Origin of the sequence: Sinorhizobium sp. 22678 (assembly GCF_052044265.1) — a bacterium.
Taxonomy (GTDB): domain Bacteria; phylum Pseudomonadota; class Alphaproteobacteria; order Rhizobiales; family Rhizobiaceae; genus Sinorhizobium; species Sinorhizobium meliloti_A.
The window spans coordinates 305,575-354,461 of record NZ_JBQEMS010000004.1; the positions used below are offsets into that span (position 1 = coordinate 305,575).

The 48,887-nt window shown below is 64.0% G+C and carries 42 protein-coding genes (1 of these 42 running past the window's edge); 30 read left to right on the forward strand and 12 right to left on the reverse strand.

The window, feature by feature from the left end; genetic code table 11:
- The 3 genes from sppA to ACTJKL_RS09100 form a co-directional block, all read left to right on the forward strand.
- Nucleotides 1-83, forward strand: the end of a protein-coding gene (gene sppA, locus ACTJKL_RS09090; protein WP_275596899.1) for a signal peptide peptidase SppA. The gene continues 877 nt to the left of window position 1, outside the view; the window shows 83 of its 960 coding nt (coding positions 878-960); its start codon lies off the left edge, out of view; the stop codon is at nucleotides 81-83.
- 105 nt (nucleotides 84-188) lie between these two features.
- On the forward strand, nucleotides 189-500 hold the full coding sequence (locus ACTJKL_RS09095; protein ID WP_003527713.1) for an integration host factor subunit beta: 312 nt from the start codon (nucleotides 189-191) through the stop codon (nucleotides 498-500).
- A 191-nt stretch (nucleotides 501-691) separates the two neighbouring features.
- Entirely contained in the window at nucleotides 692-1,036 is a 345-nt protein-coding gene (locus ACTJKL_RS09100; protein WP_018093992.1) for a hypothetical protein, read from the forward strand.
- 28 nt (nucleotides 1,037-1,064) lie between these two features.
- Here ACTJKL_RS09100 and ACTJKL_RS09105 read toward each other — a convergent pair whose 3' ends face one another.
- On the reverse strand, nucleotides 1,065-1,523 hold the full coding sequence (locus tag ACTJKL_RS09105) for an SRPBCC family protein (protein WP_018093993.1): 459 nt from the start codon (nucleotides 1,521-1,523) through the stop codon (nucleotides 1,065-1,067).
- A 172-nt stretch (nucleotides 1,524-1,695) separates the two neighbouring features.
- Here ACTJKL_RS09105 and ACTJKL_RS09110 point away from each other — a divergent pair, with 172 nt between their 5' ends.
- The 5 genes from ACTJKL_RS09110 (at nucleotide 1,696) to olsB (ending at nucleotide 7,563) form a co-directional block, all read left to right on the forward strand.
- The gene (locus ACTJKL_RS09110; protein ID WP_440852724.1) at nucleotides 1,696-2,871 is read left to right on the forward strand and encodes a class I SAM-dependent methyltransferase; all 1,176 of its coding nucleotides are present in this window, start codon (nucleotides 1,696-1,698) and stop codon (nucleotides 2,869-2,871) included.
- Complete coding sequence (locus tag ACTJKL_RS09115) at nucleotides 2,868-3,728, forward strand: TrmH family RNA methyltransferase (RefSeq protein WP_440852725.1); 861 nt, start codon at nucleotides 2,868-2,870, stop codon at nucleotides 3,726-3,728. Before ACTJKL_RS09110 ends, ACTJKL_RS09115 begins: the two co-directional genes overlap by 4 nt.
- Nucleotides 3,725-4,225 carry a signal peptidase II gene (gene lspA, locus ACTJKL_RS09120; protein WP_440852726.1) on the forward strand — a complete coding sequence of 167 codons (501 nt, stop codon included), beginning with the start codon at nucleotides 3,725-3,727 and terminating at the stop codon, nucleotides 4,223-4,225. The genes ACTJKL_RS09115 and lspA overlap by 4 nt, the downstream gene beginning before the upstream one ends.
- 47 nt (nucleotides 4,226-4,272) lie before the next feature.
- Complete coding sequence (locus ACTJKL_RS09125; RefSeq protein WP_440852727.1) at nucleotides 4,273-6,555, forward strand: hybrid sensor histidine kinase/response regulator; 2,283 nt, start codon at nucleotides 4,273-4,275, stop codon at nucleotides 6,553-6,555.
- A 117-nt stretch (nucleotides 6,556-6,672) separates the two neighbouring features.
- On the forward strand, nucleotides 6,673-7,563 hold the full coding sequence (gene olsB / locus ACTJKL_RS09130) for a l-ornithine N(alpha)-acyltransferase (protein ID WP_018093998.1): 891 nt from the start codon (nucleotides 6,673-6,675) through the stop codon (nucleotides 7,561-7,563).
- A 278-nt stretch (nucleotides 7,564-7,841) separates the two neighbouring features.
- Here the strand turns inward: olsB and ACTJKL_RS09135 are convergent, their stop codons facing one another.
- A complete protein-coding gene (locus ACTJKL_RS09135) occupies nucleotides 7,842-10,127 on the reverse strand; it encodes an NADP-dependent malic enzyme (RefSeq protein WP_018093999.1) in 2,286 nt (761 codons plus the stop codon).
- A 102-nt stretch (nucleotides 10,128-10,229) separates the two neighbouring features.
- Between ACTJKL_RS09135 and mutS the strand changes: the two genes are divergently transcribed.
- From mutS to trmB, 18 genes are all read left to right on the forward strand, one after another.
- Nucleotides 10,230-12,980, forward strand: a complete 2,751-nt coding sequence (gene mutS, locus ACTJKL_RS09140) for a DNA mismatch repair protein MutS (RefSeq protein WP_440852728.1) — start codon at nucleotides 10,230-10,232, stop codon at nucleotides 12,978-12,980.
- Nucleotides 12,981-13,081: 101 nt separating this feature from the next.
- A complete protein-coding gene (locus ACTJKL_RS09145) occupies nucleotides 13,082-15,931 on the forward strand; it encodes a [protein-PII] uridylyltransferase (RefSeq protein ID WP_379937064.1) in 2,850 nt (949 codons plus the stop codon).
- A complete protein-coding gene (murJ, locus tag ACTJKL_RS09150) occupies nucleotides 15,928-17,535 on the forward strand; it encodes a murein biosynthesis integral membrane protein MurJ (protein ID WP_440852729.1) in 1,608 nt (535 codons plus the stop codon). Before ACTJKL_RS09145 ends, murJ begins: the two co-directional genes overlap by 4 nt.
- Nucleotides 17,532-17,921 (forward strand): VOC family protein, encoded by a 390-nt coding sequence (locus ACTJKL_RS09155; RefSeq protein ID WP_018094003.1) that lies wholly within the window; start codon nucleotides 17,532-17,534, stop codon nucleotides 17,919-17,921. The genes murJ and ACTJKL_RS09155 overlap by 4 nt, the downstream gene beginning before the upstream one ends.
- Before the next feature lie 91 nt (nucleotides 17,922-18,012).
- Nucleotides 18,013-19,077 carry a tryptophan--tRNA ligase gene (trpS, locus tag ACTJKL_RS09160; protein WP_440852730.1) on the forward strand — a complete coding sequence of 355 codons (1,065 nt, stop codon included), beginning with the start codon at nucleotides 18,013-18,015 and terminating at the stop codon, nucleotides 19,075-19,077.
- A 52-nt stretch (nucleotides 19,078-19,129) separates the two neighbouring features.
- Nucleotides 19,130-19,621, forward strand: coding sequence for a universal stress protein (locus tag ACTJKL_RS09165; protein WP_003527692.1), 492 nt, complete (start codon nucleotides 19,130-19,132; stop codon nucleotides 19,619-19,621).
- Nucleotides 19,622-19,777: 156 nt separating this feature from the next.
- Nucleotides 19,778-20,344, forward strand: a complete 567-nt coding sequence (locus tag ACTJKL_RS09170; RefSeq protein ID WP_018094005.1) for a NifU family protein — start codon at nucleotides 19,778-19,780, stop codon at nucleotides 20,342-20,344.
- A 235-nt stretch (nucleotides 20,345-20,579) separates the two neighbouring features.
- Nucleotides 20,580-21,236: a tRNA (adenosine(37)-N6)-threonylcarbamoyltransferase complex dimerization subunit type 1 TsaB gene (gene tsaB, locus ACTJKL_RS09175; RefSeq protein WP_440852731.1), complete on the forward strand. Its 657-nt coding sequence runs from the start codon at nucleotides 20,580-20,582 to the stop codon at nucleotides 21,234-21,236.
- A gap of 60 nt (nucleotides 21,237-21,296) precedes the next feature.
- The gene (locus ACTJKL_RS09180; protein ID WP_440852732.1) at nucleotides 21,297-21,800 is read left to right on the forward strand and encodes a GNAT family N-acetyltransferase; all 504 of its coding nucleotides are present in this window, start codon (nucleotides 21,297-21,299) and stop codon (nucleotides 21,798-21,800) included.
- A 220-nt stretch (nucleotides 21,801-22,020) separates the two neighbouring features.
- The gene (gene olsA, locus ACTJKL_RS09185) at nucleotides 22,021-22,890 is read left to right on the forward strand and encodes a lyso-ornithine lipid O-acyltransferase (protein WP_437407941.1); all 870 of its coding nucleotides are present in this window, start codon (nucleotides 22,021-22,023) and stop codon (nucleotides 22,888-22,890) included.
- A gap of 113 nt (nucleotides 22,891-23,003) precedes the next feature.
- Nucleotides 23,004-24,422, forward strand: a complete 1,419-nt coding sequence (miaB, locus tag ACTJKL_RS09190; RefSeq protein WP_440852733.1) for a tRNA (N6-isopentenyl adenosine(37)-C2)-methylthiotransferase MiaB — start codon at nucleotides 23,004-23,006, stop codon at nucleotides 24,420-24,422.
- 4 nt (nucleotides 24,423-24,426) lie between these two features.
- On the forward strand, nucleotides 24,427-25,482 hold the full coding sequence (locus ACTJKL_RS09195) for a PhoH family protein (RefSeq protein ID WP_100669754.1): 1,056 nt from the start codon (nucleotides 24,427-24,429) through the stop codon (nucleotides 25,480-25,482).
- Nucleotides 25,483-25,498: 16 nt separating this feature from the next.
- Nucleotides 25,499-26,005, forward strand: coding sequence for an rRNA maturation RNase YbeY (gene ybeY / locus ACTJKL_RS09200; protein WP_440852734.1), 507 nt, complete (start codon nucleotides 25,499-25,501; stop codon nucleotides 26,003-26,005).
- 12 nt (nucleotides 26,006-26,017) lie between these two features.
- Nucleotides 26,018-27,181, forward strand: a complete 1,164-nt coding sequence (locus ACTJKL_RS09205) for a hemolysin family protein (RefSeq protein WP_100669752.1) — start codon at nucleotides 26,018-26,020, stop codon at nucleotides 27,179-27,181.
- Between the two features lie 153 nt (nucleotides 27,182-27,334).
- Nucleotides 27,335-28,930 (forward strand): apolipoprotein N-acyltransferase, encoded by a 1,596-nt coding sequence (gene lnt, locus ACTJKL_RS09210; protein ID WP_440852735.1) that lies wholly within the window; start codon nucleotides 27,335-27,337, stop codon nucleotides 28,928-28,930.
- 136 nt (nucleotides 28,931-29,066) lie between these two features.
- Nucleotides 29,067-29,486 carry a helix-turn-helix domain-containing protein gene (locus ACTJKL_RS09215; protein ID WP_003527670.1) on the forward strand — a complete coding sequence of 140 codons (420 nt, stop codon included), beginning with the start codon at nucleotides 29,067-29,069 and terminating at the stop codon, nucleotides 29,484-29,486.
- 302 nt (nucleotides 29,487-29,788) lie between these two features.
- Nucleotides 29,789-31,069 (forward strand): methionine adenosyltransferase, encoded by a 1,281-nt coding sequence (metK, locus tag ACTJKL_RS09220; RefSeq protein ID WP_440852736.1) that lies wholly within the window; start codon nucleotides 29,789-29,791, stop codon nucleotides 31,067-31,069.
- A gap of 224 nt (nucleotides 31,070-31,293) precedes the next feature.
- Nucleotides 31,294-31,992, forward strand: coding sequence for a tRNA (guanine(46)-N(7))-methyltransferase TrmB (trmB, locus tag ACTJKL_RS09225; RefSeq protein ID WP_440852737.1), 699 nt, complete (start codon nucleotides 31,294-31,296; stop codon nucleotides 31,990-31,992).
- A gap of 131 nt (nucleotides 31,993-32,123) precedes the next feature.
- Here the strand turns inward: trmB and ACTJKL_RS09230 are convergent, their stop codons facing one another.
- A complete protein-coding gene (locus ACTJKL_RS09230) occupies nucleotides 32,124-32,381 on the reverse strand; it encodes a BQ00720 family protein (RefSeq protein WP_018094016.1) in 258 nt (85 codons plus the stop codon).
- 48 nt (nucleotides 32,382-32,429) lie between these two features.
- Nucleotides 32,430-32,861, reverse strand: coding sequence for an Hsp20 family protein (locus ACTJKL_RS09235; protein ID WP_018094017.1), 432 nt, complete (start codon nucleotides 32,859-32,861; stop codon nucleotides 32,430-32,432).
- A gap of 164 nt (nucleotides 32,862-33,025) precedes the next feature.
- Here ACTJKL_RS09235 and ACTJKL_RS09240 point away from each other — a divergent pair, with 164 nt between their 5' ends.
- On the forward strand, nucleotides 33,026-33,970 hold the full coding sequence (locus ACTJKL_RS09240; RefSeq protein WP_018094018.1) for a nucleoside hydrolase: 945 nt from the start codon (nucleotides 33,026-33,028) through the stop codon (nucleotides 33,968-33,970).
- Between the two features lie 81 nt (nucleotides 33,971-34,051).
- Here the strand turns inward: ACTJKL_RS09240 and ACTJKL_RS09245 are convergent, their stop codons facing one another.
- The 3 genes from ACTJKL_RS09245 to ACTJKL_RS09255 all read right to left on the reverse strand — a co-directional run bounded on the left by ACTJKL_RS09245 (nucleotide 34,052) and on the right by ACTJKL_RS09255 (nucleotide 38,977).
- On the reverse strand, nucleotides 34,052-36,418 hold the full coding sequence (locus ACTJKL_RS09245) for a methyl-accepting chemotaxis protein (protein ID WP_338277811.1): 2,367 nt from the start codon (nucleotides 36,416-36,418) through the stop codon (nucleotides 34,052-34,054).
- A gap of 347 nt (nucleotides 36,419-36,765) precedes the next feature.
- Nucleotides 36,766-37,665, reverse strand: coding sequence for a ribokinase (locus ACTJKL_RS09250; protein WP_440852738.1), 900 nt, complete (start codon nucleotides 37,663-37,665; stop codon nucleotides 36,766-36,768).
- 106 nt (nucleotides 37,666-37,771) lie between these two features.
- Nucleotides 37,772-38,977 carry a DNA recombination protein RmuC gene (locus ACTJKL_RS09255; RefSeq protein WP_440852739.1) on the reverse strand — a complete coding sequence of 402 codons (1,206 nt, stop codon included), beginning with the start codon at nucleotides 38,975-38,977 and terminating at the stop codon, nucleotides 37,772-37,774.
- A gap of 149 nt (nucleotides 38,978-39,126) precedes the next feature.
- Here ACTJKL_RS09255 and def point away from each other — a divergent pair, with 149 nt between their 5' ends.
- The 3 genes from def to truA all read left to right on the forward strand — a co-directional run bounded on the left by def (nucleotide 39,127) and on the right by truA (nucleotide 41,443).
- The gene (def, locus tag ACTJKL_RS09260) at nucleotides 39,127-39,651 is read left to right on the forward strand and encodes a peptide deformylase (protein ID WP_003527648.1); all 525 of its coding nucleotides are present in this window, start codon (nucleotides 39,127-39,129) and stop codon (nucleotides 39,649-39,651) included.
- A 113-nt stretch (nucleotides 39,652-39,764) separates the two neighbouring features.
- Nucleotides 39,765-40,700 carry a methionyl-tRNA formyltransferase gene (gene fmt / locus ACTJKL_RS09265; RefSeq protein WP_440852740.1) on the forward strand — a complete coding sequence of 312 codons (936 nt, stop codon included), beginning with the start codon at nucleotides 39,765-39,767 and terminating at the stop codon, nucleotides 40,698-40,700.
- Nucleotides 40,700-41,443: a tRNA pseudouridine(38-40) synthase TruA gene (truA, locus tag ACTJKL_RS09270; RefSeq protein ID WP_324762797.1), complete on the forward strand. Its 744-nt coding sequence runs from the start codon at nucleotides 40,700-40,702 to the stop codon at nucleotides 41,441-41,443. Before fmt ends, truA begins: the two co-directional genes overlap by 1 nt.
- An 86-nt stretch (nucleotides 41,444-41,529) precedes the next feature.
- Here truA and ACTJKL_RS09275 read toward each other — a convergent pair whose 3' ends face one another.
- The 5 genes from ACTJKL_RS09275 to ACTJKL_RS09295 form a co-directional block, all read right to left on the reverse strand.
- Nucleotides 41,530-42,126 carry a hypothetical protein gene (locus ACTJKL_RS09275; protein ID WP_440852741.1) on the reverse strand — a complete coding sequence of 199 codons (597 nt, stop codon included), beginning with the start codon at nucleotides 42,124-42,126 and terminating at the stop codon, nucleotides 41,530-41,532.
- Nucleotides 42,113-43,306 carry a succinyl-diaminopimelate desuccinylase gene (gene dapE / locus ACTJKL_RS09280; protein WP_440852745.1) on the reverse strand — a complete coding sequence of 398 codons (1,194 nt, stop codon included), beginning with the start codon at nucleotides 43,304-43,306 and terminating at the stop codon, nucleotides 42,113-42,115. The genes ACTJKL_RS09275 and dapE overlap by 14 nt, the downstream gene beginning before the upstream one ends.
- 186 nt (nucleotides 43,307-43,492) lie before the next feature.
- Complete coding sequence (locus ACTJKL_RS09285; protein WP_100669743.1) at nucleotides 43,493-46,678, reverse strand: efflux RND transporter permease subunit; 3,186 nt, start codon at nucleotides 46,676-46,678, stop codon at nucleotides 43,493-43,495.
- A gap of 131 nt (nucleotides 46,679-46,809) precedes the next feature.
- A complete protein-coding gene (locus ACTJKL_RS09290) occupies nucleotides 46,810-48,024 on the reverse strand; it encodes an efflux RND transporter periplasmic adaptor subunit (RefSeq protein ID WP_018094027.1) in 1,215 nt (404 codons plus the stop codon).
- Between the two features lie 272 nt (nucleotides 48,025-48,296).
- Nucleotides 48,297-48,887, reverse strand: a 591-nt coding sequence (locus ACTJKL_RS09295) for a transposase (protein ID WP_440852392.1), incomplete at its 5' end; no start/stop codon positions are given.

Here is a 48,887-nt window from a genome sequence, read left to right on the forward strand (position 1 = left end):
CGATGAAGAGCCTCGAAAAGACCGGCCTGGACAAGTTGTTTCTTGACGGTCTTGTTTCGGTTTGGCAGGTTGAAGGGCATTGAGGAAGGCACGTGTGCTAGCCGCGTCACGAGGCCGTAGCTCCAGGCGAGCCTTCCCGAATGCGCAAACGCAGACAAAACAAGCCAAAAAAACCAAGGGGGGCGAACGTGATCAAGTCAGAGCTGGTGCAGATTGTGGCGGCGCGCAATCCGCATCTCTACCACCGCGATGTCGAAAATATCGTCAATGCGGTACTCGATGAGATCACGGACGCGCTTGCTGCCGGCAACCGGGTGGAGCTGCGCGGTTTCGGCGCATTCTCGGTCAAGAACCGGCCATCGCGGTCCGGCCGCAACCCACGCACCGGGGATTCCGTCTTCGTCGAAGAAAAGTGGGTGCCCTTCTTCAAGACCGGCAAGGAACTGCGTGAGCGGCTCAATCCGGGGATGAACGACAACAATAACGGTGAAGACGACTGACGAACGAGGCGCACAGGGATAGGCGCCTCTCGCGCGGGCGCCGAGTTCCGCACATCGTGCGGCTCTCCGCCTCATAAGCGTGTCGAAACAAGGCGGCCCGCTTTATGTCACTATTCGTATGCATGTCGTTGTCGCGAAGCCGCCCCACAATTCCGGGCGACATGCATTAACATTCTGGTCGGAGCGGGTGCATGCTCAAGAAACTCATCAATATCGTCGTCTTCGTGCCGCTCGGAGTGCTGCTGATCGTCCTGAGCGTGGCCAACCGCCAGACGGCAACGCTTGCGCTGAATCCGTTCAATCCCGCCGACAGCGTGCTTTCGATCTCGGCTCCGTTTTTCGTATTTCTCTTTCTCGCCGTCATTGTCGGTCTCGTGCTCGGCGCTGCCGTGACCTGGTTCACCCAGGGAAAATATCGGCGTCGCGCGCGCAGCGAGGCGCACGAGGCGCTGAAATGGCATCGCGAGGCCGAAAAGCAGCGCGGCCAGGCGGAGAAGCTGGCGACGCAAGCGAGCCTGCCCGCGCCGCAAGGCTGAGGATCGGTGCTGAGCGCGTTCCGAGCCCTCAGCTCGCCGCCTCGGCCTTGCCGCTGACGGCCAGGTTGAAATCCGCGAAGAATTGCTGGGCGAGCTTGCGCGCCGTCGAATCGACGAGGCGCGAGCCAAGCTGGGCAAGCTTGCCGCCGATCTCCGCCGTGACGTCGTAGCGCAGCACGGTTTCCGCGCCCTCGTCGAGTAGCGTGACGTCGGCGCCGCCCTTGGCGAAGCCTGCTATTCCGCCCTTGCCCTCGCCGGATATGGTGTAGCTCGCGGGGGGATTGAGGTTCGACAGAACGACCGTGCCGTTGAAGGATGCGGAAACGGGGCCGATCTTGATCTTGACCACGGCCGCAAGCTCGGTTGGCGATTTCAATTCAAGAGACTGGCAGCCGGGAATGCATCGCTTCAGAATGTCCGCATCGTTCAGGCCACGCCAAACCGCGTCTCGGTCAGCCGCGATACGTTCCTCTCCGCTCATATTCATGCCGGTCCTCCCGTCCACTCTTGTTGGCGATCTTCGCAATCGGAAACGGCTTTGCCAAGAGCACCGGCGATGCTATTTGCAGGCTGAACATGCTACGGACGTGGCGAAGGCGCGTAAAACCCGGTCGAGAGTGGCTGCGCCGAATGGTTGAACGAAGTCCAAGGATCAGCGCGTGAAGGAAAAAGACCGGCGATCGAAGAACGCATCGGTGACGGCGGCAAAAAGCCGGGGCGCCGAGGCGCGCGGCGGCCGCCACGAGCAAAGGCTGCCGCCCGCAAAAGGCGCCGGGCCCAGGACGAAGGGCGGGTCCAGGACGAAGATCGGGCCCAAGACAGCGGCAGGAGGGCCGCCGCCGGAAGCGGCGCCGCGCAAGAGCGAGCGGCCGTCCGTCCAGGAGAGTGCTCCGACGCGGCGCATCGAGCCGAGAAGCGGCGAGAAGCCGGCCGAGAGGGTGCCGCTTATCCTCGAGACCGCCGCTGCTGCGGGCTATCATCTGGTCGACAGCGGTGATGGGGAGAAGCTCGAACAATACGGTCCCTATCGTATCGTCCGCCCCGAGGCACAGGCGCTTTGGCCGAAGGCCCTGCCGGCATCGATATGGGAGCGGGCCGATGCCGTCTTCACCGGCGATACCGAAGAGGACGGCATGGGGCGTTGGCGTTTTCCGGGCGAGGTGCTCGGCGAGACCTGGCCGATGCAGCTCCTCGATACGGATTTCCTTGGCCGGTTCACCTCCTTCCGCCATGTCGGCGTCTTTCCGGAACAGCTCGCCCATTGGTCGTGGATGCGCGACCAGGTAGCCGCAGCCGGCCGGCCTCTGAAGGTTCTCAATCTTTTCGGCTATACCGGCGTCGCCTCGCTGATCGCCGCCAAGGCGGGCGCGGAGGTCACGCATGTCGATGCCTCCAAAAAGGCGATCGGCTGGGCGCGCGAGAACCAGGTCCTGGCGCGCGCCGAGACATTGCCGATCCGCTGGATCTGCGACGACGCCATGAAGTTCATCCAACGCGAGGAGCGGCGCGGCAGCCGTTACGATATCATCCTCACCGACCCGCCGAAGTTCGGCCGCGGTCCGAACGGCGAAGTATGGCAATTGTTCGATCACCTGGCCGCGATGCTGGACATCTGCCGCGAGATCCTGTCGCCGGACGCCCGGGGCCTCGTGCTCACCGCCTATTCGATCCGGGCGAGCTTCTATTCGATCCACGAGCTCATGCGCGAGACCATGCGCGGGCGTGGCGGCCGGGTGGAATCGGGCGAACTCATCATCCGCGAGGGCGGCCTCGACGGCACTGCACCGGGCCGCGCACTCTCCACCTCTCTCTTCAGCCGCTGGGTGCCGAAATGATCAACGACAGAAGCGACCACGGCACGGCACGCGTCGGGCAGGTGAAGGAGGTCACCAGCCTCACCAATCCGATCGTCAAGGATATCCGGGCCCTGACGCAGAAGAAGCATCGCGACGAGACGCGCTCCTTCATGGCCGAGGGGCTGAAGCTCGTCATCGACGCGCTCGACCTCGGCTGGAAGATCAAGACGCTCGTCTATGCCAAGGCGGCGAAGGGCAAGCCTCAGGTCGAGCAGGTGGCCGCGAAAACGGTCGCCAGAGGCGGGCTCGTCCTCGAAGTCAACGAGAAGGTGATCTCCACCATCACACGACGCGACAATCCGCAAATGGTCGTCGGCATCTTCGAGCAGCGCTACTCTCCGCTCAAGGATATTCGTCCGCAGGAGAGGGAGACCTATGTGGCGCTCGACCGCGTGCGCGACCCGGGCAATCTCGGCACCATCATCCGCACCGCCGACGCGGCCGGGGCTTCCGGGATAATCCTGGTCGGCGAAACCACGGATCCCTTTTCGCTCGAGACCGTGCGGGCAACAATGGGTTCGGTTTTCGCCATGCCGATCGCGCGGGCGAATACGGATGATTTCATACGCTGGCAGAGAGCGGCCGGCGTTCAGGTGGTCGCGACCCATCTGGCGGGTTCCGTCGACTATCGCACGATCGACTACAAATCGAAGCCGATCGTGCTTCTGATGGGCAATGAACAGGCGGGCCTGCCGGTGGAACTCGCGCGCGAGGCTGGCGCACTCGCCCGCATTCCGCAGGCGGGGCGTGCCGATTCGCTCAATCTCGCCATCGCGACCGGCATCATGCTGTTCGAGGCTCGGCGCCACCTCCTGTCTCTGGATGGCGGCCGATGAAGGAGGAGCAGACACTTTTCTCGCGGCCGCTCCCGATCGCGCTCTTCATTCTGGTCGCGCTCGCCGCCGACCAGTTCATCAAATATCTGGTGGAGGCGTATCTGCCGTTCCAACAGGGCGTGCCGGTCGTGCCGATGCTCGCCCTCTACCGAACCTACAATTACGGCGTCGCCTTCTCGATGCTCTCCGGCATGGAGGGGTGGTTCATCGTCGGCATCCGGCTGGCGGTCGTCACCTTCGTGCTCTGGCTGTGGCGCCGCACGCCGAAGGACCGGTTCTTCGCCCATCTGGGCTACGCGATGATCATTGCCGGGGCGCTCGGCAATCTCGTCGACCGGCTGCTCTTCGGCTATGTCATCGACTATATCCTGTTCTACACGGCCACCTGGTCCTTTGCCGTCTTCAACCTTGCGGACAGTTTCATCACCGTCGGCGCCGGCGCGATCATTCTCGATGAACTGCTGCAGGCGAAAAAGGAGCGTTCTCTAAAACTTTAGGCACCGGCTGAAGGCATTCGGAAGGCTTGCCGTGCTAGTCCGCGGGCATGAGCGAGCGGATGTTTCGAGAGCGGATAAGGGCTGGCGCGGACACGGGGCCGGGAGCCGGCAGGACGGCATCAGCGGGACCCACGGTGAAGCTCGGCGCCGCCGTCATCTGGCAGCGCCGGTCGTTGGGCGACCCTTCGGTAGGGCTGCCGGTCGCGCGCATCGCCTATGCTCTCGCCGGCATCGTTGCGGCAATGCTGCTCCTCGCCGTCGGTGCGAGCGCGGGTCTGCACCTGCTGCCGGCGATCATCGCGGCTGGCGGCATGGCCGGCGCCTTCCTGCTCTTGTCCGGCCGCGACGAGGCGTCCGGGAAATGGGTCGTCGGTGCCGGCGAGACTGCGCAGGACCCCGCACGGCATGGCATTGAACCCACGGCGCTTGCGACGATCCATGACGCCATGGGCGATCTCGCCATCGTCCGCGACCCTGATGGCAGGATCATGCAGGCCAATGGCGCCTTCCATGAGCTTTGCGGATGCGCGGACGCGCGAGGGCTGACCTGCGCGGAGCTGGGATTGCGCTTTGAGCCGAAGCCGGGCCCAGACCGCTACTTTGTGCATATCTATACGCCCGCGGGCACGCGGCTCTACGACTGGCACGACGTGCATGTCCGCGACCCGGCGCGCGGCCGGTTGATGCGCCACAGCATCGCTCGCGATGTTACCGAGGAAATGCTGGCGGCAAGCCGGAGGGAGGAGGCGCGGCGGCGCGCCGAGGAGGCGAGCCGGGCGAAGTCCCGTCTGCTCGCCACCGTCAGTCACGAAATCCGTACCCCGCTCTCCGGCATCCTCGGCATGAGCCGGCTGCTTGCCGAGACGCGGTTGTCGGAAGAGCAGAAGAACTATCTCGCCGGCATGCAGCAGTCCGGCCACACCCTGGTTCAATTGGTCGAGGACCTGATCGATTTTTCGTCGCTTGCCGCCGGACGGTTCCAGCTGCGCCCGTCGCAGGAGGATCTGCGCCAGATAGTCGAGAACGTGGTCGAGATGCTTTCGCCCCGCGCGCACGAGAAGAACATCGAGATCGGCGCAACGGTCGCCATCGAGGTACCCGAGCGGATGCTCTTCGATGCGGCGCGCCTGCGCCAGGTGCTGTTCAACGTGGTCGGCAACGCGGTGAAATTCACCGAGAAGGGCGGCGTCTTCGTCTCCGTCGATATCGAGAACGGCTCCGTGCGCATCCGGATCGACGATAGCGGCCCCGGCATGTCCGCCGACGAGCTCGCGCGCGTTTTCGAAGAATTCGAGCAGGCAGGCGATGACGCCCAGCGTGCCAAAGGCACCGGGCTCGGCCTTGCGATATCCCGGCGGATCATGGAGGCCTTCGGCGGCAGCCTCACTGCCACGAGCATGTCCGGCAAGGGAAGCCGGTTCGAGATCCGCTTCCCGTTGGCTGGCGCCGGTCTCTCGACCGATCCCGTTCGGCGCGGCATTCTGGCGGGTGCTCAGGTGCTTGTCATGGCGCCCGAGGGGCCCTCCTCGGCCGCGCTTGCCGCCACGATCCAGACGCTGGGCGGTACGTGCAATCGGGCTTCGACACTTGCAATCGCAGAACGGGTCGTGGCCGGCGCGCTCGGCAATCGGCTGCCGCTGACGGATGTCATCGTCGATCACCGTCATGCGGCGCAGTTTCGCGAGCTTCTTGCTCGCGAGCCGGCGATCGCCGGCCTGCGTTTGCGCAGAACCTATCTCATCAGCCCCGAGGAGCGCGCAAGCCATCCGGTGAGCCGGCTCGGCGGATATGAGGCCTGGCTGATCCGCCCGCTTCGAGAGAGATCGCTGGTCGAGGTGCTGCTCGGGCGGCTCAGAGGAATGGAGAAACGCGACGCGATCAACGACAACAGACCGGTGCTGCGGGAGGAGCCGGCGTCGACGGTCGCGACGGCGGACATTCGCGCTATCCTGCTTGCCGAGGACGACCCTGTGAATGCACTCGTCCTGCGGTCGGTTCTCAGCCGTACAGGGCGTGCCGTCGATCATGTCGGTGACTTCAAGACGCTCGAAGCCGCACTCCGCTCGGCCGGTTCCGCCCCGCCGCCGCTGATCGTCACCGACCTCAACATGCCGGGCGGAGATGGTCTCGACGTGCTCCGGCGTCTTCGTGAAGCGGAGGCCGCGGGAGGCAGGCGGCGGGTGCCGGTCCTCGTCCTGACCGCGGACGCGCGCGGCGATCTCGATGAGCGCCTTCGAGCCGCGGGAGCGGACGCCGTGCTGGCGAAACCCGCCGACCCGCAGCGGCTCCTTGCCGAAGTCACCCGCCTCATGGATCCCGTTACGAATTAGAATCCCTCCCTTCGCGGCACCGGGCCGGGTCGGGGTTGTATACGGCCCTGGTGTCACTATGTTGTTGCAGAAACGTGGTCTAAGCCCGGCAGCAATGACGGTTCGGGATGACACGATATGACGATCGAACTTCTGGATTCGATGGGCGTGGTTGACACCTCCAATGCTTACATCCGCAAGGCAGTTGCGGCTCCGGCTGGCGATGTTTTAGGACGGATCGCCAATCTCGAGACCCGCCTTGCCCGTTCGGCAGCCGAGGTCGATGCGGCGCAGGCAGTACGCTACAGGGTGTTCGTCGAGGAGATGAAGGCGCAGGTGGCGCCCGAGGCCGGCCGACGCAAGCGCGACATCGACAGCTGGGATGCGATCTGCGACCACCTGCTGGTCCTCGATACATCCATCGAGGGCGATGCGGAGGAGCAGATCGTCGGAACCTACCGCCTGCTGCGCCAGGACGTTGCCGAGCGGACCGGCGGCTTCTACTCGGCCTCGGAGTTTGCGATAGGCGAACTTCTCTCGCGTCATCCCGACAAGCGCTTCATGGAACTCGGACGTTCCTGCGTGCTGCCGGAATATCGCACCAGGCGCACGGTCGAACTGCTGTGGCAGGGCAATTGGGCCTATGCGCTGAAGCACGGGATCGATGCGATGTTCGGCTGCGGTTCGTTTCCGGGCGTGGTTCCCGAAGAGCACGCGCTCGCGCTCTCCTTTCTGCATCATAACGTCCGGGTCCGGGACGAGTGGGCGGTTTCCGCCCGGCCGGAGCTTTACCGGACGATGGATCTGATGCCTCCGGAGGCGATTAACCCGAAGAAGGCGCTCGCGGCGCTTCCGCCGCTGATCAAGGGCTATATGCGGCTCGGTGCGATGGTCGGCGAGGGGGCGGTGGTCGATCAAGCGTTCCGCACCACCGACGTTCTGATCGTCCTGCCGATCAGCAATATTTCCGGCCGTTATCTGAACTATTACGGCGCCGATGCGGGGCGTTTCTCCTCGTCGGTGTCCTGATCGTCTATCGCCGCACCTCGAATTTTCATGACGGAAGCATATTGAACCATAAAGGAGAACATTCGCCGCTCTGCCTGCGAGGGTAGCTCCGCGAGCAAATCTCGACTTTTCATCATGAACGAAATTGGTCAGCCATGATACATTGAGCCCGCCTCCGTTCCCGGGAAGCGGGCTCTTGTTTTGAGCGCTCGCGCGATCTTGAGGCTTGCTCCAACCATAGCCTGGCGACGCGCAACAGCCGAAGTGTCAGCAGCTTTCCGACTTTCCGCCGACCCGCGTCACGTCCCGGCGTTATAGGCAGCGATCGCGGCCAGGTTGACGAGGTCGGAGTCCTTTGCCGACATGGAGGCGATCTGGACCGACTTGTCGAGGCCGACCAGCAGCGGGCCGATCACGGTCGAGCCGCCCAGCTCCTGGAGCATCTTCGTCGAGATCGAGGCCGAGTGGAAAGCCGGCATGACGAGCACGTTCGCGGTGCCGGAAAGCCTGCAGAACGGATACTGCTCCATCACCCGCGCATTGAGTGCCACGTCGGCGGCCATTTCGCCGTCATATTCGAAATCCACACGGCGCCGGTCGAGGATTTTTACCGCCTCGCGTACCCGCTCCGAGCGTTCGCCGGAAGGGTGGCCGAAGGTCGAATAGGCGAGCATCGCCACCCGCGGGACATAGCCCAGCCGCTTGGCGAGGCCGGCCGCTTCCTCGGCAATATCCGCCAGCTCCTCGGACGTCGGCATGTCGTGCACCGCGGTATCGGCGACGAGCACCGTACGGCCGCGGCACAGCGCAATGGACACGCCGATCACCCGGTGGCCGGGCTTTGGATCGATGCAGCGGCGCACGTCTTCGAGCGCGGTCGAATAGTTGCGCGTAAGGCCCGTCACCATGCCGTCCGCATCGCCGAGCGCCACCATCGAGGCGGCGAAATGGTTGCGGTCGGTATTGATCAGACGCTGCACGTCTCGGAACAGATAGCCCTTCCGCTGCAGGCGCGAATAGAGGAAATCGGTATAGGCGCCGACGCGCTTCGACAGGCGCGCATTGACGATCTGAATGCCGGCGCGGTCGAGGTCGATGCCTTCGCGCTCGGCGGTTTCGCGCATCACTTCCTCGCGCCCGAGCAGGAGCGCCGTGCCGAGCTGCTGGTTGGCATAGGCGATCGCCGAGCGCATCATCTGCACTTCCTCGCCTTCGGCAAAGACGATCCGCTTCGGCTGGCGGCGAACGCGCTCGACGATGCGCTGCAGCGTCGAGGCGATCGGGTCGCGCCGCGCCGAAAGCTGCTGTCCATAGGCCTTGAGGTCCTCGATCGGCTTGCGGGCGACGCCCGTCTCCATGGCCGCCTTTGCAACAGCCATCGGGATCGCCGAAATGAGGCGCGGATCGAAGGGGACGGGAATGATATATTGCGGCCCGAAGCGCGGGCGGTTGCCCTGATAGGCAGCGGCGACGTCGTCCGGAACGTCTTCCTTGGCGAGATTGGCGAGCGCTTCCGCCGCGGCGATCTTCATCGCATCGTTGATCGTCGAGGCACGCACGTCGAGCGCGCCGCGGAAGATATAGGGGAAGCCGAGAACGTTGTTGACCTGGTTGGGATAATCCGAGCGGCCGGTCGCGACGATCGCGTCGTCGCGGATCAGGGCCACTTCTTCAGGCGTGATTTCCGGATCGGGATTGGCCATGGCGAAGATGATCGGCCGTGGGCCCATGGAGCGGACCATGTCCGCGGAAAGCGCGCCCTTGGCCGAAAGGCCGAAAAATACGTCGGCGCCGTCAAGTGCCTCGGCAAGCGTCCTGCGGTCGGTCTCGACCGCATGGGCGGACTTCCACTGGTTCATGCCGTCGGTACGGCCCTTGTAGATGACCCCCTTGGTATCGCAGAGGATGATGTTCGACGGGTTGAAGCCCATCGCCTTGATGAGCTCGATGCAGGCGATCGCCGCCGCGCCTGCGCCGTTGCAGACGAGCTTGGCCGTCTTGAAGTCGCGGCCGGTCAGGGTCAGCGCGTTGACGAGGCCTGCCGCGGCGATGATCGCGGTGCCGTGCTGGTCGTCATGGAAGACGGGAATGTCCATGACTTCGCGCAGCCGCTGTTCGATGATGAAACAGTCCGGCGCTCTGATGTCCTCGAGATTGATTCCGCCGAAGGAGGGACCGAGAAAGCGGACGCAGTTGATGAATTCGTCGACGTTTTCGGTGTCCACCTCGAGGTCGATCGAATCGACGTCGGCGAAGCGCTTGAAGAGGACGGACTTGCCCTCCATGACGGGCTTCGAGGCGAGTGCGCCGAGATTGCCGAGGCCGAGGATCGCCGTGCCGTTGGAAATCACCGCAACCATGTTGCCGCGAGCCGTGTAGTCGTATGCCGTCGCCGGATCGTCGGCGATCGCCTTGACCGGAACGGCGACACCGGGCGAATAGGCAAGCGAAAGGTCGCGCTGCGTCGCCATCGGCTTGGTCGGCGAGATTTCCAGTTTTCCGGGACGACCTTGAGAGTGAAAATCGAGCGCTTCCTGCGCCGTGACGCTGGTCATTGCGCGGTCGGTCTTGTCGATACCCGGCATGTTTCCTCAACCTCCTGTGGGCGACCCTCCTGGTCAGCCTCTTTGTTGTTGTCGTCTATAAATGCTTGCGGATAGTGTGACATCTCTTTTTTTGGAACAATCATGAATTTCCTGATGGATGCATCGAACCGTTCGGGCGACGTCCTTTCCGTGTCCGATCTCGCAAGCGAGGAGAGCCGCTCCACTGCCACGCCGATGATGGAGCAGTTCATCGAGATCAAGGCGAACAATCCGGATTCGCTCCTGTTCTATCGCATGGGCGATTTCTACGAGCTGTTCTTCCAGGATGCGGTCGAGGCCTCGCGCGCGCTCGGTATCACGCTGACGAAACGCGGCCAGCACATGGGGCAGGAAATTCCGATGTGCGGCGTGCCGGTGCATGCGGCCGACGATTACCTGCAGAAGCTGATCGCATCCGGCTACCGTGTCGCCGTCTGCGAACAGGTGGAGGACCCGGCCGAAGCGAAGAAGCGCGGCAGCAAATCGGTCGTGCGCCGCGATGTCGTGCGCCTGGTGACGCCGGGAACGATCACCGAGGAGAAGCTGCTCTCGCCTTCGGAATCGAACTATCTGATGGCGCTGGCGCGCATCAGGAGCGGCTCGGAGCCGGCCTACGCCCTTGCCTGGATCGACATTTCGACGGGCATCTTCCGCCTCGCCGAGACGGCGGAAAGCCGCCTGCTTGCCGACATATTGCGCATCGAACCGCGCGAGCTGATCGTGCCCGACACCGTGTTTCACGATCCCGATCTCAGGGCCGTCTTCGACGTGCTCGGGCGCGTCGCGGTGCCACAGCCGGCCGTCCTCTTCGACAGCGCGACGGCGGAGGGGCGCATTTCGCGCTACTACGGCGTCGGGACGCTCGACGGTTTCGGCAGCTTCTCGCGCGCCGAGCTCGCGGCCGCTTCGGCGGCGGTCTCCTATGTCGAGAAAACCCAGCTCCAGGAGCGCCCGGCGCTCGGCATTCCGGAAAGGGAAAGCGCCGCCTCGACACTCTTCATCGATCCGGCGACCCGCGCCAATCTGGAACTCGCCAAGACGCTTTCCGGCTCCCGGGACGGCAGCCTGCTCAAGTCGCTCGACCGTACGATGACGAGCGGAGGCGCCAGGCTGCTCGCCGAAAGGCTGATGTCGCCGCTGACCGACCCGGAGCGAATCAACCAGCGGCTGGATTCGATCGAGGTGCTGGCCGATCAGCCGCGGTTTACGACGGATGTTCGCGACGCTCTTCGCAGGGCGCCGGACATGCCGCGGGCCCTGTCGCGGCTCGCGCTCGGCCGCGGCGGCCCTCGCGATCTCGGTGCCATCCAGGCGGGCATGCGGGCCGCGGCGGCGATATCGGCGCTCCTTACGGGCGCCGAGCTCTCGGCGGAATTGACCGAAGCGCGCAACACGATCGCGGCCTTGCCGGGGGAGTTGCTCGCGCGCCTCGACGCAGCCCTTGCCGAGGAACTGCCGCTTCTGAAACGCGACGGCGGCTTCGTCCGCGAGGGCGCGAGCGCCGAACTCGACGAGATGCGGGCGCTGCGCGATCAGTCGCGCCGCGTGGTCGCAGGGCTGCAGCTGCAATATTGCGAAGAAACCGGCATCAAGTCGCTGAAGATTAAGCACAACAACGTGCTGGGGTACTTCATCGAGGTGACCGCCGGCAATGCCGGATCGATGACCGACAGCGATGCCGGCCGCGCCCGCTTCATTCATCGCCAGACCATGGCGAATGCGATGCGCTTCACAACGACCGAGCTTGCCGAGCTCGAAACGAAGATCGCCAATGCCGCGGACCGGGCGCTGGCGATCGAGGTCGAGACCTTCGAGGCCATGACGCGCGAGGTGGTCGCCGAGGCCGAGGCGATCAAGGCGGCAGCGCTGGCGCTCGCGACGATCGACGTCTCGGCCGGGCTCGCGGTGCTTGCGGAGGAGCAGAATTATACGCGCCCTACGGTCGACCGCTCGCGAATGTTCGCGATCGAGGGAGGACGCCACCCCGTCGTGGAGCAGGCCTTGCGGCGCCAGGCTGCCAATCCTTTCGTCGCCAATGGCTGCGATCTTTCTCCGCCGAACGGCGAGCAGGGCGGCGCGCTCTGGCTCCTCACCGGTCCCAATATGGGCGGCAAGTCGACTTTCCTGCGCCAGAACGCGCTGATCGCGATCATGGCCCAGACGGGATCCTTCGTGCCCGCGGCCGCCGCGCATATCGGCGTGGTCGACCGGCTCTTCTCGCGCGTCGGCGCTTCGGACGATCTCGCCCGCGGGCGCTCGACCTTCATGGTCGAGATGGTCGAAACGGCGGCGATCCTCAACCAGGCGACGGACCGCTCGCTGGTGATCCTCGACGAGATCGGGCGCGGCACCGCGACCTTCGACGGCCTGTCGATCGCCTGGGCGGCGGTCGAGCATCTGCACGAGGTCAATCGCTGCCGCGGGCTCTTCGCGACCCATTTCCACGAGTTGACCGTGCTCTCCGAAAAGCTCGTGCGGCTGTCGAACGCGACCATGCGCGTCAAGGAGTGGGACGGCGACGTCATATTCCTGCACGAAGTGGGCCCGGGCGCAGTCGACCGCTCCTACGGCATCCAGGTCGCCCGCCTTGCAGGCTTGCCGCCGTCGGTCGTCGCCCGCGCGAAGGATGTGCTCGCCAAGCTCGAGGATGCCGACCGCAAGAATCCGGCGAGCCAGCTGATCGACGACCTGCCGCTGTTCCAGGTCGCCGTCCGGCGGGAGGAGGCGGCGAGGGCATCGTCGGGTCCTTCGAAGGTCGAGGAATCCCTGAAGGCGCTCAACCCGGACGACATGACGCCGCGCGAGGCGCTCGACGCGCTTTACGCGCTCAAGAAGGAGCTTTCCAACCGCTGATTTCGCCGGGCTATTTCCCCTGTCATTCGGCCGGCAAAAGGGCTATACAGCGGCGCTTGCAACGAATGATCTAAGTCGGACAGGACGCTCCTCGGCACTTCATGGCCAGACACCAAACCTCCTTTCCCGAAATCCTGGACGTGTCGGCGCTTCGGGCCAGGTGCGACTTCATCGCCTCCGCGCATGCCGAACAGCGCGAACCGATGCGCCGGGCCTTGCTTGCGGCCTTCAAGGAGGCAAATGTCGCGGGCCGCGCCAAGGCGCGCGAACTGCTCGCCGCAGACGGCGCAGGAATAAAATGCGCCGAGCGCATCTCCTGGCTTCAGGACCAACTGATTACCCTTTTGCACGACTTCGTGCTGAACCAGATTTTCGACGCCGCGAAGGCTCCCGAAGCTTCGCGCATCGCGGTTACCGCCGTCGGCGGCTACGGCCGCGGAACGCTGGCGCCAGGCTCTGATATTGACCTGCTCTTCCTCCTGCCCGCCAAGAAGGCGGTCTGGGCGGAGCCGGCGATCGAATTCATGCTCTATATCCTGTGGGACCTCGGCTTCAAGGTCGGCCACGCAACGCGAACGATCGAGGAATGCATCCGCCTGTCGCGTGCAGACATGACCATCCGCACCGCAATCCTCGAATGCCGCTATGTCTGCGGGTCCGCGGCCCTGGCGAACGAACTCGAAACGCGCTTCGATCACGAGATCGTCCGCAATACCGGCCCGGAATTCATTGCCGCCAAGCTCGCCGAGCGGGACGAGCGCCATCGCAAGGCGGGCGACACGCGCTACCTCGTCGAGCCGAATGTCAAGGAAAGCAAGGGCGGCTTGCGCGACCTGCACACGCTCTTCTGGATTTCGAAATATTTCTATCGGGTCAAGGACTCCGCCGATCTCGTCAAGCTCGGCGTCCTTTCGAAGCAGGAGTACAAGCTCTTCCAGAAGGCCGAGGATTTTCTCTGGGCGGTGCGCTGCCACATGCATTTCCTGACCGGCAAGGCGGAGGAGCGCCTCTCATTCGACATCCAGCGCGAGATCGCCGAGGCGCTCGGCTATCACGACCACCCCGGGCTCTCGGCGGTGGAACGCTTCATGAAGCACTACTTCCTGGTGGCCAAGGACGTCGGCGACCTGACCCGCATCTTCTGCTCGGCGCTAGAGGACCAGCAGGCCAAGGACACGCCCGGGATCACGGGCGTCATAAGCCGCTTCCGCAATCGCGTCCGCAAGATCGCGGGCACGCTCGATTTCGTCGATGACGGCGGGCGCATCGCGCTTGCGAGCACCGACGTGTTCAAGCGCGACCCGGTAAACCTCATGCGCCTGTTCCACATCGCCGACATCAACGGGCTCGAATTTCATCCGGCGGCGCTGAAGCAGGTGACCCGGTCTTTGAGCCTGATCACGCCGCACTTGCGTGAAAACGAAGAGGCCAACCGGCTCTTCCTGTCGATACTTACCTCGCGGCGCAATCCGGAACTGATCCTTCGCCGGATGAATGAAGCGGGGGTGCTCGGCCGTTTCATTCCCGAATTCGGCAAGATCGTCTCGATGATGCAGTTCAACATGTATCACCACTACACGGTGGACGAGCATCTCCTGCGCTCGGTCGACGTCCTCTCCCGCATCGAGCGGGGCCTGGAGGAGGAGGCGCATCCCCTGACGGCGATGCTGATGCCTGGCATCGAGGACCGCGAGGCGCTCTACGTCGCCGTTCTGCTGCACGACATCGCCAAGGGCCGCCCGGAGGATCATTCGGTGGCCGGCGCCAAGGTCGCGCGAAAGCTTTGCCCGCGCTTCGGGCTGACCCCGAAACAGACCGAAATGGTGGTCTGGCTGGTCGAGGAACATCTGACCATGTCGATGGTCGCGCAGACCCGCGACCTTAACGACCGCAAGACTATCGTCGATTTCGCCGAACGGGTCCAATCCCTCGAACGGCTGAAGATGCTGCTCATCCTCACCGTCTGCGACATCCGCGCTGTCGGGCCCGGCGTCTGGAACGGCTGGAAGGGCCAGCTCCTGCGCACGCTCTACTACGAGACCGAGCTTCTGCTCTCGGGCGGCTTTTCGGAACTGTCGCGCAAGGAGCGGGCGAAGCACGCCGCCCATATGCTGGAGGAGGCGCTCGCCGACTGGCCGAAGAAGGAGCGCCAGGCTTATGTGCGGCTGCATTACCAGCCCTATCTTCTGACCGTGGCGCTCGAGGAGCAGGTGCGTCATGCGGGCTTCATCCGTGAGGCGGACAATGCGGGCCGGACGCTCGCGACCATGGTGCGGACCCATGACTTCCACGCCATCACCGAAATCACGGTGCTGTCGCCCGACCATCCGCGCCTGCTGACCGTCATCGCCGGCGCTTGCGCCGCGGCTGGCGCCAACATCGTCGGCGCGCAGATCCACACGACATCGGACGGCCGGGCGCTCGATACCATTCTCGTCAACCGCGAGTTCTCGGTCGCCGAGGACGAGACGCGCCGGGCGGCAAGCATCGGCAAGCTGATCGAGGACGTGCTCTCCGGCCGCAAGAGGCTGCCCGAGGTGATCGCCAGCCGGACGCGTGTGAAGAAGCGCAGCAGGGCCTTCACCGTGACGCCGGAGGTAACCATCAGCAATACGCTGTCGAACAAGTTCACCGTCATCGAGGTCGAAGGCCTCGACCGGACCGGTCTGCTTTCCGAAGTGACCGCGGTGCTGTCAGACCTGTCGCTCGACATCGCCTCGGCCCATATCACCACCTTCGGCGAAAAGGTGATCGACACCTTCTACGTCACCGATCTGGTCGGCTCGAAGATCACCAGCGAGAACCGGCAGATGAACATTGCGGCGCGCCTCAAGGCGGTGCTGGCGGGCGAGGTGGACGAAGCGCGCGAGCGCATGCCCTCCGGCATCATTGCGCCGACCCCTGTGTCCCGCGTACCCCACGGTTCCAAAACGACAAAAGCCGAAACATGAGTCTGGTCAAGAAATTCGCCACCGTCGGCGGCGCAACGCTCGGAAGCCGGCTCTTCGGCTTTATCCGGGAAACCTTCATGGCGGCCGCGCTCGGCACCGGCCCGGTCGCCGACGCCTTCAACACCGCCTTCCGGCTGCCGAACACCTTTCGCAGGCTTTTTGCCGAAGGGGCGTTCAATTCGGCCTTCGTGCCGCTTTTCGCCAGGGAGATCGAGGCGCACGGCATGGAAGGCGCACGGCGCTTTTCCGAGGAGGTCTTCGGCGTCCTCTTCACCGTTCTTCTTCTGCTGACGATCGCCATGGAACTGGCGATGCCGTTTATCGTCGGCCAGTTGATCGCTCCCGGATTTGCCGACGACCCCGCGAAATTCACAAGCACCGTCACCTTCGCGACGATCATGTTTCCCTATCTCGCCTGCATGTCGCTGGCGGCAATGATGGCGGGCATGCTCAATTCGCTGCACCGCTATTTCGCGGCAGCCATCGCGCCGGTCTTCCTGAACTTCATCCTGATCGGCGTGCTGGCCTATGCCTGGTACAGCGGCCAGGATGCGGTCGCGGTCGGCTATGATCTCTCCTGGGGGGTGCTAGCCGCGGGCCTCGTGCAACTGGCGATCGTCTGGGTCGCGGTGCGCAATGCCGGAATCCGGATCGGCTTTCGCCGACCCCGGCTGACGGCGAACGTCAAACGCCTGCTGGTGCTGGCGCTTCCCGCGGCGATCACCGGCGGCATCACGCAGATCAACCTCCTGATCAACACCAATATCGCTTCTGCAAAGGAAGGCGCCGTCTCGTCGCTCGTCTATGCCGACCGCATCTATCAGCTGCCGCTCGGCGTCGTCGGCATTGCCGTTGCGACCGTGCTTCTGCCCGAGCTTGCGCGGGCTCTGCGCGGCGGCAATCTCAACGAGGCGGCAAACCTGCAGAACCGTTCCGTCGAATTCACACTGTTCCTGACACTTCCCGCCGCCGCGGCACTGCTCGTCATGTCGGAGCCGATCGTCCGGCTCCTCTTCGAGCGCGGCCAGTTCTCGCCGGAATCCACCGTCGTCGTTGGTCATATTCTGGCGATCTACGGCCTCGGCCTGCCGGCCTTCGTGCTGATCAAGGCCTTCATTCCCGGCTTCTTCGCCCGCGAGGATACCCGCACGCCGATGATCTTCGCCGGAATTTCCGTGGCAGTGAACGTCTCCCTGGCGCTGACGCTCTTTCCGTCGCTTGCCGCCAGCGGCATCGCGACGGCCGAAATCGTCGCCGGCTGGGTGAACGCCCTGCTTCTTTTCGCGACGCTCGTCTGGCGTGGGCACTGGGGGCGCGATACTCCCTTGCTGACGAGGATTCCCCGGCTGGTGATCGCCGCTGCCGTCATGGCGGCCGCGTTGTACTTTGCCGTGGATTGGCTCGCCTTGCCCCTTTCTTCCACCGCACCGCTTGCGACCCGCGCCCTTACCCTCTGCGGCCTGATCGCCGCCGCGATGGTGATCTATTTCGCGGTCGCGTTCGGGACCGGCGGCGCAAGCCTCTCGATGATCCGCCGCAGCGTCAAACGGGGGGCACCGGCCTCGTCCGCCGAGCGGGCGAGCGAAGGGGCGGATCGGCAATGAGACAGTCGATTGCCCGCGTCGCCATCGTCGTGCCCGATTACGACGAGGGCATCGCCTTTTACTGCGGCAAGCTCGGCTTCGACCTCCTCGATGACAGCGACCTCGGCGGCGGCAAGCGCTGGGTCGTCGTGCGGCCGAAAGGTGCGGCGGAGACCGCGCTCCTGCTCGCCAGGGCCGAGGGCGAAAGGCAGCGCGCCGCGATCGGCAATCAGACCGGCGGGCGGGTCGGCTTCTTTCTCTTCACCGACGACTTCGGCCGCGATCACGCCGCCATGCTTTCGGCAGGCGTGACGTTCCTCGAGGCGCCCCGCCATGAGGTCTACGGAACCGTTGCCGTCTTCGTCGATCCCTTCGGCAATAGGTGGGATCTCCTTCAGCCCGCGTGACCATGCCTCTTGATTGCGCCCGGCCCGCCGTGCATAAGCGCGGCGGATATCAACTGGAGCCGGGCCCTCCACAAGCCCGATTGGGGACGACATGAACGAATTCAAGCCGCTCGTATTTTCCGGTGTTCAGCCGACCGGCAACCTGCATCTCGGCAATTATCTCGGCGCGATCCGCAAATTCGTCGCCCTTCAGGAAAACAACGATTGCATCTATTGCGTCGTCGACCTGCACTCGATCACCGCGCAGCTCGTGCATGAGGACCTGCCGGGCCAGATCCGGTCGATCGCGGCGGCTTTCATCGCCTCGGGCATCGACCCCGAAAAGCACATCGTCTTCAACCAGTCGGCCGTGCCGCAACATGCCGAACTCGCCTGGATCTTCAACTGCGTCGCCCGCATCGGCTGGATGAACCGGATGACCCAGTTCAAGGACAAGGCCGGCAAGGACCGTGAAAACGCTTCGCTCGGCCTGCTCGCCTATCCGAGCCTGATGGCGGCCGACATCCTCGTTTATCGCGCCACCCACGTGCCCGTCGGCGACGACCAGAAGCAGCACCTGGAACTCACCCGCGACATCGCCCAGAAGTTCAACATCGACTTCATGGAGCATATCCGGACGCGGGGCTACGGCGTCGACATCGTCGTCGGAGAAGAGCCGATCCATGCCTATTTCCCCCCGGTCGAACCGCTGATCGGCGGCCCGGCACCGCGCGTCATGTCGCTGCGCGACGGCACCAAGAAGATGTCGAAATCGGATCCATCCGACCTGTCGCGCATCAATCTGATGGACGATGCCGATACGATCCTGAAGAAGATCCGCAAGGCCAAAACCGATCCGGACGCGCTTCCGAGCGAAGTGGACGGTCTTAAGGATCGACCGGAGGCCGAAAATCTCGTCGGGATTTACGCCGCGCTCGCCGACAGGTCGAAAGAAGAGGTGCTTGCCGAATTCGGCGGCCAGCAATTCTCGACCTTCAAGCCGGCTCTGGCCGACCTCGCCGTCAGCGTGCTTTCGCCGATCACGGGCGAGATGCGCCGGTTGATGGGCGATACCGCGCATATCGACGCTATCCTGCGCAAGGGCGGGGAGCGCGCCCGGGAACGCGCCGAGAAGACCATGCGCGAGGTCCGCGAAATCATCGGCTTTTTGCAGTAGTTCACGAAAATGAGACCTTGCGGGCGCCGCGCGGCGTTGTAATGTTCACCGCATGGTTTCAACCCGACTCTCACGAATGGAAGGCCATCGCCGCAAGTTCATGGCGGTGATCGACGACACGCCCGAATGCGGCCGCGCCGTGCATTATGCCGGTATGCGCGCGAAGAATTCCAATGGCGGCCTCGTGCTGCTCTACGTGATCGCCGACGGCGACTTCCAGCAATGGCTGGGCGTCGAGGAGATCATGCGCGCCGAAGCGCGGGACGAGGCCGAGGCGACGCTGGCCAAGATCGCGCAGACGGTGCGCGAACGGATCGGCATCGAGCCGGAAATCGTCATCCGCGAGGGCATCGCCACGGAACAGATTCACGCCGCCATCGAAGAGGACCGCGACATCGCGATCCTGGTGCTGGCGGCCGGATCGGCGAAGGAAGGCCCGGGGCCGCTCGTTTCGTCCATTGCCGGGAAGGCCGCGGCCTTCCCGATTCCGGTCACGGTCATTCCCGACCTTCTGACGGATGAGGAAATCGACGCGTTGACCTGATCTCCACAGCGCTGCGCGTCCCATCACATGAGCAAAGGTCGCTGTAGCACTCTGAATCACGCTATTACGCCTTGCGGGCTCCACCCGAGGCTCCTATATTTTGGAACAATTCTAAAAAGCCGGTCGAGGAGCGCTCCCGGCAGAACGGAGTGAGACATGTTCATCCAGACCGAAGCCACGCCGAATCCCGCCACTTTGAAATTCCTGCCGGGCAAGGTGGTGATGGAGAACGGCACCGCCGAATTCCGGAGCGAAGAAGAGGCCCTTGCAGGATCGCCCCTAGCGGCTCGGCTCTTCTCGATCCCCGGCGTCACCGGCGTATATTTCGGCTATGACTTCATAACCGTGAGCAAGGAAGCGCAGGAGTGGCAGCACCTGAAGCCCGCGATTCTCGGCTCGATCATGGAGCATTTCATGTCGGGGCAGCCGATCATGTCGGGCGCCGGCCGTGCCGAGCAGACGGATGCGGAGGACGAGTTCTTCGACGAGGGCGACGAGGCGATCGTCGCCACGATCAAGGAACTGCTCGAGACGCGGGTTCGGCCCGCCGTCGCCCAGGACGGCGGCGACATCACCTTCCGCGGCTTCAAGGACGGAACGGTGTTCCTGAACATGAAAGGCGCATGCGCCGGCTGCCCCTCTTCGACCGCGACCTTGAGGCACGGCGTGCAGAACCTGTTGCGCCACTTCGTTCCTGAAGTCGAAGCGGTCGAATCCGTCTGATCCGAAGCGGGCCGAGGCGCGGAAGCCTGCATGGCGGGCCCGCGCATCCTTCGCTTCCAGTTCGGTGTCATTTTCCTTATATCGTTTTCCATATTCCTTATGCCGGTGTGGTTTTTGGGATAGAATCACAGGTGTGATTCCGACGTGCCGCAGCGACTTGTAGATGCGGTAACTGCGGTTGCGCACCCTCGCAGCCGCACCGATCGCAGGACGCAGGGAGGAGACCGCGGCTGAAATGCTAGTTCTTGCCATTGATACATCCGGGTCCGGTTGTTTCGCTGCCGTCTGCGACGGCGGCTCCGGAGAGCTTCTGGCATGCGCGGGCGCGGAAATCGGACGTGGCCATGCGGAGCGCCTCATGGAATTCGTGGATGAGGCCTTGAGCGTCTCGGGCCGGGAACTGGGCGAGATCGATCGGATTGCCGTGACGATAGGTCCAGGATCGTTCACCGGGATCCGTGTCGGCGTTGCCGCTGCGCGCGGCCTTGCCCTGGCGCTCGGAAAGCCGGCAGTCGGGGTCACGACGCTTCAGGTCGTCGCCGAAAGCGCGCGGCTGAAACAGGCAGGCCAGCCGGTGCTCGTCGTCCTCGACGCCAAACGGGGCGAGCTTTACCTCCAGGCCTTCGATGCCTCGGGACGGCCGCAAGGGGAGGCGGAAATCCTGGCCGCCGAGGAAGCGCTCCGGCGCTTTTCCGGGTTCGCCGGCATCGTCTGCGGCTCCGGTGCCCTTGCCGTCACCGGCGCGGCGGGCGGCAAGCCGGACGAGATCGATATGGCGACCCTCGCCCGGCTGGGCGCGGCGGCCGATCCTGCTTCTGCGCGTCCTAAGCCGCTTTATCTGCGCGGACCGGACGCCAAGCCCCAGGCCGGATTCGCCGTGACCCGCGCCTGACCGGAAGACGCCAAACGCCATTCGCCCGTATACTCTCCAGAACGTCCAAGAAACGCCCCGATGAGCCTTACCGACTATTTCACCCGCCGCGCCGAGTTCGAGATTTTCGCGCTTGAAGAGGCCGATCTCGGCGCCGCGGCCGCGCTGCATCGCCAGCGCTTTGCCGCCGCCTGGAGCGACGGCGAAATCCATGGGCTCCTGAGTCAGGAGACAGTGTTCGGATTCGTCGCGCGCCAGACCAATGCCAACGGCATGTTCCGGCCGGCCTTCGGCGGCTTCGTCCTGTCGCGGGCGGTCGCCGGCGAGGCCGAGATACTGACGATTGGGGTCGACCCCCGCTACGCGCGCTCCGGTCTCGGCTGGCGCCTCATGCAGGCGGCGATGCGGGAGGCCGCGGTCAAGGGAGCAGAGGCACTGTTCCTGGAAGTCGACGAGACGAACCAGGCCGCGATCGGTCTCTACGGAAAGCTCGGCTTCCGCAAGGTCGGGGAGCGGAAGGCCTATTACCAGGCGCGGCCCGGCGAGCGCAGCGCGGCGCTTGTCATGCGGCTCGATCTTCGTTAGAGCATCTCGCTGTTTCATGGAAACACTGAAATGCTCTAACCCTTTGGGCCAACGCACTTCCGGACGGAAAACCGTTACACACTTTTCCTGGAAACGCTCTGGAGCGAGATGAGGAAGGCGTGTGCGGTTTTCGCCCGTATCCCGCGTCTCAACCCACTGGAACAGATCACGTTCATGATTTCACGCAAACGGTGAAGCGCAGTTTGGAAGGTGCCTGCGGATGATCAATTGGGTGCGGGTCGCTCTTTGCGGCATGCTGCTCGTCATGGTCTCGCTGGTGCTGATGCCGGTCCAGATCCTTTGTCTCTGGCTCGATCTGAAACCGCGGCGCTGGCTGCCGCGTCACTGGCATCGCGTCGCCTGCCTGCTGCTCGGCCTGCGCGTCCGCGTTCATGGCGAGCTCGACCGCCGGCGTCCCTTGCTCCTCAGCGCCAATCACGTCTCCTGGAAGGATATCCTGGTGCTTTCCTCGGTGGCGGACGTCGTTTTCGTTGCAAAGTCGGACGTCAAGAGCTGGCCGGTATTCGGGCTTCTCGCCCGCCTTCAGGCATCGGTTTTCGTGGAACGCGAGCAGAAGCGCACCACCGGTCACCAGGTCAATGACATCGGGCGGCGGCTCGCCGATGGGGAAATCGTCGTGCTCTTCCCGGAAGGAACGACCTCCGACGGCAACCGGCTGCTCGACATCAAGACCTCGCTGTTCGGCGCGGCCGCTTCGGCGGTTCCGCAGTCGCCGACCGGCGTGGTTCATGTCCAGCCGCTGGCGATTTCCTACACCGGCATCCACGGCATGCCGATGGGTCGCTATCATCGGCCGATCGCCGCATGGCCGGGCGACATCGGTCTGGTGCCGCACCTTCTCGGAGTGCTCAGAGAGGGAGCCCTGGAGGTCGATGTCGATTTTGGCGAGGCGGTGGATTATGACCGGCACGCGAACCGCAAGGAAGTGAGCCGCCTCATCGAGCAGCGGATCCGCAAAATGCTGTCGGATCGGCTGCGAGGGCGTTCCCGATCCGCCGCGAAGGTCGAGCCGGCTGCCGCGCTCTCTGTGGCGCCGGACGTTCCGTCGGACGCGCGAAGGTCGCGGTAGCACTCTCAAATGCCTCAATCCGGGATCACCCTGAAGGGGTGACCGGTCGCGGCTCGCGCCGTGCCGGCCCGAAAATGCTTCAACTTTGGGGCGCTATGCACTAAAGAACCCGCATGACCCAGGAAACCGCTCTTCTGTCGACGTCGCCCGAGGCGGGCGACCTGAACGTTCCGGCGCGCAAGGTCTTCGTCAAGACCTATGGCTGTCAGATGAACGTCTATGACTCCGACCGCATGTCGGATGCGCTCTCGCGCGACGGCTATGTTGCGACCGATGTCCTGGAAGACGCCGATTTCGTGCTGCTCAACACCTGTCATATCCGCGAAAAGGCTGCCGAGAAGGTCTATTCCGAGCTCGGTCGCCTGCGCGAACTGAAGAAGGCCAAGGCGCGCGAGGGCCGCGAGATGCTGATCGGCGTGGCCGGCTGCGTGGCCCAGGCAGAGGGCGACGAGATTCTCCGCCGCGTCCCGGCGGTCGATCTCGTCATAGGCCCTCAGACCTATCATCGCCTTCCCGAGGCGCTGAAGCGGGCTCGCGCCGGCCAGCGTATCGTGGAAACGGACTATGCCATCGAGGACAAGTTCGTCCATCTGCCGGCGCCCGATAAGGCCAAGACCCGTGCGCGGGGCGTCACGGCTTTCCTGACCGTCCAGGAAGGCTGCGACAAGTTCTGCACGTTCTGCGTGGTACCCTACACGCGCGGCTCGGAAGTCTCGCGCCCGGTGTCACAGATCGTGGCGGAGGCGGAGAAGCTCGTTGAGGGCGGCGTGCGCGAAATCACCCTGCTCGGACAGAATGTCAACGCCTGGCGCGGCGAGGGTCCACATGGGCGCGAATGGAGCCTTGGCGACCTCTTGCGGCGCCTCGGCGAAATCGATGGCCTTGCACGCCTGCGCTATACCACCAGCCATCCGCGCGACATGGACGACAGCCTCATAGAGGCGCACCGGTCGATGGCGAAGCTGATGCCCTATCTGCACCTGCCGGTCCAGTCGGGCTCCGACCGTATCCTGAAGGCGATGAACCGGCGCCACACGGCTGCCGAATACCTGGCGCTCGTCGAGCGCATTCGTGCGGCGCAGCCCGACCTGGCGCTTTCGGGCGATTTCATCGTCGGCTTTCCCGGCGAGACCGATCAGGACTTCGAGGATACCCTTCGGCTTGTCGAGGGAGTGAACTATGCACAGGCTTTCTCGTTTAAGTATTCGACGCGTCCCGGAACGCCGGGCGCCGAGCTCAAGGAACAGGTTCCCGAGGACGTGAAGGCCAAGCGTTTGGAAATATTGCAGGCTTTGCTCGTAAAGCAGCAGCGCGGTTTCGCCGAGGCCTGTGTGGGTCGGGAGATCGACCTGCTCCTGGAGAAGCCGGGCCGCATGCCGGGGCAGCTCGTCGGTCGGTCGCCGTGGCTGCAGCCCGTGAATGTTGATGCAAAAGCATCGCAAATAGGTGACATTATCAGAGTGCGAATCACCAAGGCCGGGCCGAACAGCCTGTTTGCCGAGATGATCGGGGAATCGGACGCGAGGAGCTGACCGCTTGAACGGACACGAACTGATTTCTTCCTCATCTCGCCAGTCGAAGACATCCGCGACGGACGCCAATCACTTCGTGCTCACCTTCGAGAACAACCGCTTTGCGAGCGAGCTCTTCGGTCAGTTCGACCAGAATCTGAAATTGCTGGAAGAGCGATTGCGCATCGACGCCCGGCCGCGGGGAAACTCCGTCGCCATCTCCGGTGACGTCGTCGCAACCAATCAGGCGCGCCGTGCCCTCGACTATCTCTACGGAAGGCTGCAGAGTGGCGCTTCGATCGATACATCCGATGTCGAAGGTGCGATCCGCATGGCGGTCGCCGCCGACGATCAGCTACAGTTGCCGACGATGGAGCGCAAAGCCAAATTGACAATGGCGCAGATTTCGACGCGCAAGAAGACAATCGCTGCGCGCACGCCGATGCAGGATTCCTATATCCGCGCCATGGAGCGGGCCGAGCTCGTCTTCGGCGTCGGTCCTGCGGGCACGGGCAAGACCTATCTCGCCGTCGCCCATGCCGCCCAGCTCCTGGAGCGTGGCGCGGTCGACCGGATCATCCTCTCGCGTCCGGCTGTCGAGGCGGGCGAGCGGCTCGGCTTCCTGCCCGGCGACATGAAGGAGAAGGTCGATCCCTATCTGCGTCCGCTCTATGACGCGCTGTACGACATGATGCCGGGCGACAAGGTCGAGCGGGCGATCACCGCGGGGGTCATCGAGATCGCGCCGCTCGCCTTCATGCGCGGGCGCACGCTTGCCAATGCCGCCGTGATCCTCGACGAGGCGCAGAACACGACGTCGATGCAGATGAAGATGTTCCTGACCCGTCTCGGCGAGAACGGCCGGATGATCGTCACCGGCGATCCGAGTCAGGTAGACCTGCCGCGCGGCGTAAAGTCAGGGCTCGTGGAGGCGCTGCAGATACTCAAGGGCGTGGAGGGCGTCTCGGTGATCCGCTTCAAGGATGCCGACGTCGTCCGTCATCCTCTGGTGGCGCGGATCGTCAGGGCCTATGACAGCCAGACGGCGGTTCACGACGAGAGCGAGCAGAGCGATCGCTGAGGCGGCCGCGTTTATCATGACGGCATTGGACATTCAGATCAGCGTCGAGGCAGGAGACTGGCCGCCCGAAGAGGAGCTTCGGTCTTTTTGCGAGCGTGTTCTCGAGGCAGCGGCGGATTTTCTCGCGCGTGAGGAGAAGCAGCCGCTGCCGGCACAGGTGGCGGAACTGTCGCTGGTCTTCACCGACGATCAGTCGATCAGGGCGATCAACGCGGAGTGGCGAGACCAGGACAAGGCGACGAATGTTTTGTCCTTTCCCGCCTTTCCGGTGACGCCGGGCAGGATGCCGGGGCCGATGCTCGGCGACATCGTGGTCGCCCATGAGACGCTCAGGCGGGAGGCGGTGGAGCTCGAAAAGCCCTTCGACGCCCATTTGACGCATCTTCTCGTTCATGGATTCCTGCATCTTTTCGGGTATGATCATATCGAAGACGACGAAGCGGAGAGAATGGAGGGGTTGGAGACTCGCATTTTGGCGCGTCTTGGCCTATCTGATCCCTACGGGGACCAACCCCCGCATTGACAGTTTGGAACGATGAGCGACTTCAAGACACAGCCGGCCGCTGTCGCGACCGAGGAGGCGGAAGCCTCCGGCGACACCGAGGCCGGTAGTAGTACCGCCGCCCGATTCGAGGGCAGCAAATCCACATCATCATTTTGGAGCCGTGCCGCGCGTCTGTTGCGCGGTGTGAGCCCGTCGAGCCTGCGCGAGGATCTCGCCGATGCGCTCATGACGGACGCCGAAGGCAATGCGGCTTTCTCGCCCGAAGAGCGGGCTATGCTCAACAACATCCTCCGCTTCCGCGAGGTTCGGGTCGAGGACGTGATGGTTCCGCGAGCCGACATCGAAGCGGTGGACCAGAATATCACCATAGGCGAGCTCATGGTGCTCTTCGAGGAGTCGGGACGCTCGCGCATGCCGGTTTACAGCGAGGGGCTCGACGACCCTCGCGGCATGGTGCACATCCGTGACCTTCTTGCCTATGTGACCAAGCAGGCGCGCAACCGCCGCCGCAACGGCAAAGCCCATGCGGCGGCGACGGCGAACGGCGACAAGCCCGAAAGGGCGCCCCGGCAGATGAAGGCAGGCTTCGATCTTTCTCGCGTCGATCTCGACAAGACGGTGGAGGAGGCGGGGATCGTCCGGCAGCTCCTGTTCGTGCCGCCGTCGATGCTCGCCTCGGATCTCATGCAGCGCATGCAGGCCGCGCGCATCCAGATGGCACTCGTCATCGATGAATACGGCGGGACGGACGGTCTCGTATCACTCGAGGACATCGTCGAAATGGTGGTCGGCGACATCGAGGACGAGCATGACGACGAGGAAGTGATGTTCGCGCGCAGCTCGGACGACGTCTTCGTCGCCGACGCCCGGGTGGAGCTCGAGGAGATCGCCGAGGCCGTCGGACCGGACTTCGACGTGCGCGAGCAACTCGAGGATGTCGATACGCTGGGCGGACTGGTCTTCGCATCGCTCGGCCGGATTCCTGTCCGCGGCGAGGTGGTCCAGGCGATTCCCGGCTTCGAATTCCAGATTCTCGATGCCGATCCGCGTCGCGTCAAACGCGTCAGGATCATGCGCAAGCGTCCGCCGTCACGCCGCCGCCTGCCGAAGGTCGAGAAGGAGCCGTTGCCCGATGCGTTCACCACGGCCGGCCCCACTGGGGCGGGTGCCCAGCCCCCGTCCTCGTTCGAATAGGGCCGGCTCGCCGTCGCCTTGAGAGGGGACAAGCAGCCACTTTTTTGGAAGACTGCCGCCGATTGATTCGGTCGTGCTGCGTGTGTCCTTGAATCCTCGAGGACAGGGTCCCGCGCAAGGTCTCCCCCACGTCCGGCGCCGACGGGAGGTTCAATGGAAAGACTGGCAGGCAGAATCATACTTCTCTCGGGCGTGTCCCGAACATTCGTCGGCTTTCTCGCCGGCCTTCTGGCGGTGCTTGCCCAGCCGCCCTTCGGCATTTTCGCGGCGGCTTTCGTCTCCTTTCCCGTCCTTGTCTGGCTGATCGACGGGGTGGCGCCCGACCCCGGCGACGGCGTGCTGCGGCGGCTGATGCCGCCCGCGGCGATCGGCTGGTCCTTCGGTTTCGGTTATTTCCTGGGTGGTCTCTGGTGGCTGGGCAATGCGCTTCTGGTCGAGGCGGACGCGTTCGCCTGGGCGCTGCCGCTCACCGTCGTCGGCCTCCCGGCCGTTCTGGGGCTCTTTTACGCGCTGGCTGTCGTCATTGCCCGCAGCCTCTGGTCGGACGGCTGGGGCCGGATCGCCGCCCTCGCGCTCGGCTTCGGCATCGCCGAATGGCTGCGCGGCTTTCTCTTTACCGGCTTCCCCTGGAATGCCATCGGCTATGCGGCCATGCCGATGCCCTTGATGATGCAGTCGGCCAGCGTCGTCAATCTTTCGACGATCAACATGCTGGCCGTTTTCGTCTTCGCCGCGCCGGCTCTGATCTGGACGGGCAAGGGCGCGCGCGCCGGTCTCGCCATCGCCGCAGCGCTCTTTGCGGCGCATGTCGCTTTCGGCTTTTACCGGCTCGCCCAGCCGGCACCGGTGCCGCTCCAGCCGGAGATGAGCGTCCGCGTCGTCCAGCCGGTGATCGACCAGGCCAAGAAGCTCGACGACCGCGAGCGTGCGTCGATTTTCGAGGACCATCTCTCGCTGACGGCCGCCCCGGTCCAGGATGGCGCCAAACGGCCGGACATCGTCGTCTGGCCGGAAACGTCGATCCCTTTCATCCTCACCGACAATCCCGACGCCCTGGCGCGGATCGCCGACGTTCTCCAGGACGGGCAAGTTCTCGTCGCCGGCGCCGTCAGGGTCGAGGATGCCGGTGCCGGACTGCCGCCGCGCTATTACAATTCGGTCTATGTGATCGACGATCGAGGGCAGATCGTCGGTGCGGCGGACAAGGTGCATCTGGTGCCTTTCGGTGAATACCTCCCGTTCGAGGATCTGCTGACCTCCTGGGGCCTGAGCTCCGTCGCGGCCTCGATGCCGGGCGGTTTCTCGGCCGCCAGCACCCGCCCGATGCTGACCTTGCCGGGCGGCCGGCGGATCTATCCGATGATCTGCTACGAGGCGATCTTCGCCGACGAGGTGGACGGCAATGCCCGGCTCGCAGACGCGCTCCTCAATATCACCAACGACGCCTGGTTCGGCGATACCCCCGGCCCGCGCCAGCATTTCCATCAGGCGCAGCTCCGCGCGGTCGAAACCGGAACTCCGATGATTCGTGCCGCGAATACTGGTATTTCAGCAGTTGTTGATGCACGTGGTGTTTTAGTGCTAGTATTGGGCTACAATTACAAGGGGGTTCTAGACACAATTCTGCCGGGAAAACTGCCTACGCTCACAAATATCGCAACGCGCAGCCAAATTTTTTGGCTGACGATGGGAATTCTATTTGTGGTTGCAGTGATATCGCGCTCAGGTTTTAATATTAGGAAGAATTGACGTAAAACCCCTAAAATTGCATAGTGCATTTCGCCATCAACCTTCGCCTGCCGTCGAGCATGACAGGGTTGCCGCAACGCATATTTTGCAATGCGGGGTTGCTGGTAACGTAAACAGCGTGTTTAGGAAGGCGAATATGATCGAGAATAAGAAGAAACCGAACCCGATCGACATTCATGTCGGTAGCAGGATTCGCCTTCGTCGGACGATGCTTGGCATGAGCCAGGAGAAGCTCGGCGAGAGTCTGGGGATTACCTTCCAGCAGATCCAGAAGTACGAAAAAGGCACGAACCGCGTCGGTGCGAGCCGGCTGCAGAACATTTCGCAGATACTCAACGTGCCGGTGTCGTTCTTCTTCGAGGATGCTCCGGGCGATGGCGGCGGCACCGGGCCGGGGATGGCCGAGGCGTCGAGCTCCAACTACGTCGTCGATTTCCTGTCCTCCTCGGAAGGGCTGCAGCTCAACCGCGCCTTCGTGAAAATTTCCGACCCGAAGGTCCGGCGCAAGCTGGTAGACCTCGTTAAAGCACTGGCCGCCGAGGCGGAGAGCGAATAGGCGGCAAGTCGCCCGGCACGAAAGAAGCGGCATCAAGCCGCTTTTTTCGTATGGAGACTGCTGTCCGAGCTCCAACCCTGCCGATAAGGACGGCAGCGCTTCGAGGCTGCGCATCCGACAAGGCGCGCTGGCGGCGGCTCACTCCCGCGAGCGAAAATTTTCCCTCAAGTCCGCATTTTCGGGAAAGCGGAACGTCGCAGCGATGCCGATATAAAGATATATTTATGTCGTTGTGTGCTTGTTTTTCACCGGCAAAACCACTAAACGTTTGGACCGCTTCTTTCATTGAGGGGACTTCCCGCATGCGCGCAAACTACCTGTTCACAAGTGAATCCGTAGCCGAAGGTCATCCGGACAAAGTGTGTGACCGTATCTCCGACGAAATCGTGGATCTGGTCTACCGCGAAGCCGCAAAGACCGGCGTCGATCCGTGGACTGTGCGCATCGCCTGTGAGACGCTGGCGACGACCAATCGTGTGGTCATCGCCGGAGAGGTCAGGCTGCCGCCGAGCCTTCTCAAGAAAGACAAGAACGGCGTCGACGTCATCAACCCCTCGAAGTTCAAGTCGGCGGCCCGCAAGGCGATCCGCGACATCGGCTATGAGCAGGACGGCTTCCATTGGAAGACTGCGAAAATCGACGTTCTTCTGCACTTCCAGTCCGCACACATCGCGCAGGGCGTGGACAACGCCGCCGACAAGCAGGGCGAAGAAGGCGCGGGCGATCAGGGCATCATGTTCGGCTATGCCTGCCGCGAGACCGCCGAGCTCATGCCGGCGCCGATCTACTATTCGCACCGCATCCTCAATCTGCTCGCCGCGGCCCGCAAGAAGGGCGAAGGCGAAGTCGCCAAGCTTGGTCCGGACGCCAAGAGCCAGGTGACGGTGCGGTACGTCGACGGCAAGCCGGCCGAGGCCACCTCGATCGTTCTTTCCACCCAGCATCTCGACGAGAGCTGGGATTCCACCAAGGTCCGCTCCGTGGTCGAACCCTATATCCGTGAGGCGCTCGGGGACCTGAAGATCGCCGACGACTGCACCTGGTACATCAATCCTACCGGCAAGTTCGTCATCGGTGGACCGGACGGCGACGCGGGCCTTACCGGCCGCAAGATCATCGTCGACACCTATGGCGGCGCGGCTCCGCATGGCGGCGGTGCCTTCTCCGGCAAGGACACGACCAAGGTCGACCGCTCGGCCGCCTATGCGGCCCGCTACCTTGCCAAGAATGTCGTAGCGGCGGACCTCGCCGAGCGCTGCACCATCCAGCTTTCCTACGCGATCGGCGTAGCCCAGCCGCTGTCGATCTATGTCGACCTGCACGGCACCGGAAAGGTCTCGGAAGATCAGGTGGAGAGCGCCATCCGCAAGACGATGGACCTGTCGCCGACGGGCATCCGCCGCCATCTCGACCTCAACCGGCCGATCTATGCCAAGACCTCCGCCTACGGCCATTTCGGCCGCAAGGCCGGCCGCGACGGTTCCTTCTCCTGGGAGAAGCTCGACCTGGTCAAGCCGCTGAAAGAGGCGATCGAGAGCGACTCCTCGTCCGTCAACGGAAGAGCGGCGAGCCGCGCGGCGTAAGCCCTGCCGGCGAGGCAGCTTCGGAAGAAGCCGCGTATTGAAGATATCGCAGCCGCCTGTTATCAGCCGTGGCAACAGTCAGGCGGGCGCTCCGGAGAGGAGCGTCCGCCTCCTTCATTGTGATTTCGGGCTTGGCTCGATCGGAAATCATGGATGCGGAGCTGGATGAGGAAAACGATGTGCGTCCTCTACCCGCAGCCTGCTTCATCTATGGGAAGAACGACATGACCGAAACGCGCGGTGCCAGAGCAACGGAGGCTTTCTTCGGCCGCCGCAAGGGCAAGCCCTTGCGGGAGCGCCAGGCGGCCCATCTCGAACACCTGCTGCCCCTTTTGAAGCTCGATCTCGAGAAGCCGGCTCCGGCCGATCTGACGGCCCTTTTTTCCGAGCCCGTCGAAAGAATCCGCCTGGAGATCGGCTTCGGCGGCGGAGAGCACCTGATCCACCGTGCTGCGGAAGACCCAGCGACCGGCTTCATCGGGGTGGAGCCCTTCGTCAATTCGATGGCGAAGCTGCTCGGGCAGATCGAGGCGAAGGCGATCAGGAACGTCCGCCTCTACGATGACGACGCGACGCAGGTGCTGGATTGGCTGCCGGCGGCATCCGTCGACCAGATCGACCTGCTTTATCCCGATCCATGGCCGAAGCGGAAGCACTGGAAGCGGCGTTTCGTCTCCGCGGTCAATCTCGACCGCTTCGCACGCATCCTGAAGCCGGGCGGCGTCTTCTGCTTTGCTTCGGACATCGATAGCTACATCAACTGGACGCTCATCCATTGCCGCGACCACGCGGCTTTCGAATGGACGGCGGAGACAGCGGCCGACTGGCTGACGCCTTTTGCCGGATGGCCGAGCACGCGCTACGAAGCCAAGGCCCGCCGGGAAGGGCGCAGTTCGGCCTATCTGACCTTTCGGCGTAGGTGAACCGGGCGTCTGGAGTTTGGCCCCTCAGCCGGCCTGCCGACCACCTTTTCCCGCGCGCGGGGCGAAGGGGATTCGCGGCCGCTGCTTAAGTCCCCTCTCCGTCTGCGAGGAGAGGGGCAATTCTTACCCGCTCAATGCAAAGTGACGGTGCGAAGGTCGTCTTCCGCCGCCTTGAAGAAGGTGCTGGAGCGGTTGTCCGTCAGCAGGATAGGCGTTCCATCGGCGCCGAACAGGGCCCACAGATCGATTCCAGGCCCCATCTCGGGCGCTTCCGGAAAGCAACGGGAGACCTCCTCAGAACGCATCTTGCGGATATAGCCGACCTCGCCTGCGCCAAGATGCGCAAGGTCGTTCTTCGACAGCGATGTGTTGATGGCTTTCAGTCCCATGGTCATGCTCCGTGGTCGCCGGCGCAGGAAAAAATCTCGCCGGTTATCCTATTCTGGGACCGAAATATTAATTTTCTTTACCATACGGGCGGGCTCGGGGCGCACCAGGTCCACCGCAAGGAGGCCGTTGCGCAATTCCGCGCCGAGAACCTGCATTCCATCGGCCAGCACGAAGGTCCGCTGGAACTGTCGGGCGGCGATGCCCCGATGCAGATATTCCCTTTCGCCGGTCTCGATCTGACGGCCGCGGATCACGAGCTGGTTTTCCTCGGTCGTCACGTCGAGGTCTTCCTCCGAGAAGCCGGCGACCGCGAGCGTTATGCGCAGGCGTTCCGGCGCGTCGGCGGCAGAATCGCCGCGAATTCGCTCTATATTGTAGGGAGGATAGCCGTCATTGCCCTTCGCGATGCGCTCAAGGGTCTTTTCCATGCTGTCGAAACCCACCAGAAGCGGGCTCGTAAAAGGCGTTATTCTGCTCATTCTCCAAGCCCTTGCAGCTCAAGCGACCATGTGTCGGACCTGCCAAGCAGCATCCTGCCTGCAATATGGTGGCTGTGTGCAGTGAGTGCAAGCGGCTTGCCTCCGCAGGCCGCGCAAATCATAGTCTCTGACTTGAGAGCGACGGTCCTGCAGGGAGATGAAAAGTGTCAAGCGCAAGAAAAATCATCATCGACACGGATCCGGGCCAGGACGACGCGGCGGCAATCATGCTGGCCCTCGGCAGCCCGGAGGAAATCGAGGTCCTCGGCATCACCGCGGTTGCCGGCAATGTTCCGCTGACACTGACGGCCCGCAACGCCCGCATCGTCTGCGAGCTCTGCAACAGGACCGACGTGAAGATCTTCGCAGGTGCCGAGCGGCCGGTCGCCCGCCCGCTCGTCACGGCCGAGCACGTGCACGGGAAGACGGGGCTCGATGGCCCTGCGCTTGACGAGCCGACGATGCCGCTTCAAGAGCAGCACGCCGTCGACTTCATCGTCGAAACGCTGCGTGCGGAGGCGCCGGGCGCCGTGACGCTTTGTACGCTCGGACCGCTGACGAATATCGCGCTGGCCTTGACGAAAGCTCCGGAAATCGCGCCTTCGATACGCGAGCTCGTGATGATGGGCGGCGGCTTCTTCGAGGGCGGCAACATAACGCCCGCGGCGGAATTCAACATCTATGTCGATCCGGAGGCAGCCGAGATCGTCTTCCGCTCCGGCATCCCGATCGTGATGATGCCCCTCGATGTCACCCATCGCGTTCTGACGCGGAAGGTTCGCGTGGAGAAAATCCGCGCGATCGGCAACCCGGCGGCAGCGGCCCTTGCCGAGATGCTGGAATTTTTCGAGCGTTTCGACATCGAGAAATACGGCACCGACGGCGGGCCGCTGCACGATCCGACCGTGATCGCCTATATCCTGCGGCCGGAGCTATTCACAGGGCGGGACTGCAACGTCGAGATCGAAACGGCGTCTCCGCTCACCACGGGCATGACCGTGGTCGACTGGTGGCAGGTCACCGGCCGGGCGCACAACGCCAAGGTCATGCGGCACATCGACGACGAGGGCTTCTTCGAGCTCTTGATCGAGCGGTTGGCCCGTCTCTGAGAGCCATGTACGCCTTGCCCGGAAAAGACGACGGCGCCCGATGAGGATCGGACGCCGTCTTGCAGCCGGTGCGGGCCGCGATCAGAATTCTTCCCAGTTGTCCTGCGCGAGCGCATTGGCGCCGGATGTTTTGGCAAGCACCTTTTGAGTCGAATTCGAGTAGGCGGCACTGCGCGGCGCCTGGGCGGGACGATTTTCCCCGGGGGCAGCCGCACGCATCCGCTCGGCCGTACCGCGCAGCATTTCGGCCGGGGCCTGGGTCTGCACCGCCTGCGGGGCAATCTGGAAACGGGCGACCAGCGCGCTTAAGGCGCGAGCCTCGTCGTTCAGCGCCATGCTGGCGGCCGTCGTCTCTTCCACCATGGCAGCGTTTTGCTGTGTCACCTGGTCCATCTGATTGACGGCGGAATTGATCTCCTTGAGGCCCACCGCCTGCTCCGAGGCGGAGCTTGAGATCTGGCGGATGAGCCCGTTGATCTGCACCACCTGCTCGGCGATCTTCTCGAGCGCGCCGCCTGCCTTGCCCACGAGGTCGACGCCCTCGCGAACCTGGCCCGCCGATGTATTGATCAGCGTCTTGATTTCCTTTGCGGCATTGGCAGAGCGCTGCGCGAGTTCGCGGACCTCCTGTGCGACGACCGCGAAGCCCTTGCCGGCATCGCCGGCGCGGGCGGCCTCGACCCCGGCATTGAGCGCCAGAAGGTTGGTCTGGAAGGCGATTTCATCGATGACGCCGATGATCCGGCTGACTTCATGCGACGACTGCTCGATGCCATTCATGGCGGCGATCGCCTTCTGCACCACCTCGCCGGACTGTTCCGCGTCGCTGCTTGCGACCTCGACGGATTTCGCGGCGACCTTGGCGTTTTCGGCGCTGGCGTTCACCTGCGAGGTCAGTTCGTCAAGCGCGGCCGCGGTCTCCTCGAGACTTGCTGCCTGCTGTTCCGTCCGATGCGACAGGTCGTTGGCGGCGCCTGAGATCTCGCTGGTGCCGCTGCCGATATTGACGACCGAGTGGTTGACGGTGCGGATCGTCTCTTCGAGGCTCTCCATCGTCGCGTTGAAATCGCGTTTCAGCTGGGCGTATTCGCCGGGGAAGTCGCCGGTAAGGCGGAAGGCGAGGTCGCCGGCGGAGAGATGCGACAGGGCCTTGCCGAGACGTGCGACGATGTCGCGCTGCAGAGCGCTGGCCTCGGTGCGTTCGTTTTCCGAACGTCCGCGTTCGAGTTCGGCCTGCTCTCTCTCGTGACGTGCCTCGCTTTCGAGCCGCCTGTTGTCGGCGAGCTGGTGACGGAAGCCCTCGAGCGACCTGGCGACGGCGCCTGTCTCGTCGGAGCGTTCCTGACCGGAAATCGGCCGGGTATATTCTCCGTTGCTGAGCGTCTCGACGTCGCCCACGAGGCCGGCAAGCGGCTTCTGGACGAAACGGCGAACGGCGAAATAGAGGCCGGCGAGCACCGCGCCGAGGACCATCAGACCGCCGACGATCATCATATAGGTCTGATCGCGTACCGGCGCATTGATGGCTGAGCGCGGAACATCGACCAGAACCAGCCATTGCGCGCTCACGTCGGGCAGGCTGAAAGGATAGACCACACGGTCGAAAGGCTCGTTACCGTCGTAAGTCAGGTTCTCGATCATGCGGGGCGTGCCGGCGGAAAGGGCGTCTTTCACCAACTCGGCGCCTTCGCCGTCATATTCCTTCATCAGCAGTTCGGGGATGGGTGCGGCGAGCCACTTGCCGCTCTGCGACAGCAGGTAGACCCGGCCGGAGCCGAAAGGCTTGACCGCCGAGAGACGGTCCGCGAGTGCGGCGAGCGAAATATCGACACCCGAAACGCCGATCATTCTGCCGTTCGACATGACGGGATAGGCGATCGACGTCATCGTGGTCGGGACATCGGTGCCCTCGGCGAGATAGGGCTGGGTGATGGCGCCCTTGCCGCTTTTCGCCGCGAGGCCGTACCACTCGGCCGCATAATCGGCCTTGAACGTCGAGAGCTGGATATTTCCGTTGCGGTCCTTGGACCAATAGGGCGTGAACGCACCGTCGGCATTGCCGCCAAGTTCCGTGTTGTCGACGACGTCCTTCCCGTCATAGGCCTTGGGCTCTTCGGCGAACCAGCTGCCGAAGGCAAAGCCATGCTGCTCCAGGTTGGCCTTCAGGAGATTGATTGCGCCTGCGCGGTCGGTGGACTGTCCGGCATGGCCGCGCCCGAGAACGCCCGACATGGTCCGCGCGGCGGCGGCAAGTTCGCCGACGCTTCCCGCGATGTCGGCCGCGATCGCCCGCGCTTCCGTCTTCGCGCCGTCGAAGACCAGCGTTTCGACACGGTCCCGCGTCTGGGAGATAAGCACGTAATTCGACGCGAGCAGCACGAGGGCAATCGTGCCTCCCGTCACCGCGATCAATTTTGTCGCCAGCGATCTGGCTTGGAACTTGAACATGAAATCCTCACGCACTGAGAGGTCCGCAGGTGCTGAACCCGCGGCGCGACATATTCGGAACTGTGGGTGAAGCTCCCTCATGGAGCGCCAGATGCCGACCGGCATGGAGGAGCGGCCGAACCGGAGCTGGCCTTCTCGCTGACCTGATTAGACGATCAAAGATTAAAATACGGCCAACGCCGCACCTGATTCCGGGTTCAAGCGGCAGGATTTGCGCGGCGGCCTTGCCGGCGGGCGCTTATCTCACGGTCTTCCAGCGCGTTTCAATGTTTCATGGAAACACTGAAATAGTCTGAACCTGTGCGCTTCCGGACGGAAAACGGTGGCACACTTTCCTGGAAGGTGCGTCAGAGCCGGGCGGCGACGTCGGCGGCAAGCGGTATCGAGGGCTGCGCGCCGGGCTTGAGGCAGGCCAGCGATCCCGCAACCGCGGCGCGGCGGAGCGCCTCGGAAAAGGCGAGGCCGGCGTCGAGGCCGGCGGCGAGATAGCCGCAGAAGGTATCTCCTGCACCGACCGTATCGACGGGCTCGATCGTGAGCCCTTTCGCGCGATGGAGTTCGCCTTCGTGAATCGCCACCACGCCCTCAGCGCCAAGCGTTACGATCACGGTCTGGCGGGTCTCGGCGTGCAGCCCCTTCATAGCCTCTTCCCGCTCGGCGCCGGCGATGCCCGCTTTGCCGGCGAGCAGCTCGAACTCGGTCTCGTTGGCAATGACGATATCGGCCATGCGGCCGAGGCGCGCCGCATCCGGCGTCAGCGGCGCGATGTTGATGATCGATCGGACGCCGCGCCGTTTTGCTTCGGAGAGTGCCTTCTCCACCGAGGCAGCTGGAATTTCGAGCTGGAGCATCAGCGTGTCGGCAGCAGACATTCTTGCAACGGCGTTCGCGGCGTCGTCCTCGCTCACGCGTGCATTGGCGCTGGCGACCACAACGATGACGTTTTCGCCGTCGCCGCCGACGATGATATGTGCCGTGCCGGTCGGCTCGCCGACGGTCTTCGTCAGATCGAGATCGGTGCCGGCCTCCTTGAGCAGCGCCAGCGCGCCCTCGGCGAAGGCGTCGGAGCCGACGGCACCTGCCACGCGCACCGAGGCGCCGGCGCGGCGCGCCGCGAGCGCCTGGTTTGCGCCCTTGCCGCCCGCCGCAGTGGAAAAGTCCGTTCCGGCGACAGTTTCGCCCGGCTTCGGGAGGCGTGCGGTGGTGGCGATCAGATCCATGTTGATGGACCCAAAAACAGTGATCATGTGGAGGCGTCCCGTCGGCTTGCTTCTTTGTTTTTCGCCTGTCGTCATTCCAACCGCTGCACGGTTTCGCGCGACACACGCATTTGCCGGAGAGTGCCCGACGCCGTCAGTCCTCGTCAACCACTCTCAGCTTCAATTGCCCCATGCGCCCGTCCATCGGGCGCCCGCTGCCGTCGCCCGGCTTTTCGCCCTGTCTCGGATCGCCCTCGGCCTGCAGCTCGAGCGCCTCGATCTTGGCGCCCCGACGGGTCAGCTTGTCCGAGGAGATCAGGATGTCCTCGACATCCTTCTGCGTCATGGCGAAATGGCCCTGGAGCTTGCGTACGCGCTCATCGAGACGCGAGAGGTCTTCCATCAGCCGTACGACTTCGCCCTGGATCAGGTGGGCCTGCTCACGCATGCGGGCGTCTTTCAGGATCGCCTGGATGACCTGGATCGAGAGGAGCAGGAGCGACGGAGAGACGATGACGATCCGCTGGCGGTGCGCCTTCTGGACGATCGCTTCGAAATGCTCATGGATTTCGGCGAAGATCGATTCGGAGGGAACGAAGAGGAAGGCCGTATCTTGGGTCTCGCCCGGCAGGAGATATTTGCCGGAGATATCGCGGATATGCACCTCCATGTCGCGGCGGAAGGCCTGCGCGGCCTGTTGCCGTCGTTCGGCGCTCGCCGCGTCCCTCATGGAATTCCAGGCCTCGAGCGGAAACTTCGCGTCGATGACCAGCGGCGGCTGGCCGTTCGGCATGCGGATGGTGCAATCCGGCCGCGCGCCGTTGGAAAGCGTCGCCTGGAAGGCGAAGGCGCCCATCGGCAGGCCGTCCGCGACGATCGCCTCCATGCGCGACTGTCCGAAGGCGCCGCGCGTCTGCTTGTTGGCGAGGATGCTCTGCAGCCCGGCCATATCCTTGGCGAGCGACTGGATGTTGTTCTGCGCGTTGTCGATCACCGCGAGCCGCTCCTGGAGCCGCCGCAGATTTTCGTGCGTCGCCTTCGTCTGCTCGCTGATCGAGGCGCCGATGCGATGCGTCATTCCGTCGATGCGTTGGCTGAGCGACTGGTTCAGTTCCGCCTGCCGGGCGCCCAGCACCTCGGTCATGGCGGCGATCCGTCCCTGCATCTCCGTCTGCGCCGCGATGAGCGCCGACATTTGCTCTTCGCGGTCGATCGCGCGAGCCGAACGGGCGCGCCGCACCATAATGGACGAGAACAGCACCACGAGAAGGGCGGCGGCTGTGACGAGGAGGCCGGCCGTGACGGGCAGGGCGCCGACGAGGAACAGCGGCTGATCGAAGGAAAAGGGGATGGGCTCCATGGCCGCAGACTAACAGATTCGCGTGCGAAAACCAGATCAAAACGAGAACATACATTTTCGCGTGCCGGTCGTTCCCACTTGGAGCGCCACGGGTTTCGCAATGGCAATTTTCTTGCGCGTCGAGGGAAAGATCGGCTATGGGGATCGACATGACGATCAAGCCGCTCATCATTCTTCCCGATCCGGTTCTGCGCCAGGTGTCGACACCGGTGGAGACCATTGACGCCGATATTCGCCGGCTCGCCGACGATATGCTGGAAACCATGTACGACGCGCCGGGCATCGGTCTCGCCGCGATACAGATCGGCGTGCCGAAGCGCCTCCTGGTTCTGGATGTGACGAAGGAGGGAGAGGAGAAACAGCCGCTCGTCTTCATCAATCCGAAGGTCGTCCGCTCGTCCGAGGAGCGTTCGGTCTATGAGGAAGGCTGCCTTTCGATCCCCGACTATTACGCCGAGGTCGAGCGACCCGCCGCGATCACGGTCGAGTATGTCGATCGCGAGGGCAAGGAACAGGCGGTCGAGGCCGAGGGCCTGCTCGCCACCTGCCTGCAGCACGAGATCGACCATCTGAACGGCGTCCTGTTCATCGATTACATCTCCAAGCTCAAGCGAGATATGGTGATTCGCAGGTTCACCAAGGCGGCCAAGACGCGCGGCGCAAAGGCGATCTGATCCGTTCATGTCTTAGGTCGACCCGGCCTGAAACATTGTGATCTAGCGTCGCGGCCGCGTTCGAGCTGGAGCCGCCCCGCTCACGGGCAATCGAAAGAGACGGAGGCCGCCACTTGCCGCTTCGCATCATCTTCATGGGCACGCCGGAATTTTCCGTACCGACGCTCCTGGCGCTCGCCGGGGCGGGTCACGAGATCGCCGCCGTCTATACGCAGCCGCCGCGGCCGGCCGGCCGGCGCGGCCTCGACCTCAAGAAATCCTCCGTGCATCAGGCTGCCGAGCGCCTCGGCATTCCGGTGTTGACGCCCGTCAACTTCAAGGACGCCGCGGACCGTCAGACCTTCCGGGATTTCGGTGCGGACGTGGCGGTCGTCGTTGCCTACGGGCTGCTGCTGCCGGAGGAAATACTCTCCGGCACCCGCTTCGGCTGCTATAACGGCCATGCCTCGCTCCTGCCGCGCTGGCGGGGGGCGGCGCCGATCCAGCGGGCGGTCATGGCCGGCGACCGTGAGACCGGTATGATGGTGATGAAAATGGACAAGGGGCTCGATACCGGCCCCGTCGCTCTCGCGCAGTCGGTTCCGATCGACGAGACGATGACGGCCGGCGAATTGCACGACCGGCTGATGCAGGTCGGAGCGGTGCTGATGACGGAGGCCATGGCCAGGCTCGAGGCCGGCGAGCTTCCACTCGCGCCGCAGGCGCAAGAGGGCGTCGCCTATGCCGCCAAGATTTCGAAGGAAGAGACCCGCATCGATTTCTCCCGGCCGGCGGCCGACGTGCACAACCATATCCGCGGCCTCTCGCCTTTTCCCGGCGCCTGGTTCGAACTCGACATTGCCGGCCGCCACGAACGCGTCAAGGTGCTTGGCTCCGAGATGTCGGAAGGGAAAGGTGCTCCCGGAGAAGTGCTTGATAATACTCTCAGCATCGCCTGCGGAAAAGGCGCGGTGCGGATGACGAGATTGCAGCGTGCGGGCGGCAAGGCGCTCGCCTCGGCCGATTTCCTGCGCGGCACGCCCATCGCTGCCGGCGCGAGGATCGCCTGATGCCCCGCTATCGCCTGACCGTCGAATATGACGGTTCCGATTATGTCGGCTGGCAGAGGCAGGACAACGGTCCCTCGATCCAGGGCGCCATCGAGAAGGCGGTCCTGTCGCTCACCCGCGAGACGGTCTCGATCCGCGGCGCCGGGCGCACCGATTCCGGCGTTCATGCCAGGGGGCAGGTGGCGCATCTCGATCTCACGCGCGAGTGGAAGTCGTACACGCTGCAAAACGCCCTCAACGCGCATCTGGCGCTCGCCGGCGAACGGGTCTCGATCCTCGATGTCGCGGAAGCCCCCGGCGATTTCGATGCGCGTTTCTCTGCAATCCGCCGGCATTATCTCTATCGGATCGTTTCCCGCCGGTCGCCACTGGCGCTGGAGGCGCGGCGCGCCTGGTGGGTGCCGAAGCCGCTCGATCACGACGCCATGCACGAGGCGGCGCAGCGCCTCGTCGGCCATCACGATTTCACCACCTTCCGCTCGGCCCACTGTCAGGCGACGAGCCCCTTGCGCACGCTCGACCGGCTGGACGTTACCCGTGCGGGCGAGCTCATCGAAATCCGCGCCACGGCACAAAGCTTTCTCCACAACCAGATCCGTTCCTTCGCGGGCTCCCTGAAGCTCGTGGGCGAGGGCAAATGGACGCCGGATGACCTGCAGATCGCGCTCGAAGCACGGGACCGCAAGGCGTGCGGCCCGGTCGCCCCGCCGGACGGGCTTTATTTCATGCGGGTGGATTACTAAGCTGGAAACAGCAGCCCCTCATCCGGCCTGCCGGCCACCTTCTCCCCATCATCTGGCGGATGCGGGGCTTTCACGAACGCCGCCGCTCAACCCGGCATCAAGCCGAGCAGGCGCTGCAGGAACTGCATGATCATCAGCGGTGACAGCAGAAAGATCGCGGCAAGGGCGGCGGCGAGCAGGTTCTGCTTGGCGGTAACGGTCCGCAAGAGGCGGAAGAGCAGCGCCGAGCTGGCGACGAGCAGCAGAAGCCACAAGAGGGCTGCCATACCGGCGCTGCCGGGTATGACCAGCAGCAACGCGGCCGGTACCGCCATGGCATAGGTCAACGGGACCTGGAGCCAATTGGTCGTGACGATTACCGGCACCACCAGGGCGGAAAAGCCGAGCGGGCGCGAGAGGACGGCGATCAGCACGATCGGCAGCAGCCAGCTCACGAGATCGACGGCGAGAAGCTTCCCGAAGAAGCCGATGCCGACAGTCGTGCCGGTCGGCATCACCGAGAGATAATAGAGCCGCCACAAGGCCCAGCCCACGGCCAGCGCCGGCAGCGTCCAGAGGATCGCCGTGAAGGAGCGCCACAACCCGCTCTCGCTGATGTCCAGCCAGCGATAGCCTTCGTGGTTGCCCTGGATCAGCAGCCACAGCCCCTTGATATAGACAAGGACTTCCTCAAGCAGCGGCATGACCGAACCAGCGGGCGATGAAGGTTTCGTAGATCCCGGTCAGGGTTTCGAGATCGGCAAGGGCGACGCGTTCGTCGACCATGTGCATGGTCTTGCCGACGAGGCCGAATTCGACGACGGGGCAATAGTCCTTGATGAAACGCGCGTCCGATGTGCCGCCGGTGGTCGACAGCTGCGGCTGCCGCCCGGTGACGGCCTCCACGGCACCTGAAAGCGAATCGATGAGCGCGTTGTTGCGCGTCAGGAAGACGTGGCTCGGACGCTCGTTCCAGACGATCTCGTATCTGGCCGGAGCGCGGCCGGGCCTCAGCGCGCTGTCGGCTGCTGCGCGGTCGAGACGCGCGACGATCTCCGCCATCAGGCTTTCGGCCGTCCAGCGGTCATTGAACCGGATGTTGAAGGCGGCACTCGCCCTCGCCGGAATGACGTTTACTGCGGAATTGCCGACGTCGATGGTCGTGACTTCGAGGTTCGAAGGCTGGAAATTTTCCGTTCCGTCGTCGAAGGGCGGATCCATCAGGGCCTTTGCGAGCTGCAGGATGCTGCGCACCGGATTGTCCGCAAGGTGCGGATAGGCCGCGTGGCCCTGGACGCCGTGAACGGTGATCCGGCCGGAGAGCGACCCGCGCCGGCCGATCTTGATCATGTCGCCGATGCCGTCCGGATTGGTCGGCTCGCCGACGAGACAGGCGTCCCAGCGCTCACCCCTTGCCGCCGCCCATTCGAGGAGCTTCACCGTGCCGTTGATCGCCGGGCCTTCCTCGTCGCCGGTGATGAGGAAGGAGATCGAGCCCTTAGGCGCGCCATGCTTCTCGATATGGCGGGCGACCGCCGCCACGAAACAGGCAATGCCGCCCTTCATGTCGACTGCGCCGCGTCCGTACATTTCACCTTCGGCGATCGCGGCGGAGAAGGGCGGTCGACTCCAGGCGGCCTCGTCGCCGACCGGCACCACATCGGTGTGACCGGCGAACATCAGATGCGGTCCGTCGCCTCCGATCCGGGCATAAAGGTTTTCGATGTCGGGCGTTCCGGGTTCCTTCGCCACGGCCCGGTCGACCTTGAAGCCGACCGGTGCCAGCATGGCTTCAAGAGTCGTCAGCGCGCCTCCCTCGGCGGGTGTGACGGAGGGGCAGCGAATGAGGGCAGCGAGATTGGAGACGGGATCGGTCGGGAACATGGAAGGTATGCCTGCGAAGCCGGTGGGCCAGAAAAGGTAGTCCGGGAACAGAGATTGCCGGTTTATCCGATCAGCCACCCGCTGTCACGTCCGATGAGCCCGGTGGGCTTCGCAGGGCGCTGAAAAGAGAACGGGCCGGACAGATGTTCGGCCCGCCATCGACCCCGTTTTGGGGGGCAGGAAAGGCTACTCGCCGGGGGCGAGATGCGGGGCTTCGATATGCGCTCCGGTGTGCTTCAGAGGCCTTTCGCCGGAAAGCTTGCGGATGAGCACATAGAAGACGGGCGTCATGAAGATGCCGAAGGCCGTGACGCCGATCATCCCGGCAAACACCGCCACGCCCATGGCTGAGCGCATTTCCGCCCCGGCGCCGGTGGAGGTGACGAGCGGCACGACGCCCATGATGAAGGCCATCGAGGTCATCAGGATCGGTCTGAGCCGGAGGCGGCTCGCCTCGATCGCGGCACTGACGGCATTGCTGCCGGACAGTTCCAGTTCGCGGGCGAATTCGACGATCAGGATCGCGTTCTTCGCCGATAGACCCACCAGAACGATGAGGCCGATCTGGGTGAAGACGTTGTTGTCGCCGCCGGTCAGCCAGACGCCCGTCAGCGCCGCCATGATGCCCATAGGCACGATCAGGATGATCGCGATCGGCAGCAGCAGGCTCTCATACTGGGCCGCAAGCACGAGATAGACGAGCAGCAGCGCCAGCGGAAAGACGAGGATGCCCGAATTGCCGGCGAGGATCTGCTGATAGGTCAGGTCCGTCCACTCGTACGAAATGCCGGGCGGCAGCGTTTCGGCCGCAATCCGCTCGATGGCCGCCTGCGCCTGGCCGGAGGAGAAGCCGGGTGCCGGTCCGCCATTGATGTCGGCGGCGAGGAAGCCGTTGTAGCGGATCGCCCGCTCGGCGCCGACCGTCTGCTCGACGTTGAGCAGGGCCGACAGCGGAATCATCTCGCCCGTCTGCGAACGCACCTTCAGCTTGCCGATGTCGTCGGCGTGGCTGCGGTAGCTCGCATCGGCCTGGATGCGCACGCTGTAGGTGCGGCCGAACGCGTTGAAGTCGTTGACGTAGAGCGAGCCCAGATAGATCTGCAGCGTCTCGAACACGTCCGTGACCGCGACGCCGAGCTGGCGCGCCTTGGTGCGGTCGAGGTCGGCATAGAGCTGCGGCACGTTGATCTGGTAGCTCGAATAGAGCCCGGCGAGTTCGGGTGCCGCCATCGCCTTGGCGAGGACGGCCTTGGTCGCATCGTCCAGCGTCCGGTAGCCGAGGCCGTTCCTGTCTTCGATCTGCAGCTTGAAGCCGCCGGTCGTGCCGAGGCCCTGGACGGGCGGTGGCGGGAACATGGCGATGAAGGCATCCTGGATCGCCCCGAACTCCTGGTTCAATTGCATGGCGATGGCGCCGCCCGAAAGTTCGGGCGTCGTACGCTCCTCGAACGGCTTCAGCGACACGAAGACGATGCCGGAGTTGGACGAGTTGGTGAAGCCGTTTATCGACAGGCCCGGGAAGGCGATGGCGTGTTCGACGCCCGGGTGCTTGAGGGCGATCTCGCTCATGCGCCGGATGACGTCTTCCGAGCGATCGAGCGTCGCCGCGTCCGGAAGCTGTGCGAAACCGATGAGATATTGCTTGTCCTGGGCCGGCACGAAGCCGCCGGGCACCGCGCGGAAGAGCACGAAAGTGACCCCGAGGAGGACGACATAGACGCCCATGACCAGCGACTTGCGGGTAAGAATGCCGCCGACGCCGCGGCCATAGGCCTCCGAACTCGCTCCGAAGAAGCGGTTGAAGCCGCGGAAGAACCAGCCGAACAACCGATCCATGACCCGCGTCAGACGGTCCTTCGGGGCGTGGTGGTCCTTCAGGAGAAGGGCGGCGAGCGCCGGCGAGAGCGTCAGCGAGTTGAGGGCTGAGATCACCGTCGAGATCGCGATGGTCAGCGCGAACTGGCGGTAGAACTGGCCGGTGAGCCCGGTGATGAAGGCGAGCGGCACGAATACCGCGACGAGAACCAGCGCGATCGCGATGATCGGCCCAGACACCTCCTGCATGGCGCGATAGGTTGCCTGCACCGGCGAGAGACCCTGGGAGATATTTCGTTCGACGTTCTCGACGACGACGATGGCGTCGTCGACGACGATGCCGATCGCCAGCACCAGGCCGAAGAGGCTGAGCGCGTTGATCGAGAAGCCGAAGACATACATGACGGCGAAGGTACCGACGATCGAGACGGGCACGGCAACGAGCGGGATGATCGAGGCGCGCCAGGTCTGCAGGAAGACGATGACGACGACGACCACGAGCGCGATGGCTTCGAGCAGCGTGTGGATGACCGATTCGATCGACGCCCGGACGAACTGCGTCGTGTCGTAGACGATCTCGTAATCGACGCCATCCGGCATGGTCTGCTTCAGCTCGGCCATGACCTTGTGGACATTTTCGGAGATCTGGATGGCGTTGGAGCCGGGCGCCTGAAACACGCCCATGCCGACGGCAGCCTTGTTGTCGAGAAGCGAGCGCAGCGAATAGTCCGCCGCCCCCATTTCGACGCGGGCGACGTCGCCGAGGCGCGTGATCTCCCCGCTATCGCCCGATTTGACGACGATGTCGGCAAAATCCTCGGGCGTCTTGAGGCGGCCCTGAGCGTTGACGGAGAGCTGCAGGTCGAGGCCGGGAACCGACGGCGAAGCCCCGATGACGCCGGCGGCTGCCTGGACGTTCTGCCCACGGACGGCATTGGCGATGTCGCTCGCTGCAAGCCCGCGCTCTGCGGCCTTTTCGGGGTCGATCCAGACGCGCATGGAATAATCGCCGCCGCCGAAGATCTGCACCTGGCCGACGCCGTCTACGCGCGCCAGCCGGTCCTTGACGTTCAGGACGCCGTAATTGCGCAGATAGTTGATGTCGTATTGCCCGTTGGGCGAAATCAGGTGCACGACGAGCGTCAGGTCGGGCGAGCTCTTGACGGTGGTGACGCCGAGCCGGCGCACCTCTTCCGGCAGCCGCGGCTCGGCCTGCGAGACGCGGTTCTGCACCAGCTGCTGAGCCTGGTCCGGGTCGGTTCCGAGCTCGAAGGTGACGGTCAGCGTCATCAGACCGTCGGCGGTCGCCTGGCTCTGCATGTAAAGCATGCCCTCGACGCCGTTGATCTGCTCTTCGAGCGGCGTGGCGACGGTTTCGGCGATGACGGCCGGGTTGGCGCCCGGATATTGCGCCCTGACCACGATCTGCGGCGGCACGACTTCCGGATATTCGGAAATCGGCAGGCCGGTCATGCCGATCAGGCCCGCGACGAAGATGATCACGGAGAGAACGCCCGCGAAGACCGGGCGGTCGACGAAGAAGCGTGAGAAATTCATGGCATCCCCCTTGGGAACTTCAGGCAAGCAGGGAGCGTCTGCGGCGAAAATGTTCGCTGCGAGCACCGGTGCATGCCGTAGGAATGTGTTGTGGGCGCCCTGCCTCTATGGTCCGGCAGGGCGCAGGCGCTTTATGGCTTGGCGATCGAGGCGGTCGCCTGTTCGGCCGGTTGCGGGGCAACCACGACTCCGGGGCGCACGCGCTGCAGGCCGTTGACCACGATGTTCTCACCCGGCTTCAGGCCGTTCTCCACGATCCGCAGACCGTCCGCGACTGGCCCGAGCGTGACCTGGCGGTACTCCACCTTGTTGTCGGCGCCGACGACCAGGACGAATTTCTTGTCCTGATCCGAGCTGATGGCGCGGTCGCTGATCACCAGCTTTTCCTCGGGCTGCGGATCGCCGATCCGGATTCGCACGAACTGGCCCGGGATCAGGCGGCCATCGGCATTGGCGAGTTCCGCCCGAAGGCGAATCGTGCCGGTTGCCGCGTCCACCTCGTTGTTGATGAGCTGGATATGGCCGGTGATCGGCGTTCCCTCGTCGGCGGAAGTGCCGACCTCGACGGGAATGCGTTCGATCGCCTCGGTCCTTGCCGCCGAGGCGGAAAGCTTTGCCAGGGCTGCCGCCACGACCTCTTCGCTGGCATTGAAGCTGGCATAGATCGGGTCGACGGATACGAGCGTGGTCAGCACCGGCGAGGCGGAGCCGGCGGAGACCAGATTGCCCGCCGTCACGTTGAGCCTGCCGACGCGGCCGCTGATCGGCGCACGCACTTCGGTATATTCCAGATCGAGTCTGGCGGTCTGGAGGGCGGCCTTCGCCGAGCGGAGGTTCGCCCGCGCCTCGTCGTAGACGCTGAGCCTCTGGTCGACCCCGCTCTGCGGGATAGCGTTGGTGGTCACCAGTTTGCGGCCGCGTTCGAGTTCGGTCTTGGCGAGCGCGACACGGGCCTCGGCTGCGGCGACCTGAGCCTCGGCGCGCTCGACTGCTGCGGCAAAGGGTTCGGGGTCGATCGTCACGAGCAGATCGCCTTTTCGGACCAGCGCGCCTTCACGGAAATGGGCGCTCAGGATCGCGCCGCCGACGCGGGGACGGATCTCGACGCGCTCGATCGCTTCGAGCCGGCCGGAGAAGCTCTCCCAGGTCGTGATGCGGCGCGATTCGGCCTTGGCGACGGAAACCGGAACGGCCGGCGGGGTCGCTGCTGCTGCGGGCGCTTCGGTCGCGGCATCCGCCTGGAAACGCTGGGGCAGCCCGAAGAAGACGGCTGCGCCGCCGCCGACGGACAAAAGGATGCTCAAGCCGGCGCCCCACAGGACCCGGCGGGTTACTGTCGATGTCATGTTTTCTCCAATGAAAGAACACAAGGACAAAAACGCTTGTTTTGCGTGGCTTTCCCTGGTTCGCTTAGGTTTTTGACCGACGTTCTCGCCGATCGGCGAATCTTCTCCTTTCGAAGGACGGGGTGTTCCGTCCTTCGGTCTTGAACCATTCTCCAATCCGTGACCCTAACGCCGGTCTGCTTTCGGCTTCGGTCACATAGTGGCGTTCGGCTCCCGGCTTCCCATTCTCCTTAAGAGCGCAGCCCAGTCTTGCCGGGCTCGCTAGCATCTCATCAGGACAGCCGGGATATCGTGGACGATGTCTTTTCCTCACCATTTGCGCCGCGCCGTTCGTAGGAACGCTGGTCACGCAGGATCTGGAAGGCGATCGTCAAAAGCTTGCGCGCGATCGCAACGCGCGCCTTGTTCGTTCCTCGGAACTTCAGGTGCTCATACTGAGCTCGAAGCTGCGAGTCCGTCGCGACGGCGGGCGCGACCGCCTCGACGAAGGCCCAGCGCAGCCACTTGTTGCCCTGCTTGATGATCTTGCCATGGTACGTCTTGCCGCCGGAGGAATAGGTCGAGGGCACAAGCCCGGCATAGGCCGCCAGTTTCTTCGGGCTACGGAACCGACCAATGTCATCGATCTCGGCGTCAATTAGGCGGGCAAAGAACTCCCCGATGCCAGGAATGGTCTTCAAGAGCTTCACATTGCTGTTGGTCTTCGTCATCGCGCGGATCGTCTCTTCCGACTGTTTGATCCGCCCGTTGATGTCGCCGATGAACTCCAGCCCCCGGTTGATCTGGATGCGGTCGATCTCCGACACATTGAGCGCGGCGAGTTGCTGACGCCCGGCCTTGCCGAACAGGTCGCCCAGCTTCTT

What these genes read in the sequence shown, in the direction of transcription:
- ACTJKL_RS09230 (WP_018094016.1), bottom strand. Translation starts at nt 32,381, where the DNA reads ATGGGACTGAAAGCCATCAACACATCGCTGTCGAAGAACGACCTTGCG.
- ACTJKL_RS09155 (WP_018094003.1), top strand. Translation starts at nt 17,532, where the DNA reads ATGAGACAGTCGATTGCCCGCGTCGCCATCGTCGTGCCCGATTACGAC.
- ACTJKL_RS09285 (WP_100669743.1), bottom strand. Translation starts at nt 46,678, where the DNA reads ATGAATTTCTCACGCTTCTTCGTCGACCGCCCGGTCTTCGCGGGCGTT.
- ACTJKL_RS09245 (WP_338277811.1), bottom strand. Translation starts at nt 36,418, where the DNA reads ATGTTCAAGTTCCAAGCCAGATCGCTGGCGACAAAATTGATCGCGGTG.
- ACTJKL_RS09125 (WP_440852727.1), top strand. Translation starts at nt 4,273, where the DNA reads ATGAGCGAGCGGATGTTTCGAGAGCGGATAAGGGCTGGCGCGGACACG.
- ACTJKL_RS09135 (WP_018093999.1), bottom strand. Translation starts at nt 10,127, where the DNA reads ATGCCGGGTATCGACAAGACCGACCGCGCAATGACCAGCGTCACGGCG.
- murJ (WP_440852729.1), top strand. Translation starts at nt 15,928, where the DNA reads ATGAGTCTGGTCAAGAAATTCGCCACCGTCGGCGGCGCAACGCTCGGA.
- ACTJKL_RS09215 (WP_003527670.1), top strand. Translation starts at nt 29,067, where the DNA reads ATGATCGAGAATAAGAAGAAACCGAACCCGATCGACATTCATGTCGGT.
- miaB (WP_440852733.1), top strand. Translation starts at nt 23,004, where the DNA reads ATGACCCAGGAAACCGCTCTTCTGTCGACGTCGCCCGAGGCGGGCGAC.
- ACTJKL_RS09165 (WP_003527692.1), top strand. Translation starts at nt 19,130, where the DNA reads ATGGTTTCAACCCGACTCTCACGAATGGAAGGCCATCGCCGCAAGTTC.
- trpS (WP_440852730.1), top strand. Translation starts at nt 18,013, where the DNA reads ATGAACGAATTCAAGCCGCTCGTATTTTCCGGTGTTCAGCCGACCGGC.
- ACTJKL_RS09180 (WP_440852732.1), top strand. Translation starts at nt 21,297, where the DNA reads ATGAGCCTTACCGACTATTTCACCCGCCGCGCCGAGTTCGAGATTTTC.
- tsaB (WP_440852731.1), top strand. Translation starts at nt 20,580, where the DNA reads ATGCTAGTTCTTGCCATTGATACATCCGGGTCCGGTTGTTTCGCTGCC.
- ACTJKL_RS09255 (WP_440852739.1), bottom strand. Translation starts at nt 38,977, where the DNA reads ATGGAGCCCATCCCCTTTTCCTTCGATCAGCCGCTGTTCCTCGTCGGC.
- lspA (WP_440852726.1), top strand. Translation starts at nt 3,725, where the DNA reads ATGAAGGAGGAGCAGACACTTTTCTCGCGGCCGCTCCCGATCGCGCTC.
- truA (WP_324762797.1), top strand. Translation starts at nt 40,700, where the DNA reads ATGCCCCGCTATCGCCTGACCGTCGAATATGACGGTTCCGATTATGTC.
- ACTJKL_RS09170 (WP_018094005.1), top strand. Translation starts at nt 19,778, where the DNA reads ATGTTCATCCAGACCGAAGCCACGCCGAATCCCGCCACTTTGAAATTC.
- ACTJKL_RS09105 (WP_018093993.1), bottom strand. Translation starts at nt 1,523, where the DNA reads ATGAATATGAGCGGAGAGGAACGTATCGCGGCTGACCGAGACGCGGTT.
- dapE (WP_440852745.1), bottom strand. Translation starts at nt 43,306, where the DNA reads ATGTTCCCGACCGATCCCGTCTCCAATCTCGCTGCCCTCATTCGCTGC.
- ACTJKL_RS09115 (WP_440852725.1), top strand. Translation starts at nt 2,868, where the DNA reads ATGATCAACGACAGAAGCGACCACGGCACGGCACGCGTCGGGCAGGTG.
- ACTJKL_RS09205 (WP_100669752.1), top strand. Translation starts at nt 26,018, where the DNA reads ATGAGCGACTTCAAGACACAGCCGGCCGCTGTCGCGACCGAGGAGGCG.
- lnt (WP_440852735.1), top strand. Translation starts at nt 27,335, where the DNA reads ATGGAAAGACTGGCAGGCAGAATCATACTTCTCTCGGGCGTGTCCCGA.
- olsB (WP_018093998.1), top strand. Translation starts at nt 6,673, where the DNA reads ATGACGATCGAACTTCTGGATTCGATGGGCGTGGTTGACACCTCCAAT.
- def (WP_003527648.1), top strand. Translation starts at nt 39,127, where the DNA reads ATGACGATCAAGCCGCTCATCATTCTTCCCGATCCGGTTCTGCGCCAG.
- ACTJKL_RS09145 (WP_379937064.1), top strand. Translation starts at nt 13,082, where the DNA reads ATGGCCAGACACCAAACCTCCTTTCCCGAAATCCTGGACGTGTCGGCG.
- trmB (WP_440852737.1), top strand. Translation starts at nt 31,294, where the DNA reads ATGACCGAAACGCGCGGTGCCAGAGCAACGGAGGCTTTCTTCGGCCGC.
- metK (WP_440852736.1), top strand. Translation starts at nt 29,789, where the DNA reads ATGCGCGCAAACTACCTGTTCACAAGTGAATCCGTAGCCGAAGGTCAT.
- ACTJKL_RS09100 (WP_018093992.1), top strand. Translation starts at nt 692, where the DNA reads ATGCTCAAGAAACTCATCAATATCGTCGTCTTCGTGCCGCTCGGAGTG.
- ACTJKL_RS09290 (WP_018094027.1), bottom strand. Translation starts at nt 48,024, where the DNA reads ATGACATCGACAGTAACCCGCCGGGTCCTGTGGGGCGCCGGCTTGAGC.
- ACTJKL_RS09275 (WP_440852741.1), bottom strand. Translation starts at nt 42,126, where the DNA reads ATGCCGCTGCTTGAGGAAGTCCTTGTCTATATCAAGGGGCTGTGGCTG.
- ACTJKL_RS09235 (WP_018094017.1), bottom strand. Translation starts at nt 32,861, where the DNA reads ATGAGCAGAATAACGCCTTTTACGAGCCCGCTTCTGGTGGGTTTCGAC.
- olsA (WP_437407941.1), top strand. Translation starts at nt 22,021, where the DNA reads ATGATCAATTGGGTGCGGGTCGCTCTTTGCGGCATGCTGCTCGTCATG.
- ACTJKL_RS09250 (WP_440852738.1), bottom strand. Translation starts at nt 37,665, where the DNA reads ATGATCACTGTTTTTGGGTCCATCAACATGGATCTGATCGCCACCACC.
- mutS (WP_440852728.1), top strand. Translation starts at nt 10,230, where the DNA reads ATGAATTTCCTGATGGATGCATCGAACCGTTCGGGCGACGTCCTTTCC.
- ybeY (WP_440852734.1), top strand. Translation starts at nt 25,499, where the DNA reads ATGACGGCATTGGACATTCAGATCAGCGTCGAGGCAGGAGACTGGCCG.